At 66.1% G+C, this 57,343-nt stretch carries 51 protein-coding genes and 1 pseudogene; 27 read left to right on the forward strand and 25 right to left on the reverse strand.

Annotation, left to right across the window (positions count from 1 at the left end):
• Nucleotides 1-225 precede the first annotated feature (225 nt).
• Entirely contained in the window at nt 226-981 is a 756-nt protein-coding gene (locus A5785_RS21855) for an SDR family oxidoreductase (RefSeq protein WP_049698121.1), read from the reverse strand.
• A gap of 213 nt (nt 982-1,194) precedes the next feature.
• On the opposite strand from A5785_RS21855, the gene glmU reads away from it, so the two are divergent.
• The 4 genes from glmU to arsC are packed head-to-tail and all read left to right on the forward strand — an operon-like array spanning nt 1,195 to nt 5,311.
• Nucleotides 1,195-2,670, forward strand: a complete 1,476-nt coding sequence (glmU, locus tag A5785_RS21860; RefSeq protein WP_049698120.1) for a bifunctional UDP-N-acetylglucosamine diphosphorylase/glucosamine-1-phosphate N-acetyltransferase GlmU — start codon at nt 1,195-1,197, stop codon at nt 2,668-2,670.
• Nucleotides 2,671-2,728: 58 nt separating this feature from the next.
• Entirely contained in the window at nt 2,729-3,706 is a 978-nt protein-coding gene (locus A5785_RS21865) for a ribose-phosphate diphosphokinase (protein ID WP_049697995.1), read from the forward strand.
• A gap of 7 nt (nt 3,707-3,713) precedes the next feature.
• Nucleotides 3,714-4,910 (forward strand): MFS transporter, encoded by a 1,197-nt coding sequence (locus tag A5785_RS21870; RefSeq protein WP_049697994.1) that lies wholly within the window; start codon nt 3,714-3,716, stop codon nt 4,908-4,910.
• 44 nt (nt 4,911-4,954) lie between these two features.
• On the forward strand, nt 4,955-5,311 hold the full coding sequence (arsC, locus tag A5785_RS21875; protein ID WP_049697993.1) for an arsenate reductase (glutaredoxin): 357 nt from the start codon (nt 4,955-4,957) through the stop codon (nt 5,309-5,311).
• A gap of 31 nt (nt 5,312-5,342) precedes the next feature.
• Here arsC and A5785_RS21880 read toward each other — a convergent pair whose 3' ends face one another.
• Nucleotides 5,343-6,080: an IclR family transcriptional regulator gene (locus A5785_RS21880; protein ID WP_049697992.1), complete on the reverse strand. Its 738-nt coding sequence runs from the start codon at nt 6,078-6,080 to the stop codon at nt 5,343-5,345.
• Between the two features lie 43 nt (nt 6,081-6,123).
• The gene (locus tag A5785_RS21885) at nt 6,124-7,626 is read right to left on the reverse strand and encodes an APC family permease (protein ID WP_049697991.1); all 1,503 of its coding nucleotides are present in this window, start codon (nt 7,624-7,626) and stop codon (nt 6,124-6,126) included.
• A 210-nt stretch (nt 7,627-7,836) separates the two neighbouring features.
• Here A5785_RS21885 and eat point away from each other — a divergent pair, with 210 nt between their 5' ends.
• From eat to eutC, 3 genes are read left to right on the forward strand one after another with little or no spacing between them, the layout of a single operon-like run.
• Complete coding sequence (gene eat, locus A5785_RS21890; protein WP_049697990.1) at nt 7,837-9,276, forward strand: ethanolamine permease; 1,440 nt, start codon at nt 7,837-7,839, stop codon at nt 9,274-9,276.
• Nucleotides 9,273-10,679 carry an ethanolamine ammonia-lyase subunit EutB gene (locus tag A5785_RS21895; protein WP_049697989.1) on the forward strand — a complete coding sequence of 469 codons (1,407 nt, stop codon included), beginning with the start codon at nt 9,273-9,275 and terminating at the stop codon, nt 10,677-10,679. Before eat ends, A5785_RS21895 begins: the two co-directional genes overlap by 4 nt.
• Nucleotides 10,676-11,464, forward strand: a complete 789-nt coding sequence (gene eutC, locus A5785_RS21900) for an ethanolamine ammonia-lyase subunit EutC (protein ID WP_082946629.1) — start codon at nt 10,676-10,678, stop codon at nt 11,462-11,464. Before A5785_RS21895 ends, eutC begins: the two co-directional genes overlap by 4 nt.
• A 9-nt stretch (nt 11,465-11,473) precedes the next feature.
• Here the strand turns inward: eutC and A5785_RS21905 are convergent, their stop codons facing one another.
• Nucleotides 11,474-11,929 carry a limonene-1,2-epoxide hydrolase family protein gene (locus A5785_RS21905; RefSeq protein WP_049698118.1) on the reverse strand — a complete coding sequence of 152 codons (456 nt, stop codon included), beginning with the start codon at nt 11,927-11,929 and terminating at the stop codon, nt 11,474-11,476.
• A gap of 236 nt (nt 11,930-12,165) precedes the next feature.
• Here A5785_RS21905 and A5785_RS21910 point away from each other — a divergent pair, with 236 nt between their 5' ends.
• The 5 genes and pseudogenes from A5785_RS21910 to A5785_RS21925 all read left to right on the forward strand — a co-directional run bounded on the left by A5785_RS21910 (nt 12,166) and on the right by A5785_RS21925 (nt 16,520).
• Nucleotides 12,166-12,792, forward strand: coding sequence for a 50S ribosomal protein L25/general stress protein Ctc (locus tag A5785_RS21910; RefSeq protein WP_049697988.1), 627 nt, complete (start codon nt 12,166-12,168; stop codon nt 12,790-12,792).
• 50 nt (nt 12,793-12,842) lie between these two features.
• A complete protein-coding gene (pth, locus tag A5785_RS21915; protein ID WP_049697987.1) occupies nt 12,843-13,409 on the forward strand; it encodes an aminoacyl-tRNA hydrolase in 567 nt (188 codons plus the stop codon).
• A gap of 93 nt (nt 13,410-13,502) precedes the next feature.
• Nucleotides 13,503-14,133, forward strand: a pseudogene (locus A5785_RS23985) (SLC13 family permease); the annotation flags it as partial.
• 711 nt (nt 14,134-14,844) lie between these two features.
• On the forward strand, nt 14,845-15,336 hold the full coding sequence (locus A5785_RS23990) for an SLC13 family permease (protein ID WP_331710871.1): 492 nt from the start codon (nt 14,845-14,847) through the stop codon (nt 15,334-15,336).
• A 113-nt stretch (nt 15,337-15,449) separates the two neighbouring features.
• The gene (locus tag A5785_RS21925) at nt 15,450-16,520 is read left to right on the forward strand and encodes a beta-ketoacyl-ACP synthase 3 (protein ID WP_152930013.1); all 1,071 of its coding nucleotides are present in this window, start codon (nt 15,450-15,452) and stop codon (nt 16,518-16,520) included.
• Between the two features lie 60 nt (nt 16,521-16,580).
• On the opposite strand, the gene A5785_RS21930 is transcribed toward A5785_RS21925, so the two are convergent.
• Complete coding sequence (locus A5785_RS21930) at nt 16,581-17,342, reverse strand: ABC transporter permease (protein ID WP_049697986.1); 762 nt, start codon at nt 17,340-17,342, stop codon at nt 16,581-16,583.
• Nucleotides 17,339-18,364 (reverse strand): ATP-binding cassette domain-containing protein, encoded by a 1,026-nt coding sequence (locus tag A5785_RS21935; RefSeq protein WP_231895502.1) that lies wholly within the window; start codon nt 18,362-18,364, stop codon nt 17,339-17,341. The genes A5785_RS21930 and A5785_RS21935 overlap by 4 nt, the downstream gene beginning before the upstream one ends.
• Nucleotides 18,365-18,618: 254 nt before the next feature.
• On the opposite strand from A5785_RS21935, the gene A5785_RS21940 reads away from it, so the two are divergent.
• The 4 genes from A5785_RS21940 to A5785_RS21955 all read left to right on the forward strand — a co-directional run bounded on the left by A5785_RS21940 (nt 18,619) and on the right by A5785_RS21955 (nt 22,923).
• A complete protein-coding gene (locus A5785_RS21940) occupies nt 18,619-19,320 on the forward strand; it encodes a PadR family transcriptional regulator (protein WP_049697985.1) in 702 nt (233 codons plus the stop codon).
• Between the two features lie 50 nt (nt 19,321-19,370).
• Nucleotides 19,371-20,387, forward strand: coding sequence for a beta-ketoacyl-ACP synthase III (locus A5785_RS21945; protein ID WP_049697984.1), 1,017 nt, complete (start codon nt 19,371-19,373; stop codon nt 20,385-20,387).
• 70 nt (nt 20,388-20,457) lie between these two features.
• Complete coding sequence (locus tag A5785_RS21950) at nt 20,458-22,068, forward strand: peptide chain release factor 3 (protein ID WP_049697983.1); 1,611 nt, start codon at nt 20,458-20,460, stop codon at nt 22,066-22,068.
• A gap of 15 nt (nt 22,069-22,083) precedes the next feature.
• On the forward strand, nt 22,084-22,923 hold the full coding sequence (locus tag A5785_RS21955; protein WP_231894159.1) for a hypothetical protein: 840 nt from the start codon (nt 22,084-22,086) through the stop codon (nt 22,921-22,923).
• Between the two features lie 5 nt (nt 22,924-22,928).
• On the opposite strand, the gene A5785_RS21960 is transcribed toward A5785_RS21955, so the two are convergent.
• A complete protein-coding gene (locus A5785_RS21960; protein WP_064869465.1) occupies nt 22,929-23,930 on the reverse strand; it encodes an enoyl-CoA hydratase/isomerase family protein in 1,002 nt (333 codons plus the stop codon).
• A 231-nt stretch (nt 23,931-24,161) separates the two neighbouring features.
• Between A5785_RS21960 and A5785_RS21965 the strand changes: the two genes are divergently transcribed.
• Both A5785_RS21965 and A5785_RS21970 read left to right on the forward strand, forming a co-directional pair.
• On the forward strand, nt 24,162-25,703 hold the full coding sequence (locus A5785_RS21965) for an ABC-F family ATP-binding cassette domain-containing protein (protein ID WP_064869467.1): 1,542 nt from the start codon (nt 24,162-24,164) through the stop codon (nt 25,701-25,703).
• Nucleotides 25,704-25,777: 74 nt separating this feature from the next.
• On the forward strand, nt 25,778-26,542 hold the full coding sequence (locus A5785_RS21970; protein WP_049697980.1) for an alpha/beta fold hydrolase: 765 nt from the start codon (nt 25,778-25,780) through the stop codon (nt 26,540-26,542).
• Nucleotides 26,543-26,647: 105 nt separating this feature from the next.
• On the opposite strand, the gene A5785_RS21975 is transcribed toward A5785_RS21970, so the two are convergent.
• A complete protein-coding gene (locus tag A5785_RS21975) occupies nt 26,648-26,842 on the reverse strand; it encodes a YbdD/YjiX family protein (RefSeq protein WP_049697979.1) in 195 nt (64 codons plus the stop codon).
• A gap of 11 nt (nt 26,843-26,853) precedes the next feature.
• Nucleotides 26,854-29,142 (reverse strand): carbon starvation CstA family protein, encoded by a 2,289-nt coding sequence (locus tag A5785_RS21980; protein ID WP_049697978.1) that lies wholly within the window; start codon nt 29,140-29,142, stop codon nt 26,854-26,856.
• A 175-nt stretch (nt 29,143-29,317) separates the two neighbouring features.
• Between A5785_RS21980 and A5785_RS21985 the strand changes: the two genes are divergently transcribed.
• Nucleotides 29,318-30,169 carry an SGNH/GDSL hydrolase family protein gene (locus A5785_RS21985; protein WP_082946634.1) on the forward strand — a complete coding sequence of 284 codons (852 nt, stop codon included), beginning with the start codon at nt 29,318-29,320 and terminating at the stop codon, nt 30,167-30,169.
• Between the two features lie 28 nt (nt 30,170-30,197).
• Here A5785_RS21985 and A5785_RS21990 read toward each other — a convergent pair whose 3' ends face one another.
• The 3 genes from A5785_RS21990 to A5785_RS22000 form a co-directional block, all read right to left on the reverse strand.
• The gene (locus A5785_RS21990) at nt 30,198-32,069 is read right to left on the reverse strand and encodes an ABC-F family ATP-binding cassette domain-containing protein (RefSeq protein WP_049697977.1); all 1,872 of its coding nucleotides are present in this window, start codon (nt 32,067-32,069) and stop codon (nt 30,198-30,200) included.
• A gap of 71 nt (nt 32,070-32,140) precedes the next feature.
• The gene (locus tag A5785_RS21995) at nt 32,141-33,277 is read right to left on the reverse strand and encodes a lipase family protein (protein ID WP_152930024.1); all 1,137 of its coding nucleotides are present in this window, start codon (nt 33,275-33,277) and stop codon (nt 32,141-32,143) included.
• Nucleotides 33,278-33,353: 76 nt separating this feature from the next.
• Nucleotides 33,354-34,331, reverse strand: coding sequence for a 4-(cytidine 5'-diphospho)-2-C-methyl-D-erythritol kinase (locus tag A5785_RS22000; RefSeq protein WP_049697976.1), 978 nt, complete (start codon nt 34,329-34,331; stop codon nt 33,354-33,356).
• A gap of 250 nt (nt 34,332-34,581) precedes the next feature.
• Between A5785_RS22000 and A5785_RS22005 the strand changes: the two genes are divergently transcribed.
• A complete protein-coding gene (locus tag A5785_RS22005) occupies nt 34,582-35,571 on the forward strand; it encodes a TIGR03557 family F420-dependent LLM class oxidoreductase (RefSeq protein ID WP_049697975.1) in 990 nt (329 codons plus the stop codon).
• A gap of 100 nt (nt 35,572-35,671) precedes the next feature.
• Here the strand turns inward: A5785_RS22005 and rsmA are convergent, their stop codons facing one another.
• The 4 genes from rsmA to A5785_RS22025 all read right to left on the reverse strand — a co-directional run bounded on the left by rsmA (nt 35,672) and on the right by A5785_RS22025 (nt 39,669).
• Nucleotides 35,672-36,580 (reverse strand): 16S rRNA (adenine(1518)-N(6)/adenine(1519)-N(6))-dimethyltransferase RsmA, encoded by a 909-nt coding sequence (gene rsmA / locus A5785_RS22010; protein ID WP_049698112.1) that lies wholly within the window; start codon nt 36,578-36,580, stop codon nt 35,672-35,674.
• Entirely contained in the window at nt 36,544-37,629 is a 1,086-nt protein-coding gene (locus A5785_RS22015; protein ID WP_049697974.1) for a resuscitation-promoting factor, read from the reverse strand. The genes rsmA and A5785_RS22015 overlap by 37 nt, the downstream gene beginning before the upstream one ends.
• Before the next feature lie 203 nt (nt 37,630-37,832).
• Entirely contained in the window at nt 37,833-38,747 is a 915-nt protein-coding gene (locus A5785_RS22020; RefSeq protein ID WP_049697973.1) for a TatD family hydrolase, read from the reverse strand.
• 64 nt (nt 38,748-38,811) lie between these two features.
• Nucleotides 38,812-39,669, reverse strand: a complete 858-nt coding sequence (locus A5785_RS22025; protein ID WP_049698111.1) for a PhzF family phenazine biosynthesis protein — start codon at nt 39,667-39,669, stop codon at nt 38,812-38,814.
• Between the two features lie 162 nt (nt 39,670-39,831).
• Here A5785_RS22025 and A5785_RS22030 point away from each other — a divergent pair, with 162 nt between their 5' ends.
• Both A5785_RS22030 and A5785_RS22035 read left to right on the forward strand, forming a co-directional pair.
• The gene (locus A5785_RS22030; protein WP_049698110.1) at nt 39,832-40,542 is read left to right on the forward strand and encodes an HAD family hydrolase; all 711 of its coding nucleotides are present in this window, start codon (nt 39,832-39,834) and stop codon (nt 40,540-40,542) included.
• Nucleotides 40,539-42,893: a glycoside hydrolase family 65 protein gene (locus A5785_RS22035; RefSeq protein ID WP_049697972.1), complete on the forward strand. Its 2,355-nt coding sequence runs from the start codon at nt 40,539-40,541 to the stop codon at nt 42,891-42,893. The genes A5785_RS22030 and A5785_RS22035 overlap by 4 nt, the downstream gene beginning before the upstream one ends.
• 25 nt (nt 42,894-42,918) lie before the next feature.
• On the opposite strand, the gene A5785_RS22040 is transcribed toward A5785_RS22035, so the two are convergent.
• Nucleotides 42,919-44,034 (reverse strand): alpha/beta hydrolase, encoded by a 1,116-nt coding sequence (locus tag A5785_RS22040; RefSeq protein WP_049697971.1) that lies wholly within the window; start codon nt 44,032-44,034, stop codon nt 42,919-42,921.
• A 228-nt stretch (nt 44,035-44,262) separates the two neighbouring features.
• Between A5785_RS22040 and metG the strand changes: the two genes are divergently transcribed.
• The 3 genes from metG to A5785_RS22060 are packed head-to-tail and all read left to right on the forward strand — an operon-like array spanning nt 44,263 to nt 48,262.
• Complete coding sequence (metG, locus tag A5785_RS22050) at nt 44,263-45,834, forward strand: methionine--tRNA ligase (protein WP_049697969.1); 1,572 nt, start codon at nt 44,263-44,265, stop codon at nt 45,832-45,834.
• 18 nt (nt 45,835-45,852) lie between these two features.
• Nucleotides 45,853-47,034, forward strand: a complete 1,182-nt coding sequence (locus A5785_RS22055) for an aminodeoxychorismate synthase component I (RefSeq protein WP_049698109.1) — start codon at nt 45,853-45,855, stop codon at nt 47,032-47,034.
• Nucleotides 47,035-47,044: 10 nt separating this feature from the next.
• Complete coding sequence (locus tag A5785_RS22060) at nt 47,045-48,262, forward strand: GAF domain-containing protein (protein ID WP_049697968.1); 1,218 nt, start codon at nt 47,045-47,047, stop codon at nt 48,260-48,262.
• 49 nt (nt 48,263-48,311) lie between these two features.
• Here A5785_RS22060 and rsmI read toward each other — a convergent pair whose 3' ends face one another.
• Nucleotides 48,312-49,187, reverse strand: coding sequence for a 16S rRNA (cytidine(1402)-2'-O)-methyltransferase (rsmI, locus tag A5785_RS22065; RefSeq protein ID WP_049697967.1), 876 nt, complete (start codon nt 49,185-49,187; stop codon nt 48,312-48,314).
• A gap of 29 nt (nt 49,188-49,216) precedes the next feature.
• Between rsmI and A5785_RS22070 the strand changes: the two genes are divergently transcribed.
• A complete protein-coding gene (locus tag A5785_RS22070; protein WP_082946632.1) occupies nt 49,217-50,839 on the forward strand; it encodes a dolichyl-phosphate-mannose--protein mannosyltransferase in 1,623 nt (540 codons plus the stop codon).
• Nucleotides 50,840-50,919: 80 nt separating this feature from the next.
• Here the strand turns inward: A5785_RS22070 and A5785_RS22075 are convergent, their stop codons facing one another.
• The 7 genes from A5785_RS22075 to A5785_RS22100 all read right to left on the reverse strand — a co-directional run bounded on the left by A5785_RS22075 (nt 50,920) and on the right by A5785_RS22100 (nt 56,498).
• The gene (locus A5785_RS22075; RefSeq protein WP_049697966.1) at nt 50,920-51,306 is read right to left on the reverse strand and encodes a GntR family transcriptional regulator; all 387 of its coding nucleotides are present in this window, start codon (nt 51,304-51,306) and stop codon (nt 50,920-50,922) included.
• A gap of 8 nt (nt 51,307-51,314) precedes the next feature.
• Complete coding sequence (locus A5785_RS22080; RefSeq protein ID WP_049697965.1) at nt 51,315-52,550, reverse strand: arginine deiminase; 1,236 nt, start codon at nt 52,548-52,550, stop codon at nt 51,315-51,317.
• Nucleotides 52,551-52,596: 46 nt separating this feature from the next.
• Complete coding sequence (locus A5785_RS22085; RefSeq protein WP_049697964.1) at nt 52,597-53,823, reverse strand: MFS transporter; 1,227 nt, start codon at nt 53,821-53,823, stop codon at nt 52,597-52,599.
• A gap of 5 nt (nt 53,824-53,828) precedes the next feature.
• A complete protein-coding gene (locus A5785_RS22090; protein WP_049697963.1) occupies nt 53,829-54,836 on the reverse strand; it encodes a patatin-like phospholipase family protein in 1,008 nt (335 codons plus the stop codon).
• Between the two features lie 38 nt (nt 54,837-54,874).
• Nucleotides 54,875-55,321: a redox-sensitive transcriptional activator SoxR gene (soxR, locus tag A5785_RS22095; RefSeq protein ID WP_049697962.1), complete on the reverse strand. Its 447-nt coding sequence runs from the start codon at nt 55,319-55,321 to the stop codon at nt 54,875-54,877.
• Nucleotides 55,322-55,340: 19 nt separating this feature from the next.
• Nucleotides 55,341-55,484 (reverse strand): hypothetical protein, encoded by a 144-nt coding sequence (locus A5785_RS23400; protein ID WP_156528179.1) that lies wholly within the window; start codon nt 55,482-55,484, stop codon nt 55,341-55,343.
• Nucleotides 55,485-55,634: 150 nt separating this feature from the next.
• Nucleotides 55,635-56,498: a universal stress protein gene (locus A5785_RS22100; protein ID WP_049697961.1), complete on the reverse strand. Its 864-nt coding sequence runs from the start codon at nt 56,496-56,498 to the stop codon at nt 55,635-55,637.
• Nucleotides 56,499-56,807: 309 nt separating this feature from the next.
• On the opposite strand from A5785_RS22100, the gene A5785_RS23855 reads away from it, so the two are divergent.
• On the forward strand, nt 56,808-57,068 hold the full coding sequence (locus A5785_RS23855; RefSeq protein WP_049697960.1) for a hypothetical protein: 261 nt from the start codon (nt 56,808-56,810) through the stop codon (nt 57,066-57,068).
• Nucleotides 57,069-57,343: the final 275 nt, after the last annotated feature.

Here is a 57,343-nt window from a genome sequence, read left to right on the forward strand (position 1 = left end):
TTCGACCCACATCTACCCAGCGGGGTGGTCTCGACAAGCTCGACCAGCGGTGGTCAGCTCGACCAGCGGCGGGCGCGCTCAACCAGCGGGTGGTCAGCCCGACCGACGGAGCGTGCGCTCGGCCAGCGGGGTGGTCTCGACAAGCTCGACCAGCGGAGCGGGCTCGACCAGCGGTGGTCAGCTCGACCAGCGGTGGTCAGCTCGACCGGCGGTGGGCAGCGGTGGTCAGTCCCGCGGGCCGCCGGCGACGTAGATGACCTGGCCGGAGACGAAGCCGGCGCCCTCGGAGGCGAAGAACGAGGCGGTGTGGGCGATGTCCTCGGGCTTGCCGGTGCGGGCGACGGGGATGGCGGAGGCGTTGAGCTTCTTGAACTCCTCGAAGTCCATGCCGACGCGGGCGGCGGTGGCGGCGGTCATGTCGGTCTCGATGAAGCCGGGGGCGATCGCGTTGGCGGTCACACCGAACTTGCCCAGCTCGATCGCCAGCGTCTTGGTGAAGCCCTGCATGCCCGCCTTGGCTGCGGAGTAGTTGGCCTGGCCGCGGTTGCCCAGTGCGGACGTCGACGACAGGTTCACGATGCGGCCCCAGCCGGCGTCGACCATGTACTTCTGGCATGCGCGGCTCATCAGGAAGGCGCCGCGCAGGTGCACGCCCATGACTGCGTCCCAGTCGTCGACGCTCATCTTGAACAGCAGGTTGTCGCGCAGGATGCCCGCGTTGTTCACCAGCACGGTCGGCGCGCCGAGTTCGGCGGCGACCTTCTCGACGGCCGCGTTGACCGATGCCTCGTCGGATACGTCTGCGCCGACGGCGATCGCCTTGCCACCGGCGTCGTTGATCGCCTTGGCGGTGTCGGCTGCGGCCTCTTCGGTGATGTCGAGAACGGCGACGGCCAGACCGTCGTCGGCGAGGCGCTTGGCCACCGCCGCGCCGATGCCCCGACCCGATCCGGTGACGATTGCTGTCTTCTGAGCGCTCATTGCGAACTCCTCCGTTGCGTGTACGTCTCCTGTGACGTGCGTCCCCTCGGTTCTATCAGTCGCCGTTCGGGCGGTCGTCACCACCTGCACCCCGGCCACTACCTGCACTGACGCTTCTGCGCCGTAGACGAGTCAGTAGTATCGGTCCGTCGCCACGCCCGACGCCGTCACTCGGTGCGCGCGGCGCGCAGTCGTCGAATCCCGGAGGTGGACATGACAGAGAAGTCAGCCGCGACAGCCGTGATCGTCCTCGCCGCGGGCGCGGGCACTCGGATGAAATCCAAGACGCCCAAGATCTTGCACACCATCGGCGGACGCTCGCTCGTCGGCCATGTGCTGCATGGCGCAGCAGCGGCATCCCCTGATCAACTCGTCGCCGTCGTCGGCCACGAGCGTGAACGCGTCACTTCGGCCGTCAACGAGATCGCCGCCGAGATCGGCACCAATATTGTTGTGGCCGTTCAGGATTCACCCGCCGGCACCGGCGACGCCGCCCGCGCGGGTCTCACCGCACTCCCCGACGACTTCACCGGAACGGTGATCATCACCGCCGCCGACATCCCACTCCTCGACGGCCAGACGATCGAGGCGCTCGTCGCCACGCACACCGCGGGAGCAGGCGCCGCCGTCACGCTCACCGGCTTCATCGCCGACGAGCCGACCGGATACGGCCGGATCATCCGTACCAACGACGGCTCGGTGCAGGCCATCGTCGAAGAAAAGGACGCGAGCGACGCTCAGCGCGCGATCACCGAGGTCAACGCGGGCATCTACGCTTTCGACGCGCAGGCACTGCGCTCAGCGCTGCAACAACTCTCCACCGACAACGCACAGGGCGAGTTCTATCTGACGGACGTCATCGAGATCGCGCGCACCGCGGGCAAGACCGTCCGCGCGCATGTCGTCGACGATCCGCTGGTCGTCGCGGGCTGCAACGACCGTGCACAACTCTCCGCGCTCGGTGCCGCGCTCAATGCCTCGACCATCCGTCGCCACCAGCTCGCGGGCGTCACCGTCGTCGATCCAGGCTCGACGTGGATCGACGTCGACGTACGCATCGAGCGCGACGTACGCATCGAGCCGGGCACCCAACTGCACGGTGCCACCCGTATCGCCGAGGATGCCGTCGTCGGTCCCGACACCACGCTCACCGACGTGACGATCGGCCGCGGGGCGTCGGTGATCCGCACGCACGGCTCCGACTCGGTGATCTCCGACGACGCTTCCGTAGGCCCGTTCGCCTTCCTGCGGCCGGGTACCGAATTGGGTGAGCGCGGCAAGATCGGCACCTTCGTCGAGACCAAAAAAGCCACCATCGGTGCAGGTAGCAAGGTTCCGCACCTCACCTACGTCGGCGACGCGACGATCGGCGAGGAGTCGAACATCGGGGCGTCGAGCGTCTTTGTCAACTACGACGGGGTGAACAAGCATCAAACGGTGATCGGGTCGCATTGCCGGACCGGATCGGACAACATGTTCGTCGCTCCGGTGCAGGTCGGTGACGGCGCGTATACCGGGGCAGGTACGGTCATTCGGGACGATGTCCCGCCCGGCGCCCTCGCGGTCTCGTCGGGTCCACAACGCAACATCGACGGTTGGGTACCCCGCAAACGCCCCGACACGGCTGCCGCACGCGCAGCGATCGAGGCAGGCGCGGCCGATACTCAGCCCGAACAGCCCGGCTCCTAGCCAACGTGACCCGCTGGCAGAGCCGCCCACCGGCCGACGATCGAGTAGAAGAGTTTTCATGACCTGGACCACCGACAACCAGAAGAACCTGATGCTGTTCTCGGGGCGTGCACACCCCGACCTGGCGCAGGCTGTCGCCGACGAACTCGGCATCAAGCTGACTCCGCAGACCGCGCGGAACTTCGCCAACGGCGAGATCTTCGTTCGCTACGAGGAGTCGGTGCGCGGTTCGGATGCGTTCGTGATCCAGAGCTGCCCCGCCCCGCTCAACGAGTGGGTGATGGAGGCGCTGATCATGATCGACGCGCTCAAGCGCGGCTCGGCCAAGCGCATCAGCGTGATCCTGCCCTTCTACCCTTACGCACGCCAGGACAAGAAGGCCCGCGGTCGTGAACCGATCTCGGCACGCCTCATCGCCGACCTGATGAAGACCGCAGGCGCCGACCGCATCATCTCGGTCGACCTGCACACCGATCAGATCCAGGGCTTCTTCGACGGCCCCGTCGACCACATGCACGCCCAGGGTCAGCTCTCCGACTACGTCCGCGGCAAGTACGGCATCGAAAACCTCGTCGTCGTCTCGCCGGATTCGGGTCGTGTGCGCGTCGCGGAGAAGTGGTCGGATGCGCTCGGTGGCGCTCCCGTCGCGTTCATCCACAAGACCCGCGACCCGTTGGTCGCCAACCAGATCGTCGCGCACCGCGTGGTCGGTGAGGTCGAAGGCCGCACCTGTGTGGTCATCGACGACATGATCGACACCGGCGGCACCATCGTCGGCGCGGTGTCGAAGCTCAAGGAAGCGGGCGCGGGCGACGTCATCATCGCCACGACGCACGCGGTCTTCTCCGATCCGGCCGCCGAGCGCCTCGCCAACTCCGAGGCCGACGAGGTCATCGTGACCGACACGCTCCCGATCCCGCAGGAGAAGCGCTTCGACAAGCTGACCGTGATCTCGATCGCCCCGCTGCTGGCACAGACCATCCGCGAGGTGTTCGAACACGGTTCGGTGACAAGCCTTTTCGACGGCAACGCCTGACACTTCGATGACGACCACCGCCGCCCGACGCGATTGGGCGGCGGTGGTCTCGCTTGGCCTCGGTGTGTTCACCATCACTACCACCGAGATCATGCCCATCGGATTACTCCGTCCGATGGCCACCGACCTCGACGTCTCCGAGGGCACCATCGGCCTCACTGTCACGTTCTTCGCGTTCGTGGCCGCGGTCAGTGCACCCACGCTCTCCACGGCGACTCGACGCCTCGACCGCCGTCCGATTCTGCTCTGCGTGATGGCCGCATTCGTCGTCGGCAACACGCTCACCGCGCTCGCCGTGAACTACGCGATGCTCCTGGCGGTGCGCATGGCGATCGGTGTCGCCCTCGGGTTGATGTGGGCGATCGTCGCGGCGACCGCCGTGCGCCTTGTCCCGCCGAATGCTGCCGTGCGCGCGACCACCATCGCGTTCTCGGGAGTGTCGCTGGCGTCGGTGCTCGGCATGCCCGTCGGCACCGTGATCGGGCAGGCGTTCGGCTGGCGGGCCGCCTACTGGACGCTCGCCGGGCTGAGCTTGGTCAGCCTCGTCGCGCTGGCCGTGCTGCTGCGCTCGGTCCCCGGCGACAGCGAGACCATCGGGCTGCGGGGCCTGCCGCGGTTGCTCCGCATGCGCAACCTCCGGACGACGCTGATCGTCACCGCGCTCGTCATCACCGGCGCGTACGCCGCCTACACCTACGTCACCCCGTTCATCGTCGAGATCCTCGGAATCGACGCCGACCTGGTCGGTGTCGTCCTGCTGGTGATGGGCGTGGCAGGGGTCGCGGGCAACTTCACGGCCGGGGCATTCCTGTCCCGCACCCAATCCGTGCGGTGGTCACTCGCGGCGATCATCGCGGTCCTCGCGGGTGCACTGATACTCACGCCCGTCGCGAGTCTGTGGCTTCCCGCGGCTCTCGTCGGACTCCTCGTGTGGGCCGCCGGATACGCCGCTGCCCCGATCGGCCTGCAGACGACGGTGTTCCGCGTGGCGCCCGCCTACCGCGAGTCGGCGACGACGCTCTACTCCACGACGTTCAACTTCTCGATCGGCGTCGGCGCACTGATCGGCGCATTGGCGATCGAGCACGGCGGCGCGCTGGCACCCGTCGTCGTCGGAGCCGTGTGCGCGGTCATTGCCCTCGCCGTGGCCCTCACGCTCCCCCGACGCGTCACACCCGACGACGCCGCCGCAGCGTCCGGGTAGCGCTAGGGGTCCGAGTGGTTGGGCGCTTGGGTAGTGTCACCCTCATGGCTGCTGCGACCGACAACGCGACGATCTATCACAACCCCAAATGCTCGACGTCGCGCAAAGCCCTGCAGCGCCTCCGCGACGAGGGCGTCGAGCCGACGATCGTGAAGTATCTCGACGAGCCGTACACCCGCGAACAACTCGAACAACTCTTCGCCGATGCCGGCATCACCGTTCGCCAGGCCGCGCGCAAGCGCGAAGCGCTCTACAAGGAACTCGACCTCGACGCCGCGTCGGACGAGAAACTGCTCGACGAGATGGTCGCGCACCCGATCCTCGTCGAACGTCCATTTGTGGTGACCGCCAAGGGAACTCGCCTCGCCCGCCCACTCGACAAGCTCGACGAGATCCTGTAGCCGCGCCACATCCGACAGGACACAGCCGCACTCAGAACAGCAGCGGCCCGACGGCGTTCGCGAGTCCGCGCGCCGCGTCGGTGAGTGAGCAGATCGCCTCGAGCCTGCTCGATACCCCGCCGATCATCACCGCCCCGCGCACAGCGCCGGTGACGTCGTAGATCGGCACGGCCAGGTGGGCGTGGGCCACCACGAGTTCGCCGTCGTCGCGCGCAACGTCGGTGCGTCGGATCTCGGCGATCTGTTCCTCGAGCCGCGCCAGGTCGATGATCGTGGCGGGCGTGACGGGTAGCAGCGGCATCTCCAGCGCGTCGCGCCACTGCGACAGCGACGCGAGCAGCAGTTTGCCCGCCGCAGACGCGTGCAGGTACCGCATGAGCTCACCCACCCCGTCGAGCGGATGGTCTGGGTCGGCGTCGAGAACGCGCACCGACGCGGGGCGGAAGTAGAGCAGATGCACGGCGAACCGCACCGAGCCGCGGAACTCGTCGATCAGCTCCGCGGCACGCGCCGGGACCGGAGGCGTGACCACGCCGTCGACGAACGACGCGAGGCGCGTGCCGATCGCGAAGCCACGCAGATCAGCCGTCCGCACCAGAAACTCGTCGGCGACGAGACTGTTGAGCAGCCGATAGGTGCTCGCGGAGGGGAGGTCGAGCCGATCGGCGATGTCGCGGGCCGTCGTACCGATTCCGAGGTCGGCGACGGTCTCGATGATCTGCAGGGCGCGCACCACCGAATCCGACCGCGGCGCACGGCCTATCGCCATGTCGCCCCCTCACCGTGACATGCGCACGCGGGTCGCCGAGTTGTCACCGCAGAGTCGCAGTCGTGAGGATGTCGGCGCTGGTCGTCGCATCAAAGACACCGACACCGCCGAGCAGATGAGGTCGGCATCGCGCCACAAACAGCACGAACACGGTCACTACCGCCATCGACGCGACGTAGACAACGCCCAGAATGCGGCCGTGTCCGACGCCGGTCCCGAAGGCGGTCAGCAACAGCACTCCGAGAATGGTCGCGGTGAAGACGCCGAGCACCAGGATGCGCCTGCTGCTCTCCCCGATCCGCGCCAGTAGCCGCGGCGATGCGAGACACGCGGTGAGGTAACTGCCCATGTAGCCGAGGGCGCTGAGCGTCAGGAAGTCGCGGATCCCGTTCTGCGGATCGCCGCCGCACCAGAGGAACACCAGCGGCCCGAGCGTCACGACCGCCATCGCGCAGATCGTGGCGAACGCGGGGGTGTGAAAGCGCGGGTGCGTGGTGCCGAATGCCCTCGGTGCCACCCGCTCGCGCCCCAGCGTGAACAGGACGCGCACCAGCGCGTTGACCGAGGCGAGCGCGCATGCGAAGAACGACGTCGCGATCCCGATGTCGAGGATGACCGCCGTGACGCGGGTGCCGTCGGAGAGGAACAGGGCGGCCAGTGGTGTGGAACTCTCCCGTACGCCCGCCGGGGCGTCGAACATCGCGAGCGACTGGGTGGTCACCGCGAGCAGATAGATGACGCCCGCGGCGATCGGTGTCCAGCGCAGGGTGCGCGGAACGCTGCGGAAGGGTCGACGCGCCTCGGCCGACAGCGTCGTCGCACTCTCGAATCCGACGAACGCGCTGACCGCGACCACGATCATCAGACCCATCGACCCGACGTCGACCTGCGGTGCGAACACCTTCGACCAGTCCGCCGAATGATGCGTGATCCCGAGCCACACCATGAGGCCGACCAGGATGACAACGGCGACGACCTCGATCGCGAGTGTCGCGGTCGCAGAGACCTTGATCCCGCGAACCATCAGCACGGTCATGACGAGGGCGGCCACGACGATGATCACACAGACAATCGGCAGCCACACCGACGTCGACACCCCGATGCTGACGGCAATGTGGTTGAGGTACAAGCCAACTGCGAGAAGTCCCGCCATACTCACCGAGCCATAACCGACGATCGCCGACCATGCCGTCGGAAGGGCCACCCGCGGGCCGAATCCCTGAGCGACGTACGAATAGAGACCGCCCACGACGGCGAGTCGCTGCGCCATCGGCCGCACGCACGCCGAGATCATCATGACGACGACCATCGCGACGGCGAACGAGATGACACCACCTGCTCCGCTCATCGCGGCGATCACGAACAACGGCGTCACCGCCGACGTCCCTGCCGGCGCGATGGCCGCGACGGACTGCGCGAAGACGGGTATGAAGGGAAGCTGACGACGAGTCAGGCCGCGCACCGGCGACTCGTCGGCGACCAACGGGTACGTCGCTGACGGCGATTCTGCGCTGGACGATGATTCGGCGGTGGAGGATGTCGGCATAGCGCCCTCTACCGTGACGGAGCGGTCGTTGCGACGCATCGTTTTCGTGTTTCCAGCGTGTTAACCCGCGTGAGAAATCCGGGGTTCTCATTTCTCAGCCGCTCTTACGTCGACGCCATTGTGATGTGACACACACTCCGTACCGTCTTGCCGGAATCAAGTAAGCAGCGAGACCGACGGTCATCTCGCCTCCGCACGAAAGGCGCGTTCATGAGCACAATCGAATCCGGAGGCGGCACGACGGCTGCCACGTCGTCGGCAGCGAGTTCGACCGACTACCTCGACAAACGTCGACTCAAGACCGGCACGGCCGGGTGGGTGCTGCTCGCGGGTCTCGGGGTCAGCTACGTCATCAGCGGCGACTACTCCGGGTGGAATTTCGGGCTCGAGCAGGGCGGCTTCGGCGGCCTGGCCATCGCGGCCGTCATCATCGCCGCGATGTACTTCGCGATGGTGCTCGGCATGGCCGAGATGAGTTCCGCACTGCCCGCGGCAGGAGGCGGATACACCTTCGCGCGCCGAGCCCTCGGCACCTGGGGCGGGATGGCGACCGGTACCGCGGTCCTGATCGAATACGCGATCGCGCCCGCAGCGATTGCGACCTTCATCGGCGCGTACGTCGAGTCGCTGCACCTGTTCGGCATCACCGACGGTTGGTGGGTGTACCTCGCGGTCTACGCATTGTTCATCGGCGTACATCTCGCCGGTGTCGGTGAGGCACTGAAGGTCATGTTCGTGATCACCGCGGTCGCACTCGCAGGCCTCATCGTGTTCGCGGTCGCGGCAATCGGCGACTTCTCGTGGTCGAACCTCACCGATATCGCCCCGACGGATGCCGCGGGCGCGAGTTCGTTCCTGCCCCACGGATACCTCGGCATCTGGGCGGCAATCCCGTTCGCCATCTGGTTCTTCCTCGCCGTCGAAGGCGTGCCCCTGGCCGCAGAGGAGGCCAAGGACCCTGCCCGCAACGTGCCGCGCGGGATCATCGCGGCGATGTGCGCGCTGATCTTCACGTGTGCGCTGGTGCTGTTCCTGGTGCCGGGCGCCGGTGGGGCATCGGCCATGCAGAGTTCGGGTAACCCGCTCGTCGAGGCGCTGGGAAGCGGAACCGCACACACGGTCGTCAACTACATCGGCTTGGCGGGGCTCGTGGCGAGCTTCTTCTCGATCATCTACGCCTACTCGCGGCAGTTGTTCGCACTCTCGCGCGCCGGATACCTGCCGAAGTCGTTGTCCGTCACCAACTCTCGCAAGTCTCCGACGCTGGCGCTGATCGTCCCCGGCATCGTCGGGTTCCTCCTGTCACTCAGCGGACAGGGCGCGACGCTGCTGAACATGGCCGTCTTCGGTGCCGCGCTGAGTTATGTGCTGATGATGGTGAGCCACATCGTGCTACGCATCCGGGAGCCGGAACTGGCGCGCCCCTACCGCGCACCCGGCGGCATGGTCACGACGGGCTTCGCCCTCGTGATCGCTGTGCTCGCATTGGTCGCGACGTTCCTCGTCGACATCAAGGCCGCGACCGGCTGTCTCATCGTGTTCGCGCTCTTCATGACGTATTTTGGCTTGTACAGCCGCAACCGGTTGGTCTTCGCCAGCGCCGACGAAGAGTTCGAGGCCATTGCCGACGCCGAAGAGGGACTCTCGTGATCTACCGCCACACGCTTCGTGGGCACACCTACCAGTTCGCCGACCTGATCGATGTGATGGCCAAGGCCACCCCGGCACGTTCGGGTGACGAATTGGCCGGGTGCGCAGCACAATCCGACGCCGAGCGGGCCGCAGCAGCTTGGGTTCTCGCCGACCTTCCGCTCACCGTCTTCCTCGAAGAGATGCTCGTCCCCTACGAATCAGACGAAGTCACACGGCTGATCATCGACACCCACGACCGAGAGGCATTCGCCCCCATCGCGCACCTGACGGTCGGCGGTCTACGCGACTGGCTGCTCGAGCAGGTCGTGGCGTCGGGTGGAACGCAGCGCCTGCAGGCCGTCTCCCCCGGGTTGACCCCGGAAATGGTTGCGGCGGTGAGCAAGTTGATGCGCAATCAGGATCTGATCTCCGTCGCCCGCCGCATGGAGGTAACCGCCGGATTCCGCACGACGATCGGACTGCCCGGCCGCCTCGCGACACGATTGCAGCCCAACCACCCCACCGACGATCCGCGCGGCATCGCGGCAGGACTGCTCGACGGCCTGCTCCTCGGTTGCGGCGACGCGGTCGTCGGAATCAACCCCGCAACCGACTCACCACAGGCGACGTCGACGCTGCTCGAACTCCTCGACGACGTGCGGCAGCGTTTCGATATTCCGATGCAGTCGTGCGTGCTCTCGCACGTCACCACGACGATCGGCTTGGTCGAGGCGGGCGCACCGGTCGACCTGGTCTTCCAGTCGATTGCGGGTACCGAGGGCGCCAACCGCGGATTCGGCGTCGACCTGGCAGTTCTCAACGAAGGCAATGAGGCCGGGAGGTCGTTGCACCGCGGGACCGTCGGCGACAACGTGATGTACCTCGAAACCGGGCAGGGCTCGGCACTGTCGGCGGGCGCACACCTCGGGACCGGCGGGCGGCCCGTCGACCAGCAGACCCTCGAAGCGCGCGCCTACGCGGTCGCCCGGTCGCTGGAACCGTTGCTGGTCAACACCGTCGTCGGATTCATCGGCCCCGAGTATCTCTTCGACGGCAAGCAGATCATCCGCGCGGGACTCGAAGATCACTTCTGCGGCAAACTCCTCGGGCTGCCTATGGGCGTCGACGTCTGCTACACCAACCATGCCGAGGCCGACCAGAACGACATGGACACGCTGTTGAGCCTGCTCGGGATGGCCGGAGTCGGATTCGTCATCACCGTTCCGGGCGCCGACGACATCATGCTCGGGTACCAGAGCCTGTCGTTCCACGACGTGCTCTACCTGCGCGACGTCCTGGGCCTGCGCGCCGCACCGGAATTCGAGGCGTGGATGCAGACCATCGGCATGGCCGACGAGGGCGGCCACGTCGTGCCACTCGACCCGCAGACGTCGGCGCTGCGCGGACTGGCGGCGTCGTGAACACGCCCGAGACGCAGTCAATCCCGTCGGTCGATCCGTGGAAATCGATGCGCGGACTCACCCAGGCCCGAATCGGGTTGCAGCGCAGCGGAAATGCGCTGTCGAGTGCTGATGTGCTGCAGTTTCAGGCCGATCACGCGGCAGCACGCGACGCCGTGCACACCCCCATGGACTCCGACGGCGTCGTCGACGGTCTGAAGGGGCTGGGGTTGGGCGAGCCGGCGGTCGTCACGAGTCAGGCGTCGTCGCGGGCGGAGTATCTGCGCCGACCCGACCTCGGCCGAATCCCGAATGACCTTTCCGCAGTGCAACATTCGGGCGCCGACATCGGTTTCGTGATCGCCGACGGCTTGTCGGCGACGGCGGTGGACACGCACGCGGTAGCGCTCATCGAGACGATCGCTGCCGAACTCTCGCCGCAATTCTCGATCGCTCCGCCGGTCGTGGCCACCCAGGCGCGTGTCGCGCTCGGCGATCACATCGGGGAGGCGCTCGGCGTCGAGATCCTTCTCGTGATCATCGGGGAGCGCCCGGGACTGTCGGTCGCCGACAGCCTCGGCATCTACCTGACGTATCGCCCGGAGCCGGGACGTCGTGACTCCGAACGCAATTGCATCTCCAACATCCATCCGCCGGACGGGCTCGGATACCGCGACGCCGCCCGGATCGTCGGAGCACTGGTGTCCGGGGCACGGCAACTCGGCGCGTCGGGCGTCGCACTCAAAGACACCTCGTCTGCCGACCCCGCCGTCGCCGCAGCCGCTGCGCAGGGCGAACTCGGCTAGGTCGCGGGACTAGGTGATCCCGGGGGCGTCGACCCTGCGCGCTGGTAGCGACTGCACCGCCGACGGAACGACGACACCCGCAAGTCCACGCACGAAGCCCTTGGTGATGTCCCAGAAGTCGAAGTAGTCGCGCCACACGGCGATCGCACCGTCGAGAATCTCGAAGCGCCCGCACACCCAGAACCGGATACGTACGGGACCGAGCCGGATCTCGTCGATCCGCTCGGTGAGCACCACGGTGTCGTCGGTGGCGATGTTGATGATCCCGTAGTCGAAGCCTGCGAACGACGACGCGTCCATGGCACCAAAGACCTTGGCGACGTTGCGTTTGCCACGGATCGTCGGCAGTCCGACATTGGTGTAGACGATGTTCTCGTCGAGATCTGCCATGGCTGCGGAACTGTCGTCGCGGGCGAGAGCATCGAGGAAGTCGGTAACGACGCGATCAGGGGTACGGGAGGTCATGGTGTCACCGTACGGTGCGCGATGTGACTTCACCGCTGGTCGTCGTCTATCCTTGACGGGTTGTCTCGGCGAGGGTGAGCAGTCACCGTAATCGGCGCGACCATCGCACATCTCCTTGCGGACTCGAGTTTCCGCAGGTGGTCGTGGATTGTCGGCCTGCGGAACCGCTACGGAACGCCGAGCACCGACCACCCGGCTGCACGCACCGACGCGGCCGAACCACCAAGGAGAGTCACATGGCAACCCAGGCAAACGCACTGGCAGTCACCACCCGCACCGAAAAGGGCAAGGGCGCCGCTCGACGCGCTCGTCGCGCAGGCAACGTGCCCGCCGTGCTGTACGGCCACGGCACCGACCCGCAGCACCTCAACCTCCCGGCTCGCGATTTCGCCACCATCCTGCGTAACAACGGCACCAACGCCGTCCTCGACCTCGACATCGAGGGAACCAGCCAGCTCGCGCTGACCAAGCAGATCGACATCCACCCGATCCGCAACTACATCGAGCACGTCGACCTGCTCGTCATCAAGCGCGGCGAGAAGGTCACCGTCGAGGTCACCATCGTCGTCGAGGGCGACGCCGCTCCCGGCACCCTGGTCACCCAGGACGCCAACACCGTCGAGATCGAGGCCGACGCACTGTCGATCCCCGAGCAGATCGTCGTCGACGTCGAGGGCAAGGAAGTCGGCACGTCGGTCCATGCGTCGGACCTGGTCCTCCCCGAGGGCGTCGAGCTCATCACCGACCCGGAGACCCTCATCGTCGCAGTCAACGAGGCGACCACCGCCGCAGAGCTCGAGGAAGAGACCGACGCGGAGCAGGCCGACGCCGACGCTGCCGCCGCTGAGGCCGAGGCCGAGTAATTCGGCGTCACCTCCTCCGACGCTCCGCACCTACTGATGACACAGGAATCATGAAACTTGTTGTCGGACTCGGTAATCCCGGTTCCAAGTATGAGCGGACGCGTCACAACATCGGCGCGATGGTCGCAGACCATCTCGTCACGACGGCCGGCGAGCGATGGAAGGTGCACAAGCGCTCCGGCGCAATGGTGGCACCCATCACGCTCGCCGGCCAGTCGGTGTTGGTGGCACGTGCACGCACGTACATGAACACCACCGGCCGCGAGATCGGCCCACTCGCGAAGTTCTACTCGATCGGCCCGTCGGATCTGATCGCACTGCACGACGAACTCGACATCGACTTCGGTGCCGTACGCCTGAAACTCGGCGGCGGCGAGGGCGGCCACAACGGGCTGCGCTCGATCAGCCAGGCACTCGGATCGCGTGACTACTACCGCGTCCGACTGGGCATCGGTCGTCCGCCCGGCCGCCAGGATCCCGCCGACTTCGTGCTCAAACCCTTTCCGTCGTCCGCACGCGACGACGTCGAACTACTCATCCAGCACGGCGCCGACGCCACCGAGGCGCTGATCTCCTCGGGTCTCGAGGCAGCGCAGAACGTCGTCCACACCTGGTGATACCGCGATTCGACGACGCCGCCACTGACTGAGAAGCGGCACGCACTGCCCGACACCGCAGCATGAGTGCACTCTCGGTGCAACGATGGTCAAATGTCGGACGCCGCCCTGAGCCTCATTGTCCTCGGCGTCACGGTCGTGTTGTTCATCATCAACAAGCTGCCGGTCGGACTCGTCGCCATCGGGTCGGCGCTGGCGCTCTACTTCCTCGGACTCGTGCAGTTCGACGAACTGACCTCGGGTCTCGGTCAGAGCGTCATCGCCTTCATCGCGGCCCTGTTCGTGGTCAGCGAGGGACTCGAGGCGTCGGGAATCACCGCATGGCTGGGCAGCGTGCTGGCGCGCGTCGCAGGTCGCACACGCACCAGGGTGGTTGCCGCCATCATGGTTCTCGCCGCGGCGTTGAGCCCACTCATCACGATCAACGGTGCGGCGGCGGCGTTGGTCCCGGTCAGTGTCGCCGTTGCGCGGCGGGCATCTGTCACCGTCGCGCGTACTGCTCCCTCTCGCGTTCGCCGCGAGCGCCGGTTCACTGCTCACGCTGAGCGGCAGTCCGGTCAACGTCATCATCGACGAAGCCGCCACCGAGCAAACCGGTTCCTCGATCGGCTACTTCGGCTTCTCCCTCATCGGTGTCCCCCTGGTCGTGGTGACACTGGTCGTCATCGCGCTTGTCGGCGACCGGCTGATCCCGCGTCGCGAATCACAGTCGCTGCCAGAGGATTTCAGCAGATATCAGCGCGACGTCGTCGAGCATTACGAATTGTCGGGATTGGCGACGACCGGCGTGCGCACCTTTCGCCTGCACGTCAAAGCGGCGTCGACGCTCGTCGGGAAGACCGTCCGCGCGGCCATCACAGACGACGCGATCGACACGGTCGCCGCACAGTCCGAACGTGGCCGCGTACTCAGTTCGACGCATAAGCTCGAACCGTCGGACATACTCGTCGTCTCCGGTGTGGGCACCGCCGTCGAGACGCTCGCACGGGACACCGACCTCACCGTCGAGGACACCATCGGCAGGCGCATGAGCGGCCAGCGCGACAGTCTCATCAACCGCGACAACGGAATCTGTGAGTTGGTGATCCCACCGCGCTCGTCGTGGATCGGGCGGCCGGCGTTCGGCGGGATGGTGCGCGCAGAAGACGGGCTGCTCGTGTTGTCGGTGCGCAGGCAGAACGACGACGTCTCGTCACGTGCGTCGACGCTGCAGGAAGGCGACGCACTACTGGTGTACGGCCCGTGGGGCGCGCTCGACGCTCTCGCCGACGACAAGGACGTTCTGGTGGTCGCATCGTCGGAAACCGTTCGGCGGCAGACGGTTCCGCTCGGGCGAAGCGCTCCACGTGCGGCAGTCATCCTGGTGGTGACGATCGCGCTGCTGGCCAGTGGGGCCGTGCCGCCGGTGGTCGCGGGTCTGCTCGGAGCGGGTGCGATGGTGCTGTTCCGCGTGCTGTCGAGCGAGCAGGCATACCGTGCCGTTCCCTGGGCGACGCTCGTCCTGATCGCCGCGCTGATCCCGATGTCGGCGGCGATCACGAGCAGTGGCGGTGCCGAATTGATCGCACGACCCATCGTCGACCTGGTGTCCGGACACAGTGCGTATCTGCTGCTGGCCATGCTGTTCGTGCTGACCGCCGTACTCGGGCAGTTCATCTCCAACGTCGCCACCGCGCTGATCGTCATACCGATCGCGCTCGTCGCCGCGGCCGACGTCGGTGTCGACGCCCGAACGGTGCTCATGGTGGTCTGCGTCGCTGCCGCCGCTTCCCTGCTGACGCCTATCGCCACTCCCGCCAACATGATCGTGATGAATCCGGGCGGATACCGCTTCGGCGACTATTGGCGGCTGGGGATCGTCCTGATGGTCTGCTGGTTGGTCGTCACCGTGACCCTGGTCCCGGTGTTCTGGCCGATCAACGGCTGACGAGCAGGCGCCGTGAGAAGCGGCCTTGTTCGTCACCGGATGTGGCGGGGCCTACACTCTTTTCGGGCGCAGGGCTATCCGCTGCGTGATCCGTTTGTCGAAGGGAAGTACGCGTGACCGTCATCGCCGCCAACACAGGCCATCAGAACGTAGCGATGTTGGGCATCGGCGCGTACCGACCAAAACGCCTGGTCAGCAACGATGAGGTGTGCGAGGTTCTCGACAGTTCGGATCAGTGGATCTTCGAACGCAGCGGCATCCGTAATCGCCGGTGGATCAGCGGCGACGAGTCGGCACGGTCGATGGCCGCCGCCGCAGCCGAGCGGGCCATCGAAAACTCCGGGATCGACAAGGACAAGATCGGTGCGCTGATCCTGGCCACCAACAGCTGGAAGACCAAGATTCCGCACGGCGGCCCGATCGTGGCATACGACATCGGCCTCAACGGGATTCCCGCCTACGACATCGCCGCGGGATGCGGCGGCTTCGGGTACGCCCTGGGCGTCGCGGCCGACACCGTGCGCGCGGGCTCGGCCGAGTACGTACTTGTCGTCGGCGTCGAGACGATGTCGGTCGTCATGGAGCCCACCGACCGCAACACCGCCTTCATCTTCGGCGACGGCGCCGGTGCGGTCGTCGTCGGACCGAGCGACGAGAACGGGATCTCCCCGACCGTCTGGGGTTCTGACGGCGAGAACGCCGAGGCGATCGGCCAGAACTACGACATCCCCGAGTACATGGATCGCGCTCAGGAATACCAGCACAAGGATCCGGAGACCGAGCCTGTCGGCCGCATGGTGGTCACCATGGAGGGTTCGCGCGTATTCCGCTGGGCGGCAATCACACTGCCCAAGGCGTTGTCGTCGGTGATCGAGAGGTCCGGCATCGGACTCGACGACATCGAGGTGTTCGTCCCCCACCAGGCGAACGCCCGGATCAACGACTTGATGAAGAAGAACCTGGGCTTCCCCGACGACCTACCGATGGCCAACGACATCGAGAACACCGGCAACACGTCGGCGGCGTCGATCCCGCTCGCGATGGAAGAGATGCTGGCCACCGGCAAGGCCAAGGGCGGACAGACCGCGCTGCTGCTCGGGTTCGGCGCTGGCCTCTCCTACGCCGGGGCCGTCGTGACGCTGCCCCCGGCGCCGAAGGTGAGCAGCTTCGACGACCTCGGGTAGCACCGTGACGCTTCCCCCGGCACCCAAGGTGAGCAGCTTCGACGACCTGGGTTAGAACCGCTACGCGTTTTCCTTGCGGAAGACCGCTGTGCCCCACCATGTTCCGAGAAACGCGAGCGCGATGGCGGTGAGCAGACCCCACGCGACCGTCGATGTCGCGACGCCTCCGACGAAGCTGCTGCGGACGGCGTCGACGATCCAGCGGAACGGCATGAAGTCGCTGGCCCGTTGCAGCCACATCGGTCCGAGCGTCATCGGCAGCAGGATTCCCGACAGCAACAGCACCGGCATCATCACCATGTTGATGACCGGCGCCATGACGTCTTCACTCTTGGCGGTCAGGGCAAGCGCATTCGACGCCGCGGCGCACGCTGCGCCGATCAGCAGCGTGATGGCGATGCCGACGATCGCGCCGCTGACGGATCCACGCATGCCCATGGCGTAGCCGAGGAACACCAGGATCAGCGCCTGGACGAACAACTGCAGCACGTCGCGCATGAGCCGACCGGTCAGCAGTGCGGAGCGGCTCGCGGGCGTCACGCGTTCGGCCTCGACGACGCCTTCGCGCCACTCGCCGATCAGACTGAACCCGGCGAACATCGCGCCGAAGAACCCGAGTTGCACGAGAAGTCCCGGCACCAGGAACGTGTAGGCGTTGTCGGCGCCGCCGGGAAATTGGTCGACGATCGGTTTGAGCAGCGGGCCGAAGAGCACCAGATAGAGCACGGGTTGCAGCACCCCGATCAGCACCCAGGCCGGGTTGCGCAGATTCATCCGGATCTGTCGACGGAACACGATGGTGGAGTCGCGGAGGAAGTTCATCGGATGGCTCCTTCGTTGTCGAGTTCTTCGAGTGCGGCGTTTTCGGTCCCGCTTTGCGCGTCGCGCAGCGAACGCCCGGTCATCGTGAGGAAGACGTCGTCGAGGGTGGGTCGCAGCACCTCGATGCTGTCGAGCGCGATGCCCGAGGCGTCGAGTTCGCGGAGCAGTCCCGGTATCTCGCGTCCCGCGTGCCGCACACGTCCGCGCACGTGGCGGCCATCGGTCTCGACGGAGTTGGCGATGCGTCGTAGACGATCCGCGGCGATGTCGACCTCGGCTGCCATGTGGACCTCGAGGTCGACGAGGTCGCCCGACACCTGATCTTTGAGGTTCTGCGCGGTGTCGGCCGCGACGATCTTGCCGTTGTCGATGATGAGGATGCGGTCGGAGAGTTCGTCGGCCTCGTCGAGGTAGTGCGTGGTGAGGAAGACCGTGGCGCCACGCTCGGAGCGCAGCCTGCTGATGTGGTCCCAGAGGTTCGCTCTCGCCTGCGGGTCGAGGCCGGTGGTCGGTTCGTCGAGGAAGACCAGCGAGGGATCGTGGATCAGGCCCATCGCGATGTCGAGGCGTCGTTTCTGACCGCCCGACATGTTCTTGGGCTGCCGTTCCCACAGTCCGTCGAGTTGCAGTCGGGAGAACAGTTCGTGCCCGCGTCGAGTGGCGTCGGCGTGTGAGAGTCCGTAGAGCATCCCGTGGTCGACCACCTCGTCGCCCGCTCTGGCCTGGCTGAACGTTCCACCCGCCTGTGACACGTAGCCGATGCTGCGACGGACCATCACCGACTCGCGCACGACGTCGTATCCGTTGACGGTCGCGGTTCCGGCGGTTGGCCGCAGCAACGTCGTCAACATGCGCAGCGTGGTCGTCTTCCCCGCTCCGTTGGGGCCGAGAAATCCGACCACCTCACCCTCGTGAATATCGAGGTCGACGCCGTCGACGGCCCGCACCTCGCGTTTGTTCTTGCCTCGCCCCGTCGTGAAGGTCTGCACCAGACCTCGCGCTTGGATCGTCGTCGGTGTCACAGCTCGTCCCCTCTCTGTGTGAACGTCGAGTGAGCCGCTCACGCATCGTGTTCAAATTTGAATATAAGCCATCTAGTCAAAGTTGACTAGATGCTCACTTCGTCGCAGAAGTAGTCGTCGAAAGGCCCCTGAAACCCGACGGCGTCGTCGTGACTGTCTGCGTGTACTGATCACCTACGCGTCGATGATTCATCGAAATGCGGACAACCCCTGCCCTCGATTCGAAATCTTTCTCGACGCATTACTGTCAGGTCATGGCTTCCACGCCACCCATCCCACCGACGACGCCGCTACTCCTGCTCGGCGTCGTCGGCATCTTGGGGCCGGTCAACGGCTATCAGATCCGCCGCGAACTGTTGTCGTGGCAGGTCGACAAGTGGGCCAACGTGAATCCGGGCTCGATCTACCACGCGCTCGGAAAGCTCAGCGACTCAGGCGATCTCACACGCCGCGAGGTCTCCGACGGCTCGCGCGAGGTCAGCGTCTACGAGATCACGGAGTCGGGTCGGGCCAGGCTGCACAGCATGATCGAGCGCGCGATGATCGGCGTCGACGTCTTCGACCGCAGCGCGTTCCAAGCGGCGTTCAATCTCCTGCCACTCCTCGGCGACGACCATGCGACGACGCTGCTGCAGCAGCGTTTGGTGACGCTGAGGGAGGTCATACGCGAATACAGCGCGGACACCGAACCCGGCGCCAACCCCTACGCTCCACCACATGCCATGGAGGGCGCTCGCCTGTGGTTGCGTCTCGCGCAGGCCGAGGCGGACTGGCTCACCGACGTCATCGCCGACGTGCACGAGGGGAAGCTGTCGTTCCTGGAGAACGCCGACTGGACGCCACCGCCCGACGATCCCGGGCACCAGATGACCGCAGACCGCACTGACTACAGGCGCATTCTCGAAGGTCAGCCCGGCCACGATGTCCCCTCCTCGCGCATCGGTACTTCCGAGTAGCTCCGCGATGTGAGACGGTCTATGTCGGGTCGCATAACGGAAGGAAGATCATGGCAGAGATCGCGGACACATCGGGCGTCAACAACATCGGCATGCTCGGCATCGGTGCGTACCGCCCCGAGCGCGTCGTCACCAACGACGAGATCTGCGAGCACATCGATTCCTCCGACGAGTGGATCTACACGCGGACCGGCATCAAAACCCGACGCTTCGCGCGCCGCGACGAGGACGTCGTGGAGATGGGCATCAAGGCCGGGCGCACGGCGATCGCCAATGCTCTGCTTTCCGGCTCCGACATCGACGCCGTCATCCTCGCGACCAACACCCATCTGCTCATGACGCCTGCAGGCGCGACGAAGGTTGCCACCGAACTCGGCGCGAACGGTGTTCCCGCGTTCGACGTCACCGTCGGCTGCGCCGGATTCGGTTACGGGATGGCACTCGCCGCCGACATGGTGCGCGGCGGAAGCGCGACGCATGTCCTCGTCATCGGCGCCGAGCAGTTGTCCGTGACCCTCGACATGACCGACCGCACCAACTGCTTCATCTTCGGCGACGGCGCCGGAGCCGTCGTCGTCGGACCCACCGAGGATCAGCAGCTCGGACCAGTGATCTGGGGTAGCGACGGCAGTCAGTACGACGCGATTCGTCAAGACATCGACTGGGTGACCTTCCTCGACGGCGACCGGGTGCAGCGGCCCTACGTGCGCCTGCAGGGCACCGCGGTATTCCGTTGGGCCGCTTTCGAAATGGGCAAGGTGGCACAGCGCGCGCTCGACGCCGCCAAGATCGGCGCCGAAGACCTCGACGTCTTCGTCCCCCATCAGGCCAACACCCGCATCAACGATCTGCTCGCGAAGACGCTGCATCTGCCCGAGGGCACCCCGGTGGCCAACGACATCGAATACACCGGCAACACGTCGGCGGCGTCGATCCCGCTGGCAATGGAGGATCTGCTCTCCACCGGCAAGGCCAAGCCGGGCGACACCGCCCTGCTGCTGGGCTACGGCGCGGGCCTCAGCTACGCCGCGCAGGTGGTCAAGATGCCGCCGGTCCCGTTCGAGTAGCGGCTGACCTGACCGTCGGGCAGCGTCGAGCGTTTTGCTCCGACGCTCGCCCGGCTAGTAGCCTCGTCTGGTGAGTTCTGACGCGCGTGAGCTGCGGCTCGAGGCCCAGCGTCGACGTACCTTCGCCATCATCTCCCACCCTGACGCGGGTAAGTCGACGATGACCGAGGCACTGGCGTTGCACGCGCACGTGATCAGCGAGGCGGGTGCCATCCACGGCAAGGCCGGCCGTAAATCGACGGTGTCGGACTGGATGGAGATGGAGAAGGCTCGCGGAATCTCCGTCAGTTCGACCGCTCTGCAGTTCAACTACGCCCTCGAGGGCACCGACGGCCCCGGCGCGGTCATCAACCTCGTCGACACCCCCGGCCACGCCGACTTCTCCGAGGACACCTACCGAGTGCTGACCGCGGTCGACGCCGCGGTCATGCTCATCGACGCCGCCAAGGGGCTCGAGCCCCAGACGCTCAAGCTGTTCCAGGTGTGTCGCCATCGAGGCATCCCGGTCATCACCGTCATCAACAAGTGGGACCGCCCCGGCCGCACCCCGTTGGAGCTCATCGACGAGATCAGCGAACGCATCGGCTTGATCCCCACCCCGCTGTTCCTGCCCGTCGGCATCGCGGGCGATTTCCGCGGACTCCTCGACCGCCGCACCGGCGAGTACATCCACTTCACCCGCACCGCCGGTGGAGCCAAGATCGCGCCGGAGGAACTGCTCGACCCCGACGCCGCTCTCGAGCGCGAGGGCGACGCCTGGATCGCGGCCGTGGAAGAGAGCGAACTGCTCTCCGAGATGGGCCAGGATCACGACGAGGAACTCTTCCTCGCAGGCCAGACGTCGCCGATGATCTTCGCCTCGGCGATGCTGAACTTCGGTGTCCGCCAATTGCTCGACGCGCTCGTCGAGCTCGCGCCCGCACCGTCGGGTCGCACCGGGATCGACGGGACCGAACGCGAGGTCACCGACCCGTTCAGCGCCGTCGTGTTCAAGGTCCAGGCAGGCATGGACTCCAGCCACCGCGACCGGTTGGCCTTCATGCGCATCGTGAGCGGCGAGTTCGAGCGCGGCATGGTCGTCACCCACGCGCAGACCGGAAAACCCTTCGCCACCAAGTACGCTCACACCGTCGTCGGCCGCGACCGCTCGACGGTCGACACCGCTTACCCCGGCGACGTCGTCGGCCTCGTCAACGCGACGGCACTCGCACCGGGCGACACGCTCTACGACGGCCCGCGCATCCAGTACCCGCCCATCCCTTCCTTTGCGCCAGAACACTTTTCGACGCTCCGCGTCACCACCGCGGACAAGTACAAGCAGTTCCGCAAGGCCATGGATCAGCTCGACAGCGAAGGCGTTGTGCAGGTGTTGCGCAACGAGACCCGCGGAGACGCGTCACCCGTACTGGCCGCCGTCGGACCGATGCAGTTCGAGGTGGTCACCGCACGGATGAAGACGGAGTTCAACGTCGACACCGTGATCGAGCCACTCGGGTACAGCCTCGCCCGACGTACCGACGCCGACAGCGCGTCGGAACTCAACCGCCAGCGCGGCGTCGAGGTGTTCACGCGGACCGACGGCGCGATACTCGCACTCTTCAGCGACAAATGGCGACTGCAGTACATCGAGAAGGAACACGGCGACCTGACGCTCGAACCGCTTGTCGCAACGGCTGATTGACCAGGGCGGGCTGACGTGATCGGACGATCGACCGCACGCCACTCGAGCACGCTGCGGATCTGCGCACTGCTCGCGGTCGCTGCCGCACTCACATCGATCACCTCGGCGTGCGCCGACTCGACATCGGTGACGCGTGCGGCGCAGTCGTCATCAGCAACGCCAACCGTCTCCGCGCAACAGGATCCGGCACGCTGCGCCGAGAAGCCCCCGTCGGGGCCCATCGACCGGCAGGGCTCCGACCTGAGATTCACCCGGGGACACGTCCTGATCTCGCCGCGACAACTCACGGCATCGACGGGCCAGCCCGGCGTTGGCGGGCAGGTGGGCGTGGATGGACAGGTAGGGGCGGACGGGCAGGTAGTTGCACCCGTCAGCCCGACTGCGCAGCAAATGTCGCCTGCCCCAACATGTTACGAGTTCGGCCGCTGGGGCGAGCCGACGCCCGATGTCCCGCCCGACTCTCTGCTGTTCGTGTTCAAGGGCGACGGCACCGAGGGCGCACAGATCGAATTCCCGGTGGGCGCGCTGACCGGCGAACACCTACCGCCAACCGATGGTCCACGCCCGCCGGTTGGCCCCCTGACCACATCGATTACCGCCACCATCGGACTGTCGGAGAAGGGGACCTACAGGTCGTCGACGGCGTGCAGGCTGACGCTGACCGCGATGTCGTCGAAGCGGGCCGCAGGATCATTCGACTGCCCCGAAACGATTGTGTCCGAACAGAATCCGCTCGATCCGAACGACGATGTGCCCGTCGACGACGACAGCGCGGCGCCTGCTGCCGCACCGACACCGGGCGCTCAGCCCGAGCGCCCGACAAGCCTCACCGGATGGTTCGACCTGCAGCCGTGATCGGCTCAGTCCTCAACGATCGAGGCGACCACAGACTGATCGACGGCGTCGACGGTCGACGGCTCGAATGACGGGCTGCGATCCTTGTCGACGAGCATCGCCCGCACGCCCTCGGAGAAGTCATTGGTCTTCGTTATCGTTGTCGCCGCGTGCAATTCGCGGTCGAAGCACTCGTCGAGCGTCGAATCCCGGCCGGCGTCGAGGAGTGCTGCGGTCACCCACAGACTCGTCGGCGACGCACCTTCGAGGAGTTCGACCATCTCCGCGGCCCAGTCGTCACCTGCCGCGCCGCGCAACCCGCCGAGGATCGCGGCGACATTGTCGTCGCCGAAGTACTCGCCGATCTTGGCGATCGGGATATCGGAGACGGGCAATTCGCTTCTGCCACCGAGGATGTCGACGAGCGACTCGCCGGCGCGCAGCGCGTCTGCGACGGCTTCCAGCTCGGCCGCTGGCACGAAGTGAGTGGCAAGCCCCAGGTGTACGGCCTCGGCACCACGCACGCGCGAACCGGTGAGCCCCAACCACATTCCGACACCACGCGGCAGGCGAGGCAGAAAGTAGGTTGCGCCGATGTCGGGAAAGAATCCGATCGCGGTCTCGGGCATGGCCATCAGCGAGTTCTCGGTGACGACGCGAACCTCGCCGTGCACGCTGATCCCGAGTCCGCCACCCATCGCCACTCCGTCGATCAGCGCGACGTACGCTTTGGGATAGTGCGCGATCATCTGATCGAGTCGATACTCTGCGGCGAAGTAGTTTCGGATCTCGTCGTACTCACCAGCGACGGCATGCTCGCGGATCGCCCGGATGTCGCCGCCCGCGCAGAAAGCGCGATCGCTCGCGGAGGTCACCAACACCGTCTCGATCGAATCGTCGTCGCCCCAACGCCCGAGGACGTCGTGCATGTCGTCGATCATCGTCTGATCGAGCGCATTGAGTGCCTTGGGACGGTCGAGGATGATCTCACCGACGCCGTTGCCGACCTGAGTTCGGATGAAGGACATGCGTTTCACGGTAGCGCGTCGTCGAACACCGACTCCATCGGCTGGCGAACACAACTCTGTTGACAGGGGGTCGGTCGTCGGAGTTATGGTTGATTGGGTTCGCACGATGTGCGGCACCATTCTTCGATGAGCACAGGGGTGATCTGACAGACATGAACATCTGAGATTGGCATTCAGCGCGACCGCGTCGATCCGACGCCGTACGCACCCACCAATCTCTCGGAGTTGTTCATGTCCACACCGTCATCCGTCGATCTCGCACCGTCGATCACGCTCTCGGACGTCTCGTATAGCTGGCCGGACGGGACACCGGTATTCGACGAGCTCTCGTTCTCGGTTCCACGCGCTGTGTATTCGCTGGTCGGCGCCAACGGCGCAGGAAAGACGACGCTACTGCGGCTGATCGCGGGCCAGCTCGTACCGACATCGGGAAGTATCGCCACCACCGGCGAGGTCTCGCTCGTTCCCCAACACGCCTTCTCCGACACCTCGCTGACCATCGCGTCGGCGTTGGGGATCGAGCCGATCAGGGCCGCGATCAGCGCAATCGAAGCAGGCTCTGTCGACGGCGCACACTTCGATGCCGTCGGTGACGACTGGGACATCGAGGCGCGCGCGACCTCCGAACTGGCGGCGCTGGGGCTGCCCACCGACCTCGACAGGTCGGTCGGAACACTGTCCGGTGGCGAGGCGACGCTGCTCGCGATCGTGTCGCGGATCGTGCACTCGCCGGCGGTACTGCTGCTCGACGAGCCCACCAACAATCTCGACACCGATTCCCGGGCCAGGGTTTTCGAGCTGATCGACAGATTCGCGGGAACCGTACTCGTCGTCTCCCACGATCTCGAGCTCCTCGAACGCGTCGACGCCACACTCGAGCTGTATCACGGCGACGTGCGCGTGTTCGGTGGCCCCTATTCGTTCTATCGCGAGGTGGTCGAGTCTGAACAGGCGACGGCGCAGGCCGCAGTTGCCAACGCCGCCAACGATCTTCGCAAGCAGCGTCGGGAGATGGTGAACGCGCAGATCGCCCTCGACCGACGAGCACGGACCGCGGCCAAGGCCGAACGGGAGAAGCGTGTCCCCAAGATCATCGCGCATCTCCGACGCGACGCCGCCGAGAAGTCGGCCGGACGCTTCCGCAACGAGCACCGCGACGACGTGACCGCCGCCGCCGGACGGCTCGAGTCCGTCCGCGACGACGTGCGCTCCGATCGGGGCGCGCGGATCACCATGCCGGATGTGGCACTTGGCAGTTCGGCTCAGGTGATCGTCGACGATCGGCTACGAATGGACGGCCCAGAACGCGTTGCACTCACCGGACGCAACGGCTCCGGCAAGACCACCCTGATCGCCGACCTCATCGACAACGAGCGCATCGTCGTTCCTTACGCATATGTGCCGCAACAGATCTCGTTCGACGATCCGGCGCAGACCGTCGTCGAATTCGTCGGCAAGCGGCACCCAGAAGTCGACGGTCAGGATGTGCGAGCTCATCTCGCGCGATTCCTGTTCCGCGGCTCACGTGGCGATCGGCGCCTCGACGAACTCTCCGGCGGCGAACGGCTTCGCGTCGCGTTGGCGGATGCGCTACTCGTCGACCCCGATCCCAAGCTCCTCATCATGGACGAGCCGACCAACAACCTGGACATCGACACCGTCGAGGAGTTGGTCACGGCGCTACGGGACTGGTCGGGCGCGCTGCTGCTCGTCTCGCATGACGCGGGTTTCCGCGACGAGGTCGGAATCGACCGCGAGGTCACGCTCGGGTGAAAGTTGCGTGGGATCCACGGGGGCATTTTTGTACCTGTGGATCCCACGCAACTCTTTGTGGATACTGACTTTCGATGAGCACCGACAGCGCTGCCACCGACTTTCCCCCCACCACAGCACGCACACCGATCGTTCTGGTGCACGGATTGCGCGTGAGCGGACAGACCTTTCGACGCGTGGCCGGCTCGCTCGCCGACCGTGAGGTGGTGTGCCCCGACATGCCCGGCCACGGTTCACGCGCCGATGAGACGTTCACGTTGGACGGAGCCGTCGTCGCGGTGAGCGACGCGATCGACTCGGTCGGCGGCTCAGCGCTGGTCGTCGGTATGTCGATGGGCGGCTACGTCGCAATGGCGACGGCTGCGAGACATCCCGACCGCGTCGCAGGCCTCGGTGTGCTGTGTGCAACCGCGCAGCCGAGTGGCCTGCTCGCCGCGCCGTTTCGCCTCTTCGGCGCGGCGACCAGCGTCCTTCCGTCCGAAGCCGCCCAGGTCAGCAGGGTTCTGACGCGCATCGCCGTCGGCCGAGAGGTGTCCGACGACATGGAGGCAGGCGGCCTCGCGCTGCATTCGATCCGCGACGTCGTCGACGCGGTGCTCCACTTCGACGCCCTCGCCGCCCTCGCGGCCTATCCCGGACCGACGCTGTTCGCGAACGGCGCGTGGGACCAGTTCCGGCTGCACGAGAAGAGGTTCGTCGAGACCGCGGCCGACGGACACCTCGTCGTCGTACCGCGGGCCATGCACCTGTTCCCACTGATCCAGCCGGAATTCACCGCCGGGCTCATCGACGACTTCGCGGACACGGTCGACTCCGCTGACCGGGCCCCGCTCCACTGATCGAGCCCCCCGGCCCTAAATGTGTGTCGTATCGAAAGATGTGGCTGCTGCAGCACCCACATCCTTCAATTGGACACACATTTGGGGCCGGCTCCCCATCTCCGCCTAGCAGCACCGCCCCTGCGGGTTGCGGTCCTGGTCGGCGAAGCGTTGTCGCCAGTACTCGCGCTCGGTCAATGGAGCCGACGCGCCGTGCTCCGATGCGTGGTGTGCGAGGTAGCGGTCGTAGTCTCGATCGCCCATGACGCTCTGCACGTACCAGCGCACCGAGGTCAGGGCGTGGGTGAGGCCGGTCTTCATGTCATCGCCTTCTAGTGTCCGCTACTCCGAGCTGAAATCCCTTGGGCGGCATCATATTCGTCCCATTCGCGCTGCACCGCCTTCTCGGCACGTGTTGGGAACAGTCCGCGCGGCCCGAAGATCTTCGACGGAACGGGTTTCTCCTCGGTGGTGGGTAGTCCGCCCGCGCGCACGGCCTTGACCGCGACCCAGAGACCCGCCGCCACGACGATCAACACGAGCACGGCGAAGATGATCGACAGTGTTCCCTGGATGAACGTGTTGCGGATGACCGCATCGATCTCCGAGATGCTCTTGGCGGTCTTGAACGTGGTCAGACCGTCGTCCTTGGCGTTCACGAATGCGCGGTGCTGCGCCCAGTAGCCGATGGCGGGATTCGACGAGAAGATCTTCTGCCAAGACGCCGACATGGTGACGATGAGGTCCCATGCCAACGGCACACCGGGTATCCAAGCCCACTTCCACTGGCGCCGCTTGATCAAGACCACCGTCACGACCGTCAGCGCGATAGCGGCAAGTAGCTGGTTGGCGATGCCGAACAGCGGGAACAACGTGTTGATACCGCCGAGTGGATCGGTGACACCCATCAGCAGGATGGAACCCCATGCGGCACAGACGATCAGGGTGCACACCCACGCTCCGGGGCGCCACGACGGGTCTTTGAAACGACGAGCACCGGGCAGGTTGCCGATACCGTCGGACAGCATGAAGCGCGCCACGCGCGTCCCGGCGTCGACCGTGGTGAGGATGAAGAGCGCCTCGAACATGATCGCGAAGTGATACCAGAAGGCGCGCAACGATTCTCCGCCGAACCCACGCTGCAGCGTCTCCGACATTCCCATCGCGAGCGTCGGTGCACCGCCGGTCTTGGAGACGATCGACTTCTCCTCGACGCTCTGCGCGGCGTCGGCGAAATACTGTGCGTCGACCGGCTTTCCGCTGAGTCCGAGGCCGTTGACGTAGTCGGCAGCTCCCTGATTGGTTCCCTGAGTGAGCGCCTTCGGTGCGTTCATGCCGAAATAGAGGTGCTGATCGAGGATGCATGCGGTGATCAGCGCCATGATCGCGACGAAGGACTCGGTGAGCATGCCGCCGTAGCCGATGATCCGAGCCTGTCCCTCCTTGGCCAGCAGCTTGGGGGTGGTGCCCGACGCGATGAGCGAGTGGAAGCCCGAGAGCGCGCCACAGGCGATCGTGATGAACAGGAACGGGAACAGGGCACCGGCAAACGCCGGGCCGTTTCCGTTCCACGCGAACTCACTGACCGCGGGGGCCTTCATGACCGGCTGTACCACCAGGATGCCGATGGCCAGCAGCGCGATGGTGCCGACCTTCATGAACGTCGACAGGTAGTCGCGCGGAGCGAGCAGCAACCAGACCGGCAGCACGGCCGCTGCGATGCCGTAGATGATGATCGCCCAGCTGAGCACCACCGGCGAGAGGCTGAACCAGTCCTGCCCCCACGACGTCTCGGCGACGTACCCGCCGGCGACGATGGCCAACAGCAGCAGCACGACGCCGATCACAGACACCTCGCTGATCCGGCCCGGCCGCAGATACCGCAGGTAGACACCCATGAAGAGCGCGATCGGGATGGTCATCGCGATCGAGAAGACACCCCACGGACTCTCGGCCAGTGCGTTGACGACGACGAGCGCGAGCACCGCGATCAGAATGACCATGATGACGAGCACCGCCACGATCGCGGCCGTGCCGCCGACGGACCCGAGTTCGTCACGGGCCATCTGGCCGAGGCTGCGTCCTCGACGTCGAGTCGAGATCGCGAGGACGAGGTAGTCCTGCACACATCCGGCGACCACCGCGCCGATGATGATCCAGATCGTGCCCGGCAGGTAGCCCATCTGCGCGGCCAGCACCGGCCCGACGAGTGGCCCTGCACCGGCGATCGCCGCGAAGTGGTGGCCGAACAGCACCCGACGGTCGGTCGGCATGTAGTCGCGAGCGTTGTCGTACTCCTCGGCGGGAGTCGCGATGTCGTCGCGCGGCTTCACGACCTTCATCTCGATGAGCCGAGCGTAGAAGCGATACGCGACGACGTAGGTGCACAGCGCCGCGATGACGAACCACACCGCGTTCACCGATTCGCCACGGACGAGGGCGATGACCACCCAGGCAATGGCACCGAGGAGGCCGATCACCGCGAAGATCGCCTTCTTCGCGGGTGTCATCGGACTCCGGTCGATCACCGCTACGGGTGGTCGGTCGGGATCGGTAGTCACGAACTCGACGTCGGGAAACTCGTCACGCGTCGACGTCGAAGATTCTGACACGGTTGTCATCGCTCACTGCCCTTCCTTGGAAGCTCGCACATGCCGCGGATCACTCTACTCACGGATATGTGATTCACACCGCATACCAAAAATGTGTGCGAGACAACCTAAAGTTCATTCTGTGCAACCTGATGGGCTTGATCTGAAGCGGTTCCTACGACGGCCGATCGTCGCGATCGCGCTCGTGGTGCTGTGCACTGCGACCCTGCTGGCCGGCGGCGGATTCACGTCCTCGCGGGCCGGCGCGGATCCCGGCAGCACACCGGTGCGCTACTCGGGCGGGCCGTACGTGGCGCTGGGCGATTCACGCGCCTCGGGCAGCTTCTTCACTCCGACGCCCGGCTACTTCGGAGGATGCAAACGCTCGGCGCTGAACTACCCGACCGTGGTCGCGGCGCTGACGTTGCCGCGACGCTTCATCGACATCTCCTGCTCGGGCGCGTTGGCCGAGCATCTCTACCGCGTCGGCCAGCAGACCAGCGGTGGGTACAAGCCGCCCCAGGTGTGGTCGGTCCCGTCGGATGCGCAGGTCGTCACCGTGAGCATCGGCGGAAACGACATGGCGTGGGGACGCATCGTCGGACCCTGCGGCACTTCGCCGTTCGGCGACAGACACTGCCGCTCCAACCGCGGGCTGGCGCAGCTCGCCATCAACCGCATCGCCGTCATGGAGAACGCCGTCACACCGGCGCTCGCCGCCATCCGCAGAAAAGCCCCCCACGCTCAGATCATCGTCGTGGGTATCGGCGGTTTCATGGGTTCGCACGGATGCTGGCCGCTGGTACCGATCAGCGATCCAGACGTGCGGTGGCTTCACGGGGTTTTCGATCGGGCCAACCGTGCTCTCGCACGAGCCACCGCGAAGATCGACGGACAGTTCGTCGACGTCAATCGTGCGTCGGCAGGCCATGATCCGTGCGGTCTCACGTCGTGGTACGAGTCGAGCCTGAGTAATCGCATCGCGTATCCCTATCACCTGAACAAGGCGGGGTCGATCGGTGTCGCGACACTTGTCAACGGCGCGATACGCCGCTGACTACGCGCAAACAACTACTCTCGCAACCTTATTCGAGCTGCTCGGCGACTTCGAGCCACTCCATCTCGGCCGTCTCCTTCTCGTCGACGACGCCGCGCAACTCGGCGCCGAGCGTCACGAGACGGCCGGGATCGCTTGCCGCGTCGGCCAATTCGACGTGAAGCTTCGCCTCCCGCTCGTCCAGCTGCGCGATCCGCCGCTCGAGTCGGTTCATCGCCTTGCGTGCCTCGCGGTGCTCCGACGCGCTCAACGAAGGCGCGGCGGGCTGCGAGGTACCGGCCGTCACCGCCGACTTCTCCCCTGTCGATACCGTCGCCTTGTCCGCCACGCCCGACAGCACCGCAGAACGGTTGTCGCCGGAGCTGCTCGCCGCAATCTCCTTGCGCCGCTGCAGATATTGTTCGATCCCACCGGGAAGATTGGTGAGCTTGCCGTCGCCGAACAGAGCCCACGTGCTGTCGGCGACGCGCTCGATGAGGTAGCGGTCGTGACTGATCACGACCATGGTTCCGGCCCAGTTGTCGAGCAGGTCCTCGAGTTGCTGCAGGGTGTCGATGTCGAGATCGTTGGTCGGCTCGTCGAGTAGCAGCACGTTGGGTTCGCCCATCAGGATGCGGGTCAACTGGAGTCGACGTCGCTCGCCGCCGGAGAGATCCCCGACTGGGGTGCGCTGGCGTGCCGGCGAGAAACCGAGCCGCTCGGCGAGCTGGCTGGCCGAGATCTCTTTGTCGCCCAGCGTGATTCGCGTTGCCACCGACTCCACGGCGTCGAGCACCCGCTGGTTGGGGTCGAGGTCGTCGAGTTCCTGTTTGAGCCAACCGATGCTGACGGTCAGTCCCTCGACCCGGCGCCCTGGCTCGACGTCGACCTCACCGGCCAGCGCCCGCAGCAATGTCGTCTTGCCCGAGCCGTTGACCCCGACGAGACCGACACGTTCGCCTGGCGCGAGTCGCCAGGTGAGGTCGTCGAGCAGGACGCGTCCCGGCGCGCCGTCGTCGCTCGGAGGTGTCTCTATGTGCGCGTCCTCGAGTTCGATCACGACGCGACCGAGTCTGCGTCGCGCAAATGCCGAGAGCGCCACCGAATCTCGCGGTGGCGGGACGTCGGCGATCAACTTCTCGGCCGCCTCGACCCGATACCGAGGTTTGGAGGTACGCGCCTGCGGTCCGCGCCGCAGCCATGCCAACTCTTTGCGCGCAAGGTTCTGGCGACGTTCCTCCGCGACGTCGGCCTGTCGTGCCCGCTCGGCGCGCGCGAAGATCCAGTCGTTGTATCCGCCCTCGTACTCATCGACCTGACCGTCGTGCACCTCCCAGGTGCGCGTGGCGACGGTGTCGAGGAACCAGCGGTCGTGAGTGACGACGACGAGCGCGCCGCGTCGAGAAACGAGGTGCTCTGCAAGCCACTGCACGCCTTCGACGTCGAGGTGGTTGGTCGGCTCGTCGAGGATCAGCACGTCGGAGTCGGTGACCAGCGCGGCCGCCAGCGCGACGCGACGCCGCTGCCCGCCGGACAGTTCGTCGACGCGTCGATCGAGAAGGCCGTCGATACCGATTCCCGCGAGGACGCCGCGCACTCGCGCATCGCCCGCCCACTCGTGGACTTCTACATCGTCGCCAACGACGACGTCGGAAACTGTTGCGCCTGCAGGTAGTTCACCGCGCTGCGTGACGACCGCGACGTGGATACCGCCGGTCTGAGAGATGCGCCCGGCGTCGGGTTCGGTGACGCCGCCGAGGATCTCGAGGAGCGTGGTCTTGCCGCCGCCGTTGAGTCCGACGACACCGATGCGCTGACCCTCGTGCACGCCGAGGCTCACCTCGTCGAGCAGCGGTTTGATCCCGTAGCTCTTACTGATGCGGTCGGCGTTGATCAGCGCGGTTGGATTGGCAGGTGACACCGGTCGAGGCTACCAATGCGCGCGGCGCAGGTCGGCGTGGCCGTCTGTGGCCCCGTGCCCTGCCGACAGGCCTAATCGCGTCCGAACGCCTGCCCGATAGTGCGCATTTCGTCGTCAAGAGACTGTTCGACGACGCTCGTGTGATCTGCACGCGGGTGTGTGACGAACGAGACGTCGGCGCCCGCCGAGCGCAATCGACGCACCAGCGAGGCCGAGAGTACGTATGGCACAACAGGATCGAACAGGCCGTGGTCGATCCGGATCGGCACGTGCCAGTCGTTGGACGGAACCGATGTGTAGTCCGCGAGCGCGTCGGTGAATGCCTTGTCGGTGAAGGCGCGCGCCACGAGCGACCCCGGCGACACCGAGCGCAGCGCATCGGAGAAGTCGCCGGAGCACTTCTGGTGCGCGAGTTCGAGGTACTTCTCCCCGGTGTCGGTCAGATGATCGCGCACGTTCAGATCGGGGCGGGCGTGGTCGAGGCCCGCGAGGATGAACAACAGCAGCCCGCCGACGATGTTTCCCTTGCCGAGGCTCGGCACGTTGGGTGTGAACGCACTGAACACCGACTCGATCCCCGACGCGGGCGCAGCGGCGACAACCTCATGTAACCGCAGTTCAGGGGCATATGCGGCAGCCATGTGTCCGGCCCAGAGTGCGGCATGTCCGCCCTGCGAATGGCCCATCGACACCCAGTCGTTGCTCAGGCGGGATTCTTCCCATCGCGCCGCACGCAGCATGTCGAGCACGGAGTGCGCGGCGGCACGACCACCGAGGTACTCCGTCTGCTCCGCCGTACCGAGGCCCGCGTAGTCGGTTGCGGTGACGGCATATCCCGCCTTCAGCGCGGCGATGACTGCGGCGTCGACTCCCGACCCCGTCTTGGTCTTCGACGGCGCGCAGGAGTCGCCGATTCCGGTGGTGCCGTGAGCCCACGAGACGATCTTCCACCCGCCGGGAGGCGGCGTGCCCTGCGGAATCCAATAGATTCCCGACGACGGCGCGCTGCGTCCGGTCTGGTCGCGTGTGACGTATTCGACGCGCTCGGCCGCTGCGGCGCCCGGCGGGAGTTGTTCGGCGGGCACCCGCTCGCGCGTGATGACGGTCCCGCCGGGCACGAGATCCTCGGCGGCGGCCTGCGGTGCCAGCATCACGCTCGCCGAGGCCGACACGACCGCGGCGAGCAGTACACCGACACCACGCGGCAGACCGCGCCGCCCGTATCGCGTTCGCACAGCGGAGCGGCGTCGAAGACGGCTTGGTTGGGCGTCGCTCATCAACACGTCACTCATCGGTCACGCGTGCGCCGGGGACAGGTCCGCTCGCGGTGCGAACCGCGCGGGCGACACCCGCGCCCGACAGTTCGGCTGCGACGTTGACCGCTGACACGTCGTCGGCGCACAGGAACGCGCATGTGGGTCCAGAGCCCGAGACGATTCCGGCGAGCGCCCCGGCGTCGACCCCCGCACGCAGGGTTCGACGCAGCGTCGGCTGCAGGCTCAGTGCGGCGCGCTGCAGATCGTTGTGCAGGTGGGAGGCGACGGCGTTGGCGTCGCCGGATGCCAACGCCGAGATCAGGGCATCGGGGTGTGCGGTCTCCGGATCGACGTCGCCCTCGGGGACATCGTGAGAACCGTTGTCCCGCAATCTATCCAGCTCGTGATAGACAGCTGGTGTCGACAGTCCGTCGCGTGCGAGGGCCAACACCCAGTGCAGATCTCCGCGGGCAAGGACGGGCACGAGGCGCTCGCCGCGGCCGGTACCGAGTGCCGTGCCGCCGCGCAACGAGAACGGGACGTCGCTGCCGAGGCCCGCGGCGAGCTCGACGAGTTCCGCGCGGTCGACGTCGAGCTTCCAGAGCGCTGCCAACGCGACGAGGGTTGCCGCGGCGTCGGCGCTGCCACCCGCCATGCCACCCGCTACTGGGATGCGTTTGACGATGTCGATCGAGACCGCGGGCTCCCTGCCGACGTACTCGCCGAGAGCGATGGCCGCGCGTGCAGCAAGGTTGGTGTTGTCGACAGGAATGTCGGAGACATCGCGCGAGCCGGAACCCCTGCCGCTGTCCCTGGTCACAGACACACTCAGCGTTGTCGCCGGGGCAACGGAGACGTCGTCGTAGATCGAGAGCGCCTGGAACACGGTCACGAGATCGTGATAGCCGTCGGCACGCAACGGTCCGACGCCGAGGTGCAGGTTGACCTTCGCGGGCACCCGCACACGCACGGCGTCGGACACGACCGACAACGACGTAGGAGACACAATGTTCCAGCGTAATGGACTGCGGTCCGAGTGAGGGTCTGGGCGAGGAGCCGGGAGAGGTGCTGACGGCTCGACAGCCGGTGTGACGAATCGATGAGCGTAGCGTCGATGTCGAGGCGGATGTGTTGTCGAGGCGGGTGCGATCCGGTCCTGCGCCACATGCGTCGGTCTCATCGCCTTCCTCCGGGTCCAGCAAGCGGCCATCTCTCCTGCCAGAGTCTCGACGTTCGCGACCGATGGAGTTCACGACATGGCAATTCGATTCGGCTACACCTTGATGACCGAGCAGGCCGGGCCCCGACAACTCGTCCGGGACGCGGTCAGTGCCGAAGCCGCGGGCTTCGACTTCGAGGTATCCAGCGACCACTACTCTCCCTGGCTGTCGGCGCAGGGACACGCGCCTTACGCGTGGACAGTGCTCGGTGCCATCGCGCACGCGACCGAGCGCGTCGGGCTGATGACCTACGTGACATGTCCGACGATGCGCTACCACCCGGCCGTCGTCGCGCAGAAGGCCGCGACGCTGCAGATTCTCGCCGAAGGACGGTTCACGCTCGGCCTCGGCAGCGGCGAGAACCTCAACGAGCACGCTGTCGGAAAGGGGTGGCCGTCGGTCGGTGACCGGCAGGAGATGCTCGTGGAGGGCATCGAGATCATCGGAGCACTCCTCGACGGCGGACTGCTCGACTATCGCGGCGAGTTCTTCCAGGTCGATTCCGCGAAGCTGTGGGACGTCCCCGAGGACGGCGTGCCGATCGGTGTCGCAGTCGCAGGTGAGCGCGGCATCGGACAGTTCGCGCCGATCGCTGATCACCTCATCGCAGTACAGCCGGAGGCGTCGCTGATCTCGCTGTGGAACGAGGTCGACGACGCTCCGACGATCGGCACGGACGCACGCGCGATCGGCCAGATCCCGATCTGTTGGGATCCCGACGCAGACGTCGCGAAAAAGCGTGCCCACGAACAGTTTCGGTGGTTCAGCGGCGGCTGGGACGTCAACGCCGACCTACGCACCACTGCAGGATTCGCCGCGGCAACGAAGTACGTGACACCCGACGACGTCGCGGCGTCGATCCCGTGTGGACCCGACCTCGACGCGATCGTCGAGGCTGTGAGCGCCTACTGGAAGGCGGGCTTCACCGACGTCGCGCTCATCCAGATCGGCGCCGACTCACAGCAGGCATTCTTCGACGAAGCCGCCGAGCCACTGCTCGCGAAGCTGCGGTCAGCTGCGGGGTGAGCGCCCGGTCGACGGTCTCAAGCGCCCAGTCGACAGTCTCGAGCGCACAGTCGACAGTCTCGAGCGCCCAGTCGACGGACTCGAGCGCCCAGTCGACAGCTCAGGCGGGCTCGACGCCCGCGAGGCGCACGAAGTCGCCGACGTCGAGCTTCTCGCCGCGGATCTGTGGGTCGATGCCCGCCGCGCGGAGTCGTCGTTCGGCTTCGGCGGGCGATCCCGCCCAAGTGGCCAACGCCGATCGCATCGTCTTGCGGCGCTGCGCGAAGGCGGCGTCGATGACGGCGAAAACCTGTGCGCGGGTGGCTGATTCATCGACGTACGGGTCCGTACGGGTGATGCGGACGAGACCCGACTCGACCTTGGGCTCCGGCCAGAAGACGTTACGTCCCACGGCACCTGCGCGGGCCACGTCTCCGAAATATCGTGCTTTGACGCTCGGCACACCGTAGACGCGGGAGCCGGGGCCTGCCGCGAGTCGGTCGGCAACCTCGGCCTGCACCATGACGAGAGCCGTTGCAATCGAGGGAATTTCGGTCATCAGGTGCAGCAGCACGGGCACCGCAACGTTGTACGGCAGGTTCGCGACGATCGCGGTGGGGGTCACCGGCAGATCGTCGGCGGTCACGGCCAGTGCGTCGGCGGTGACGACGTCGAGTGCGTCGGCACGCTGGGGAGCGAACTCGTCGACGGTGTGCGGCAGCCGCTGAGCGAGTTTCGGGTCGATCTCGACGGCGACGACCCGTCCCGCGGTGCCCAGCAGCGCGAGCGTCAGCGAGCCGAGGCCTGGTCCGACCTCGAGGACGGTGTCGTCAGGCCCGACACCCGACGCCGCGACGATGCGTCGAACCGTGTTGGCGTCGTGGACGAAGTTCTGTCCGAGTGTTTTGGTCGGACGAACGTCGAGCTCCGCGGCGAGGCGTCGGATCTGTGCCGGGCCGAGCAGCCGCGGAGCGGGCGATTCCGCGTCGTCTGTCAGCGCAGGCCCAGACTCGACGAGCAGGCGGGCCAAGCGCCCCACCCCTGCGCTGCCTGGGTCTTCGAGGCAACCGCGATCTGCTCCTCACGCGTGGCGAGGTCGGCGCGCGGCGCGTACTCCTGGCCGCCCCAGCGATCCCAGGTGTTCTGGTCGAACTGGATGCCGCCAAAGAAGCCGTTGCCGTTGTTGATGGCCCAGTTTCCGGTCGACTCACACTGCGCGAGACGGTCCCAGACCGAACCCGACGGCACGTCGGGCGCGCCTTCCTTGGTGCCGATCTTGACGGTTGCGGCGATCGGAGCAGCGAGCTGGTCGGCGGAGAGCTTGTCGCGCTTGACGACCTTGCCGTTGACGATCGTGACGTTGTAGGTGACGTTTGCGCGTCCCGGCTTGCCCGCCTTCACGACGACCTTCTTGTCGCGGATGAGGGTCGGATCGTCCTGCTTGATCTCCGGCGGGGCGACGTCTTCGAGCACGGTGTCCCGCTCGGTCCGGATACGGGTGACGTCGATGACCATGTTCGGCGCGACCTTGGTGTCCGCAGCCGGAGTGACCTTGTCCTCGTCGGACAGCGGCTTGCCGGTCGCGGTGAGAACATCGGCGACGGTCGCAGCGGGCACGGTGGTGTTGAACCGCACTCCGCCGTCGACAACAGTGACGGCCTTGGGCAGGGTGACGTCGACGACGGCACCGCTGACCGGGATGGCTCCGCCGGCCGAGAAGTTGGTCTGGTCTTCGCCGTGAGCGAGTCCCTTCTCGGCGAGAAGCTCGTCGACCTTGACCGCGGTGGTCTTCACCTGCTGCTTTTGACCCTCGACGTCGAGGACGACGGTCTTGAGGCGCTTCATGGTGATCGTCGAGCCGTCGTCGAAGCCGGAATCTGCTCCCGGGCTGACCTGGTCGCCTTCGGCCGGGGTGTACCCCTGCGAGCGGAGCACCGAATCGACCGACATCGCCATGGTCGAGACCTTCATGGTGTGACCGTCGACGTCGAGCGTCACGTTCTTGTGCATCGCAACGCCCGCGACGCCACCGGCGGCGAGGGTGGCGAGCACGGCGCCAACGGCCACGCGAGCGCGCATCGATTCTGAGTTGTGAATTCTCGCAAGTACAGACAAGGTCCAAGCATCCTGATCGGCGACAGAGTCAACCCACGTCAGGCGTCGCAGGAGCGAGTTACAGAGGCTCTGTGGCCCCGAGATCACTCCCGAAGAAAGACCGAATCATCCGATCAATCGACGCCCACCATCACGCGGGATCACAATACGATAACGAGACGGGGCGATTACCGCAAAGGTAGCTGGTAGGCGCGTCGCGCGTTCTCGCCGAGCGTCCTGGCCAACGATTCGGCGTCGACTCCACGCGTCGACGCCAAAGACCTCGCCGTGTACGGCAGACAGTACGACTGATTGGGTTGTCCCCGATAGGGATCCGGCGTCAGGAACGGAGCGTCGGTTTCGACGAGCAGCAACTCATCCGGCACAACGCGTGCGGCATCTCGCAGCGACGCGGCATTGGCGAAGCTCACAGTGCCCGCGAAACTGAGGAAGTAGCCTCGTTCGACGCACTCGCGTGCAACGTTTTGGTCACCGGAGAAGCAATGCATGATCACGGTGTCAGGAGCGCCCTCATCAGCCAAGATGTCCAGCACATCGCGGTCGGCCTCGCGGTTGTGGATCATCAACGGCTTACCGATGCTCTTCGCGAGCCTGATGTGCCAGCGGAAGGCTTCGTGCTGGATCTCGGGCTTCGCACAGTCGTCGGACCGGGCGGGCCAATAGTAATCGAGACCGGTCTCGCCGACCGCCACCACCCTCGGATGCTGCGCCATCTGCTCCAGCTCCCGCGAGGTCGCGTCGTCGAGGTCGCCCGCGTGCATCGGGTGCAGCGCGACCGCCGCGTAGACCCGGTCATCCCAGTCCGCCGCCGATACGGCCCACCGAGCGTCGACCATGTCGTCGGCAACTGTGACAATCATCTCTACGCCGACACTTTCGGCATGGTCGACGATGGCGCGAACGGTCTCCGGCGAACGCCCGCCGCACGCGGCGAGGTGCGTGTGCGCGTCGATCAGCCCGTAGAGCGGCGTCGGGTCCGGCGGCGGCTCGCGGCGTCGACGCTTCTTTGCGGCCTTGGCGCTCTCGGTCGTCGATTCTCCAACCGGCTGCGTGCCGGCCGAAGTGTCTGCACCATCCGTCATGGACTCGACTCTAGAAGGTGACGGACGCGACCCCGTCGGAGAGCTAGAGAGCAGAAAGCAGCGATCAGAGATCGACGGTCCCGCTGATGACCGTCGTCGACTGCCCGCCGACCCAGATGTGCTCGCCGTCGTCGTCGATGTGGACTCGTCCCGAACGCTGCACGGCGGTGCCCTGCGATGCCACATAGCTCGCGCCCACGCGGCCGTTCGAACGCAGCCACACCGCGATCCCCGCGTTGAGACTGCCGGTGACGGGGTCTTCGCCGACGGCCTCGCCGCCCGCGAGACCGCGCACCTCGAACTCGACGTCCGGGTCGTCGGGGTGCCCGGACTCGTAGCGTCCGAGGAGGCCGACGTCGTGCGGCCCCAGTGCAGCGAGGTCGGGTCTCGCCGAGAGCACCCGTTCCGCGGAGTCGAGTTCGAGCACGAACCACGGCGGACCGTTGTCGATCCATTCCGCGGCGCGGACGTGCTCACGTGAGAGTCCGAGGGACGGAAGAACCTCGTCGACGAGGGCGTCGTCGACCGGACCCGATCGGCGCAGCGGGGGCGCCGCGAAGGCGAGCCGATCGCCGTCACGACGAATCGTGACCAGTCCGACGCCGCACTCCTGAACGACGTTCGCACCGCGCGGCGATCCGCCCGCGGCGAGCCACGCGTGCGCCGACCCGAGCGTCGGGTGTCCCGCGAAAGGGAGTTCGCCACCGGGAGTGAAGATGCGCAGTCGATAGTCGGCGGCGGGGTCGGTCGGAGACTGGATGAACGTCGTCTCGGAAAGATTAGTCCAGCGAGCAAATGCCGCCATATCATCGTCGGAGATCCCGTCTCCATCGACAACGACGGCAACGGGGTTGCCGCGCAACGGTTTCGAGCTGAACACGTCGACCTGGGCGAAACGTCGGGACTGCTGCACTGAAGACATGAACCCATGCTCGCCGCCGCGACCGAGGGTTGTCCAGCGATTTGCGACGACGGATCTCGCGCCGCCGGGCACCGGCGCGACGCGCCGCTGCGCACCTGGGCTCGACGTGTGGTCTGTGCGCATACCGCGCCGTGAACCCCCCAGGCGGGTAGCGTGTCGGACGTGTTGGGTTTGCCAGAACAGATCTCGGTCGCCCTATTCGACCTCGACGGTGTTCTCACGAGTACCGCCGTCCTACATCGCGTTGCGTGGAAAGCCGCCTTCGACGACTTCCTACGTGACCGCGACGGCGACGACTTCGTGCCGTTCACCGAACAGGACTACCTCGACTACGTCGACGGTCGTCCACGGGAGGACGGTGTGCGCGCGTTCTTGTCGTCACGCGGCATCGACGATGTCGATGAGACGACGACCGAGCGAATCGGCTCGGAGAAGAACGCGATGTTCCTGGACAAACTCTCCAGTGACGGCGTGAATCCCTATCCCGGGTCGGTGCGTTATCTGCAGGCCGCCCAGGAAGCCGGGCTACGCATCGCAGTGGTGACATCGTCGAAGAACGGAGAGGCCGTACTCGACGCTGCAGGACTGTCGAAGTACGTGGAAGTGCGTGTCGACGGACAGGAAACGGCCGCACGTGGACTGCGCGGGAAACCCGCGCCCGACTCATTTCTCTTGGGGGCAGAATTGATGGGCGTCGAACCGACGGCAGCAGCCGTCTTCGAGGACGCGATCTCAGGTGTACAGGCAGGCGTGGCAGGCCACTTCGGCTACGTCGTCGGTATCGACCGAGTCGGCGGCACCCAGGCTGAGGCGATGCGCACCACGGGCGCCGACATCGTCGTCAACGATCTCGACGAGCTGATCCCCGCATGAGCCGCACCACAGAACAGACCACCGGATTCGACATCGATCCGTGGCAGTTGCACTGGCGCGGAGTCGATCTCGAGAAGCTCGGTCGAAACGAGACGCTGTTCGCCCTGTCCAACGGCCACATCGGACTGCGTGGGAGCTTCGAAGAGGGTGAGCCGGTCGACCATCCCGGCACCTACCTCAACGGCTTCTATGAACTGCGGGATCTGCCGTACGCCGAAAGCGGCTACGGTTACCCCGAATCCGGCCAGACCGTCGTCAATGTGACCGACGGCAAGATTATTCGCCTCCTCGTCGAGGACGAGCCGATGGATCTGCGATACGGCCGCACCGAAGAACACTCGCAGACACTCGATTTCCGTACCGGAACGCTGCGTCGCAACACTCTCTGGACCTCGCCGACCGGCCGCACGGTGCGTATCAAGTCCGAGCGGCTGGTGTCGTTCACCAAACGCACCATCGCCGCAATCCACTACGAAGTGGAGCCCGTCGGCGAAGACATGAAGATCGTGCTGCAGTCCGATCTGCTCGCCAACGAGCCGGTTCCGGTGCCGGGCAACGATCCCCGACTCGCCGCAGCGCTCGAGTCGCCACTGGTCTCCGACCTCGCGACGTGTCGCAACTACTGGGGCATCCTGGTGCACCACACCAAACAGTCCGGGTTGCACATGGCGGCGGGCATGGATCATCAGATCGACTTCCCCGGTGCGGCAGACAGTTTCATCCGTGCCGACGACGATCTGGCCCGGCTGACCATCGCGGCGAACGTTCCGGAAGGAACGTCGTTGAAGATGACCAAGTACATCGGATACGGGTGGTCGGCGCGACGGTCGGTTCCCGCACTTCGTGCTCAGGTCGACGCCGCCCTCGCCATGGCGATGGAGACCGGCTGGGAATCGTTGAAGGCGATGCAGACCGCCTACATGGACGACTTCTGGCGCGACGCCGACATCGAACTCGACGGCGATCCCGAGGTTCAGCAGGCGGTGCGCTTCGCGCTCTTCCACGTGCTGCAGGCCGGTGCGCGCGGACAGTCACGCGCGATCCCCGCCAAGGGACTCACCGGACCGGGATACGACGGCCACACCTTTTGGGACACCGAGAGTTTCATCCTGCCCATGCTCACCTACACCGTCCCGGCGGCAGCAGGTGAGGAATTGCGTTGGCGCCATTCGACGATGGACAAGGCGAAGTCACGCGCAGCAGAACTCGGACAGCGTGGCGCCATGTTCCCGTGGCGCTCGATCAATGGTGACGAGTGTTCGGGCTACTGGCCTGCCGGTACCGCGGGTGTGCACGTCAGCGCCGACATCGCCAACGCGACCGCACGCTACATGCGCGCCACCGAGGACGAACAGTTCGAAACCGAGTGCGGCGTCGAGCTTCTCGTCGAGATCGCCCGTCTCTTCGCCGGCCTCGGGCATCACGACGTCAACGGACACTTCCGGCTCGACGGTGTGACCGGACCCGACGAGTACACCGCCGTCGTCAACAACAACGTGTTCACCAATCTCGCTGCGCAACTGGCACTTCGCGACGGAGTGGCCTGGGTCCATCGCCGCCCCGATCTCGCGCAGAAGTACGGCGTGACGAATGCTGAAGCGGCGCACTGGGAATCGTGCGCCGACGACATGACGATCCCGTACGACGACGCACTGGGAGTCCACCAGCAGTGCGAGGCGTTCACCCTGCTCGGCGCGTGGGATTTCGCGGCGTCGGTCGGCAAATACCCACTGCTGCTGAACTATCCGTACTACGACCTGTACCGCAAACAGGTGGTCAAGCAGGCCGACCTCGTGTTCGCGATGTACATGTTCGGCCGGGCGTTCACCGAGGAACAGAAGCTCCGCAACTTCGACTACTACTATCCGCTCACCGTTCGCGACTCCTCGCTGTCGGCGTGCTGTGAGGCCGTGACGGCTGCCGAAGTGGGCTATCTCGACCTCAGCTACGACCTCCTCGCCGAATCGGTCTTCACCGATCTTCACGACCTACACAGCAACGTCAGCAGTGGTCTGCACATCGCCGCGCTCGCGGGTGCGTGGATGGACTGCGTCGCGGGATTCGGCGGCATGCGCGACTTCGGTGGCCACATCACGTTTGCGCCCCGGCTCCCACCGCGACTGACCTACATGTCTTTCCGTATGACGGTGCGGGATTCGAAGATCGTCGTCGCCGTCGACAAGAAGACCGCGACGTACCGCCTGCTGTCCGGTCCGAAGATCGATCTCGCGCACCACGGTGAGAAATTCACGCTCACCGCGGAGCACCCGGTGACGCGCGACATCGCAGAGATCGAACATCGCGAGCCGCCGAAGGCACCGGTGGGCTGCGAGCCGTATCATCGAGACTGATTCCCGGGTGGCCGAGCCCGACGCCTCAGTGCGTCGGCTTGGCCTCCGGGTCGGCCTTGATGTTGCGCGCGATGCGCGTCCGCAGTTCTCTCAGAACGTCTTTCGACGCCTCCGCCCACGGCATCAGGATCGGGAAGACGTGGAACATACCGCGACCCTCGTATCCGTACACGCCGACACCGTTGGCCTCGAGTTTCCCGACGAAGTCGCGGATGCCGTCGCGGAACATCTCGTACTCGCCCCAGCAGACGAACGTCGGGGGAAACCAGTCGGGACTCGGTTCGGCGTAGACGATCGACACCCTGACGTCGTTGGGCTGCACGCCGTGCAGGTACGGGGTGACCGGGATGCTCCACGGCAGGATGTCGTACTTGGCGTTCTCGGTCACCGAGGCGTTGTCGAGGTCGAGGTCGATCTCGGGCGAGAACAGCGCAAGCGCCGCCGGCCGAGGCATGCCCTGGTTGTGCAGATAGCTGATCAACGACGTCGCGAGACCACCACCGCCGGAATCTCCCGCAACCATCAGGTGATCGGCGTCGATCCCCCGGTCGAGTAGGCCCTGGTAGACGTCGGCGGCGTCGAGAACTCCTGCGGGAAAGGGGAACTCGGGTGCCATTCGGTAGTCCGGGATGAAGATCTCGAAACCGGTGATCCGAACCAGCGCTGCGGCGAATGCCGAGTACATGATCGGCGTCGTACCGATGTATCCACCACCGTGCAGGTACAGAACAGTTGCCCCGATGGATTCCTTGGTTTCGTCGTCGTCGACGAATTCGTCGCTGCTGGCCTTGGCGCGGCACCAGATTCCCGACACGCCGTTGATCTCGTCTTCGGAGATGTCGACCTTGCCCGCGAGTTCGATGACCGGCGGCAGGACGACGTTGCAGATGTCGTCGAGCGCCTTCTCCATCGAACGGAACTCCTCGATGGGCAGTCCCATCGAATACCCCATGAACGCGCGAATGGTGTTCCTGGTGACGGACTGGCCGACGTTGTCGAGGAATCCGGCAGGCCCCTTCCACGGTTTTGAGAAGGGCACTCGCGCGAGACCGTTCAGCAGACTCTCGCCGAGGCCAACCATCGTCAACGCCGCGACGGGCTTGGATGCGGTCTCCACCTCGGGTCGATCAGCCATCACCATGCGGTCAGAATACGGGACGTGTCACTTCGATCGGCCTCGATGAACGCACGGTCGGCTGTCTCGAGCGCCCAGTCGGCACGATCTGGCGCACAGTCGGCACGATATGGCGCACGGTCGGCGATATCGAGCGCCCAGTCGGCCGTCTCGAGCGCCCAGTCGGCCGTCCCCGAGCGCGCGGTCGACGCGGGGCGCTCGGGCGTCGGGCGACCAAGTATCCTGGCAGGCACTATGCCCACTGATCTGACCAGCACCGACACGCGTACATCACACGGCGCCGGGCGTCCGTACTACATCACGACGGCCATCGCCTACCCCAACGGCGCACCGCACATCGGGCACGCCTACGAGTACATCTCGGCCGACGCACTCGCCCGGTTCAAGCGTCTCGACGGATTCGACGTCCGATTCCTCACCGGAACCGACGTGCACGGGCAGAAGATGCAGCAGACCGCGGAGAAAGAGGGCATCCCGACGGCGGAGCTGGCCAAGCGCAACTCCGATCGCTTCCAGGCTCTCCAGGACCGCCTCGGCTCCAGCTACGAGCGCTTCATCCGAACCTCCGACGACGACCACAAGCGCGCGTCGGAAGTCATCTGGAAGCGCATGGCCGACACGGGCGACATCTACCTCGACACCTATTCGGGCTGGTACGACGTCCGTGACGAGACCTTCTACGCCGAGACCGACACCACGGTCAACGAGGCGGGCGAGCGCGTGGCCTCCGACAACGGGCACGTCCTGACCTGGACCGAGGAACAGACCTACTTCTTCCGACTCTCGGCGTATCAGGATCGACTGCTCGAACTGTACGAATCGCACCCGGAGTTCATCGGACCAGATGTCCGACGCAACGAGGTGGTCAGCTTCGTCAAGGGCGGCCTCACCGACCTGTCGGTCTCGCGCACCACGTTCGACTGGGGCGTCCCGGTGCCCGGGCATCCCGATCACGTCATGTACGTGTGGGTCGACGCGCTGACCAACTACCTCACCGGCGTCGGCTTCCCCGACGACGCCGCCACGTTTGAGCGGTACTGGCCCGCCGATCTGCATGTGATCGGCAAGGACATCATCCGCTTCCACTGCGTCTACTGGCCGGCGTTTCTGATGAGCGCAGGAATCGAACTGCCCAAGCGGGTCTTCGCGCACGGCTTCTTGTTCAACAAGGGCGAGAAGATGAGCAAGTCGCTCGGCAACGTCGTCGATCCGGAGAGCCTCCTCGACGAGTTCGGCCTCGACCAACTCCGCTACTTCCTGCTGCGCGAGGTGCCCTACGGCCAGGACGGCTCGTACTCCGCCGAGAGCATGACCGCACGCGTCAACGCCGACCTCGCCAACGAGTTCGGTAATCTCGCGCAGCGCACGCTGTCGATGATCGGCAAGTACTTCGACGGTGCGGTCCCGACCCCCGGCGCCTACACCGACGCCGACTCCGAGATCCTCGACGCCACAAGCACACTGCTGCCGCGCGTGCGCGACAACTTCGACGTGCAGGCGATCCATCTGGGACTCGAGGCACTGTGGTCAGTGCTGGCGCAGACCAATCGGTACATCTCGGCACAGGAACCGTGGAAGCTCGCGAAGACCGACCTCGAGCGGACGGGCACCGTGCTCTACGTGTGCGCAGAGGTGGTTCGCGTGGTCGCACTGCTGGCGCAGCCGGTCATGCCGACGTCGTGCAACGCGCTGCTCGACCTACTGGCTGTGGGCGACGATCGAGAGTTCACAACCGTCGACGATCGCCTCACGCCCGGAACCCAATTGCCCAAGCCCACAGTGATTTTCCCGCGCCGCGACGCGTGAGCGGTGTGCGGTGACGCGTTGACCCCGACCGCGACGGACCTGCTACGCACGCTGCAGGTGGCGACCGCGCGTCGCGGATCACCGCCTCCCGCAGCCCTTGTGGGCGACTGGTGGGATGCCGACGCGGTCATCGCGCCGTCGATCGAGTTGCGCCCAGGTCTTACACCACCCGATCGTCCCGACCGATTCTGGTTGGGATACTTGGGTTTTCCGGTGCGCGGCGTCGAATCAGCATTGCCGACGATCGCCGGTGGTGAGACCGACCACCTCCTGGTGCTCAAGGATGGGCACTGGCAGCACGTCAGCGCCTCCGGCACCGGGCCGCCCGACTGGGTGCGCGAGGTATTGGCCGATGCCGCAACGGAAGTCGACGACTCGACCCGAGGGTGGTCGACCCGGTGGGAACCGCCAGACCCTCGACCACACCTGGCAGCGATCGAACACTGTCTCGAGGCCATCAGCGCTGGTGAGATCTATCAGGCATGCCTGTGTACCCGATTCACCGGAACACTCACCGGATCTGCGTGCGGGTTCTTCGCAGATCTCGCGTCGCACACCCGACCCGCGAAATCCGCTTTCCTACAGGGCGATTGGGGCGCAGTGGCGAGCTTCTCCCCCGAGACCTTCCTGTCCCGACGTGGCGAGCGTGTGTGGTCGGCGCCCATCAAGGGCACGATCGCCGCGGGCGACGACCCGACGGTGCTCGCGGCGTCGTCGAAGGACATCGCCGAGAACATCATGATCGTCGACCTCGTACGCAACGACCTTGGTCGTGTGGCATGCACCGGGTCTGTGCGCGTCGAGAGGTTGCTCGAGGTCGTCGGCGCGCCGGGCGTGTGGCACCTCGTCTCGCGGGTCGGGGCGCAACTGCCGCCGGAGATCGGCAACGTGGCGTTACTCGATGCCACGTTCCCCCCGGCGTCGGTCACCGGAACACCCAAGCTCAGGGCCATGCAACTGCTGGCCGACTGGGAGCGCGACCCACGCGGGGTGTACTGCGGGGCAGTCGGATTGGCAGGTCCAGGAGGCCTGCTCGACCTCAACGTCGCGATCCGGACAGTCGAGATCGCACCCGACGGCTCGATGGCGCTGGGCGTCGGTGGCGGCATCACCGCCGATTCGGATCCGCGTCGTGAATGGCAGGAATGCCTCGACAAAGCCGCAAGTGTGATCAACGCGCGACCGAGTGTGCTCGGCTAACGTTATCGATATGAATTGGGCCGCGACCGTCCAGCAGGCCGCCGAGATCACCACCGACCTCGCCGATATCCGAGCCTCGATCATCAGTGAATCACTCGGCGCTGACGCGGTCGGCTCGACACAGACTGCGCACCGCTATCCGGACAACTACACGCCGCCGACATCAGTTCTCGAATCGTGGCTGCGCGCCCGCACCCGCGGACACCAACGCGACACTCATCAACCCGAACTGGTCAATGCCGACGAACTCGACCGTCGCCGTGAACAGAGTTCGCTTCGGCACGCGTCGACGGCAGCCCGGGCGATCGTCGAGGCAAGCGCCGACGAATCCGAGCTCGTCTTCGGGATGTTCGACGCCGACGGCGTGATGCTGTGGGGACAAGCGGATTCCCGACTCCGCGACGCGGCGCACGGGTTGCACATCACCGAGGGTGCGCGCTGGGATGAAGAATCGGCCGCAACGACCGTGGTGGGACAGGTACTCGCCGACCCCAGACCGCAGCGCGTCTACCCCGCCGAGCATTACGCGAAGGCACTGGGCGACTGGTACTGCACGGGAGCTCCCGTCCTCGATCGGGTCACCGGCGACGTCGCCGGGGTGATTGCCTTCGGAGGGCAGATGAATGCCGTCCAGCCCGCGACGCTCATGCTTGCAGCGTCTGTCGCCGAGTTCTGCGCCCGCGACGTCTCTGACGAGCACCAGCGCAGACTGAGCACGTTGCGTGAGGTCGGCGGAAAGACGTTGTCCGCCTTCAAGGCTGCGCTACTCGTCGACGACGACGGTCTCGTCGCAGACAGCCGCGGAGTGATCGCCCCGACCAGGATCGCCCCACCGAGCGACGGTGAGCTGCGCTTCGTGACGGGGCTCGGTGTGTGCGTCGCCGAGCGCATCGTCGGCGGCTGGGTGGTACGCCCGGCAGGACCGCCGGGTCCGATTCTCATCGAGCTCGACCTCCGCGGCGAACCGTCGATTCATGTCACCGACGGTCCCGACCACATCACCATCGTCATCACGCGACGTCACGCGCAGATCCTGCTACTGCTTTCCGACGCCGGGCGCGCGGGCCTCACCTCTGCGGAGTTGAGCAAGATGCTGTTCGGCGACGCGACCCACGAGGTGTCGGTGCGGTCCGAGATGTCGCGCCTGCGCCGGGCCGTCGGCACCCTCGTGGCCAGTCGGCCGTACCGGCTTGCCACCGACGTGACGCTGACCGTCGTCCCCGACTGACGGTCGGCTGATTGTCCAGCAGTCCCGGTCAGCTCGGTGACCTGCGACGCTAGTCCGTCTCGGTGCGTGCGGCCAGGACCGCCTCGTAGATGTCGCGCCGCGACACGCCCGTACCCTCGGTGACCTGTGCGCAGGCTTCCTTGAGTCGTAGACCACCCGCGACGAGCTGTTCGGCCTGTTCGACGAGGTCGTCGACGGCCGGTACCCGACGTTCCCCCGGCGCCAGGACGACGGTGATCTCGCCACGGACGCCCTCGGCCGCCCACTGCGCGAGGTCGGCGAGCGGGCCCCGACGGATCTCCTCGTACGTTTTCGTCAGTTCCCGACACACCGCCGCCTCGCGATCGGGTCCGAGAACGTCGACGGCGTCGACGAGGGTGTCGGCGAGGCGGTGGGGCGAATCGAAGAAGACAACGGTGCGCGGCTCGTCGACGAACTGGGTCAGCCAGTCGAGCCGTGCCTGATGTTTGCGTGGCGCGAAACCCTCGAAGCAGAAGCGGTCCGACGGTAGGCCGGAGACCGCCAGCGCAGTGGTCACCGCCGACGGTCCGGGCAGCGCGGTGACTCGCAGACCCGCCGCCGCACATGCTGCGACGATCTTGTGGCCCGGATCGCTGACCGATGGCATGCCGGCATCGGTGACCAGTAGCACTGTGCTTCCGGCGCGGATCGCATCGAGGAGCGCCGGGGTCCGTGCGGCCTCCACCTGGTCGTAGTAGCTGACGACGTTTCCGGTGATCGTCACGTCGAGCGCTTGGGCCAGCGCCCGAGTGCGTCGGGTGTCCTCAGCCGCCACGATGTCGGCGGTCGCGAGGGCATGGCGCAGACGCGACGACGCGTCGTCGACCTGACCCATCGGGGTCGCGGCCAGGACGAGTCGACCGTTGCCCGTGTCGGTGTCGGACGCGTCCGGAGCGGGAATCATGCGAATCACTGTACGAGCGGGACATTACGATGGTCCGGGTGACCATCGTCGACGGACCCATCGCTGCGCCCGCCGCCGATCCGACGCCCGCCCGCGGACGCCTGCTCAAGGTGGCCGCGCTGCGTTCGACGCGGGTCCGACCCGACCCCGAAATCGAGGTGCCGCTCTTCGGCGCACCCGACCGAACGCGGGGCCTGATCGTCGGTCTGATCATCACTCTGGTGGCCACCGCCACCCGCTTCTGGGGGCTGAACCACCCCACAGACCAGGGCACACCGGTCTTCGATGAGAAGCACTACGTTCCGCAGGGCTGGCAGGTGCTGACCGGCGGCAACTGGATCGAGGACAATCCGGCCTACGGACTCGTCGTGCATCCACCGGCCGGCAAGTGGCTGTTGGCCGTCGGCGAGTGGATGTTCGGATACAGTCCGCTCGGTTGGCGGGTCATGTCCGCGGTCGCGGGCGTCGCGATCGTGGTGTTGATCTACCGGGTCGTGCGTCGAATGGCACGGTCGACACTCATCGGAGCGATCGCCGCGGTATTCGCGATATGCGACGGCGTGCTGTTCGTGCAGTCACGCATGGGCATGCTCGACATCTTCCAGTGCCTGTTCGTGGTCGCGGCATTCACCGCGGTCATCTGCGACCGCGACCAGGTACGCGAGCGGATGTTCAACGCCTACCTCGACGGCCGCATCAAAGACTCACAGTTCGGACCTCGCCTGGGCTTCCGGTGGTACCGCTTCACCGCGGGTGTGATGCTCGGACTGACGTGTGCGACGAAGTGGTCGGGCATCTACTACATCATTTTCTTCGGCCTGCTGGTGATCGGATTCGACGTCGCAGCGCGCAAGGCCTATCACGTTCGACGCCCCTGGGCGGGCGCGCTGGTTCGCGACGCCGTACCCGGCGTCGCGAGCCTCGTCGTGATGCCGATCGCCATCTACTTCGCGAGCTTTGTCCCGTGGTTCACGAGCGAGACGTCGGTGTACCGCTACCAGGTCGGCAACACGATCGGGACCGACGGACCGTACGCGTGGGTGCCCGGCGCGTGGCGATCGCTCTTGTACTACGAGGCCGGGGTGCTCAAGTTCCACGCCGGTCTGACGAACTCGGCGGGCAACCACCACCCCTGGGAGTCCAAGCCGTGGACGTGGCCCATGAGCCTGCGCCCCATGCTGTACGCACTGGAGAACGGACCCGACCAATGTGGCGGCGGCCAATGTGTCCGCGCCCAGATGCTGATCGGCTCACCGGCAATGTGGTGGCTGGCGATTCCGATGCTGCTCTGGGGGTTGTGGGCCTTTCTGATCCGACGCGACTGGCGCTACGCCGCGGTGATCGTCGGATACGGCGCGGGCTTTCTGCCATGGTTCGCCGAACTCGACCGCCAGATGTATTTCTTCTACGCGACGGTCCTGGCACCGTTCCTCGTGATGGGCCTGGCTCTGTGTTGTGGCGACACACTGCGCGCGACCAGATCGTCGCCGACCAGACCCCGGCCGGAACGGCAGGTTCTCGGCATCATCGTCGTCGCGATCTACATCGGGCTGGTCGTCGCGAACTTCGCCTGGCTGTGGCCGATCCTGACCGCGAGTCCCATCTCGCCCGAGGAATGGCACCAACAGATCTGGCTGCCGAGCTGGGGCTGACGCGCGGGCGGGGTGGTTTCGACAAGCTCAACCAACGATGGGCGGGGTGGTTTCGACAGGCTCAACCAGCGGCGGGGCGCTCAGCCAGCGGGGTGCTCGTCGCCGCCGACGGCCCGCGTGACCAGGTCGACGATCGTGGCGTCGTCGACTCCCATCGCACGCAGCGCGGCGACGTGGTCGACGGTGGCGCGCTGGGCATCGTCGAGCGTCGTGTTCGATCCGGCTTTGACGAATGTTCCGCGTCGGCCCCTGGTCTCGATGATCCCGGCGGCCTCGAGTTCGCGATAGCTTTTCGCGACCGTGTTGGGGGCGAGGTCGAGGTCGGCGGCTAGTGCGCGCACCGTCGGAAGTCGTTCTCCGACAAGCAGTTGGCCCCGTGTGACGAGGTCGATGACGCCGAGGCGGACCTGTTCGAAGGGTGCGTGATCGGAGTCGTGGTCGATGGCGAGCCGTGCGGCGAGGTCCATCGTCGACCTCAGAGCGGGTCCCGCGACAGCGGACACGACATGCACCGTGGACCGCCACGGCCGGAGCCGAGTTCACGGCCCTCGATCTCGATCACCTCGATACCCGAGTCGACGAGTCTGCGGTTGGTCTCGACGTTGCGGTTGTAGGAGACCACGACGCCCGGTTCGACAGCGAGAGTGTTGTTCCCGTCGTCCCACTGCTCGCGCTCTGCGGTGACCGGGTCGAGGCCGGTGTCGATGACGCGGAGTTTGCCGATGCCCATCGCGTCCGCGGCCGCCTCCACGAACGGGCGTGGCCCGCTCACGTCGACGTCGCCGTCGCCGAGGTCGCGCAACGTGAACGCCGACATGCTGTCGCGGATGTTCGGATACATCACGACGGCATCGGCGTCGACCATGGTGCAGACCGTGTCGAGGTGCATGAATGCGCGCTGCTGCTCGATCGGAACCGCCAGCGCGGTGTGCGCCAGTCCGTCGGCGAACAGGCTGCGCGCCAAGGCTTCTGCGCCGGCGGGGGTGGTGCGTTCACCGACTCCCACGGCGACGACTCCCGGCGCCAGCAGCAGCACGTCGCCTCCTTCGACGGGGGCGACCTGCGATTCGTACGCGCGGCGCGCACCCGTGAACAGCGGGTGGTGCGCGTAGATCAGATCGGTCAGTGAGGTCTCTCGCACGCGGGCGGGCAGAGCGAGCGAGGTGATCGCGAATCGAGGCCCGATCCAGAACGAACTGTCGCGGGTGAACAGCAGATTGGGCAGCGGCGCTATGGCGAACTCCGGCCCGACGTGCATGCGACGCACCAGCGACGCCGACTCCGCCGCCGGGGTCAACGGCAACTCGTCAAAGGTCATGCCGGCGGTCAACACGTCGGCGAGTTGTGGTGCGGGCAGGCCGCGCAGGTACCCGGCCAGTTCTTCGGCAAGGTGCGGTCCGAGTAGTCGGGAGTTCACTGCTGCTGCGATTCCCTGGATTCGCGCGGCGCCGCTGTGGTCGAGCGTCTCGGTGAGCAGATCGCCGAGGAGAAAGACGTCGACGCCGCGCGCGGTGAGTGCGGCCGCGAACTCGTCGTGCTCCTCTTGAGCGCGGGCGACCCAGGGCAATCCGTCGAACAGCAGTTGGTCGCTGTTGCGCGGGGTGAGGCGCAGCAGTTCGTCGCCGGGACGGTGCAGCATCACCGCGCGTAGTCGGCCGACCTCCGTGTTGGAGCCGAGTGTGTAGTCACCGCTGGCAGTCGACGCAGGCATGGATCAAATCTAGTCGCCGAGTGCCGCGCATGCTCGACGCCGAACATCAGGGTGCGTCGGGATCGGACTGCTGCGTCGGATGCAGTCGCGGGACGGCACCGACAACTTCGGGAGCCGACTCGCGGGCGAACAGCCATGCGACGAACGCAACGGCTGCCACCGCTCCGGTCAGCACGAATGCCGGGCCGAATCCGACAGCTCCAGCAACGAACCCGACGATCAGTGGACCGGTGACCGCACCGAGATCCGACGACATGCTGTAGGCCGCCAGCGCCGAACCACCCTGCCGTCTGGCGCCGAGAACGTCGGCGAGCGCGGCCTGATGCGTCGGGGCGAACAATCCCGATCCGACACCGGCGAACAGCGAGAGCACCAGCGCGAAGACGATATTCGGCGAAAACCCGAGCAGGGCTGTCGAGATCGCCATGATGGCGAGGCCGGGAAGCATCACCGGTCGACGACCGAGCCTGTCGGACATCCTTCCCGCGACCAGGATCGCGGCGACGTTACCGGCCGCGTACACGGCGAGGACCACACCGGTCATGGCGGCCGACTCGTCGAGTCCCTCGGTGATGAACAGCGGCACCACCGCGACGCGCACACCCATCGACGCCCAACCCTGCGTGAAGTTCGACGCGATGATCGCGCGGTAGGCGCTGTCGTGCAACGCGGTTCGCAGCGACATCGCACCTCGTTGCGGAACGTCGGAGACCTCGGGCGCTGCGGTGTCGCGCAGTTGCGTTGCGACGACCGCCGACGCGATCAACAGTGCGACGGCGTACACCACGAACGGCATGCGCAATCCGAACCCGACCAGCGCGCTGCCGATCAGTGGGCCGGTGATGTTGCCGATCAGGAAGCCCGCGGAGAAGAACCCCGAGACCTTGCCGCGGATCTCGTTGGGCGACAACCTGATCAGCAGTGCCATCGCCGACACCGTGAACATCGTCGAACCGATACCACCAGCACCGCGGAACAGCAGGAGCTGAATGTAGTTCTGCGCGAATGCACATGCCAATGTGCTCGCCGCGACGATCAGCAGACCGGTCAGGTAGATGCGTCGTTCGCCGAGGACCGTCACCAGGCGTCCGGTGGCGGGCGCGAAGACCAGTCGCATCACCGCGAACGCCGACACCACTGCCGACACAGCGGTGTAGCCGACGTCGAAACTGCGCGCGAAGGTCGGGAGTGCGGGCGCGATCAGACCGAAGCCGAGCGCGATGACCACGTTGGCAGCCAGCAGCACCCAGATCCCGCGAGGAATCTGCTTCACTCAGATCACGGCTCCTCCGGAAGCTTGTCGAGCGCTTCGGCGGTCAGTGCGCGACCCAGCTCGATCATCTCCGTGGCCTTGTGAAAATCCAACGTGCGCACGGCTTTACGTGGCACCCGAATCAGAATGTCCGGCGGGTATCCCGCGATCTGGTAGCGGGTCAGCGCGATCGACATGATGTCGAGAGAGCGCAGCAGGATCTCGATCCTGCCCATCGGAGCCGCTTTGGCACCGTCGTCGACCTCGCTCGCCGTTGACAGCGTCTCGACGTCGTCGGATCCGTCCGACAAGGCGGGCGCGTCCTCGTCGCGAGCGTCGTGGCTCCCGGAATCGTCGGCCTCGACGCCGAACCGTTCGCGAACCGAGCGCACCCAGTCGTTTTCCAACAACGGGGTGATGTTGCGGCGGATCACGCCCTTGGTCTTGGGTGCTCGACTCGCGCCGTGTTCTGCGCCCTCGTCGGCGTCGAGCACCACGCCGATCGTCACGTCGCTGCTGACCGCCGACGTCGGCGCGACGGGCAGTGGGTCGAGGATGCCGCCGTCTGCGAGGAGTCGGCCGTCGACCTCGTGGGGCCGGATCACACCGGGGATCGCGATCGACGCCCGGATGGCGTCGACGAGGCTGCCCTTCTGGAACCACACCGGTCGACCTGCGGCGAGGTCGGTGGCGACCGCGGTGAACGGGATCTCGAGGTCTTCGATCACGGTGTCGCCAAGGATCTCCCGGACCCGCGCCAGGATGCGCTCAGCGCCGATCATCCCGCCCGGCTTGGACAGCGAGACGTCGAGCAGACGCATCACGTCGAGCTGCGACAAACCGCTGATCCAGTCGACGTAGTCGTCGAGACGCCCGGCACAGTAGAGCCCGCCGACCAGCGCACCCATCGATGATCCGGCGACGCTGACGATCTCGTACCCGCGGGCGTCGAGTTCGGTGACGACGCCGATGTGTGCGTAACCGCGAGCTCCCCCGCTACCCAGAGCGAGGGCCACGCGAGACGGTCGGGCCATGATGCTCAGCCTAACGATGACGTCCGACGCCGCACGCGTCAGTCGATCGGAAGCCGCCTCGGACCCGGACCCTGCCGGTTCAACTCATCGCCAGGGTTGAGCAGGTGGCACGCACCCAACGAGAGGCAACCGCATCCGACGCACGATCCGATCATGTCGCGCATCGTCTCGAGCAGGTCGATGCGGTGATTGATGTCGGCGATCCACCGCTGCGACGCCGCCTCCCACATCGCCCGCGACGGCGACTCGTGATCGCCGAGCTCGGTGAACACCTCACCGATCACCGCAAGCGGTATCCCCGCAGCCTGGGAGGCGCGGATGAACGCGACCCTCCGCAGCATCGCGCGGTGGTAGCGCCGCTGATTACCCGACGTGCGCCGCGAGAAGATCAGCCCCTGGTCTTCGTAGAACCGCACGGCCGACGGCGCGATGCCCGCGCGCTGCGCCAGCTCACCGACGGACAATTCGATCTTCTTCAGGCCCATACAACGACAATAGGCGACTTCAAGTGAACTTGAAGTCGCCTTGCCCGCTGATCGAGCTTGCCCACCGCTGATCGAGCTGCCCACCGCTGATCGAGCTTGCCCACCGCTGATCGAGCTTGCCCACCGCCGATCGAGCCGCCCACCGCTGATCGAGCTTGCCCACCGCTGATCGAGCTTGTCGAGATCACTCACCCGAGCTCGCCGACCCGCCAGACCTAAACGTGTGTCCTATCGATAGATGTGGGTGCTGCAGCACCCAACTCCTTCGATTGGACACACATTTAGGGTGCGGCTCTCCGGTGGCCCAGCCCGGTCAGCTCCGGACGACCATCACGGGGGCGTTGGCCTCCCGCAGCACCTTCTGGCTCGTCGATCCCAGGAGCAGGCCGGTGAAGCCTCCGCGACCACGGCTGCCGACCACGATCAGCGACGCCTTGTCGCCTGCGGCGTCGAGCACGGCCTTGGCCGGGTCCTCGGGGATGACCTTCCGCTCGATCGTGACGTCGGGGAAGTCGGAGGCGAAGCCTGCCAGCCGCTCGGCGAGTGCCTCGACGGCATCCTGCGACATACGGGTGACCTCGTCGGGATCGATTCCGTAGCCGTGCAGGGCGTCGACGTCGAGCGGGGTCCAGGTATGCACCGCGACGAGCGACACATTGCGCAGTGACGCCTGCCGGAATGCCTCCTTGATGGCGGCCTCGCTCACGGGCGAGTCGTCGATGCCGACGACGACAGGTCCGTCGGTGTTGCCCTCGCCGTCGATCACGACGACGCGGCCGTGGTGGTGTGCGGCAACCGTGATGCTCACGGAACCGAGGAAGAGTCCCTTCACGCTGCCGAGCTTGCGTGTTCCGACGACGATCAGAGCAGCATCCTTGCCGAGCTCGAGCAGCACACGCGCAGCGTCACCGTCGACGATCGACGTATGGATGGTGATGTCGGGCGCAACTTCCTTGGCTGCGGCAGCAGCGCTCTGCACCGCATCGGTGGCGTCCTGCCGGATCGCATCGATCACGTCCTGCGGGATGATGAGCCCAGGCGCGTAGTCGCTCGTGCTCGCGTCGTAGACCCCGACCAGCTTGAGGTCGAGGTGCTCGAGTTCTGCTTCCTTGGCTGCCCAACGGACTGCTGCCGTTGCCGCTTCAGAACCGTCGACGCCGACGAGAATCGCATTCATCTGTTTTCCAACTCCTCACAACTGTCTGCTCAGTAACCCTCACCATCCATCGTGCCCGCCGACGGTTGCGAGGGCAATGGAACAAGGTCCCGAAGGTGCAGGCAGCGACTGCCGCAATGGCCGACAGATGTACGGTGAATGAACCGCCGCCTACATCCCGAACAGCCGCACCCTTCACCCGAACCGATTGGTGGTGACCCAAAAATGACTGGGCCGCAAGATAATTCGCACAGCGATCACACCGGTCGCACCGATGGCGAAGCAACCGGCAGCCCGTCACCGTCTGAGCCGAGCGAGTTCCGTCGCGCAATGACGTCGGTCGTGATCACGGTGTTCTTCACGGTCGCCATCGTGCTGGTCGCGGCCGCATCGTCTGGCGGCCTGCAGACGCTCCTGCTCATCGTCGCCCCGATCGTCGTACTGATCGCAGCGCTCACGACAGCGGTACGCACGTACCGGGTCTGGCGCGCAGGCGGCCGCTGGCAGATCTGGCAGGGCGCAATGTGGTTCGAGTTCGCCTTCTTCGTCATCGTGCTGTTCAGCACGGCACCGCTGCTGCTGGTGGATTGACACTCACCCACCAGTTCGGCACGATCCCTACCCCGCCACCGGAGTGGTGGCGGGGTGCAGATGGGTTGCGACACAACCAGATTCGACGTTGCGCCCGATTCGTTGGGCGGGCAGGCCAGCCAGGTTGGCGTGTCGTACTGGTCGCCGCGCCGGTTAGGCGGCGTCGGCCAGCGGTGGGCCGAGGCTGTCTGGCGGGTCGACGCCGTGGGGTGTGATGGGGCCGGCTGGTGGGGCCGGGCCCGTTGATGGGTTGGGGCTGTCTCTTATACACATCT

Origin of the sequence: Gordonia sp. 852002-50395_SCH5434458, from assembly GCF_001665905.1 — a bacterium.
Taxonomy (GTDB): Bacteria; Actinomycetota; Actinomycetes; order Mycobacteriales; family Mycobacteriaceae; genus Gordonia; species Gordonia jacobaea.

Coding starts and splice junctions, on each gene's coding strand:
- A5785_RS21855 (WP_049698121.1), bottom strand. CDS start 981: ATGAGCGCTCAGAAGACAGCAATCGTCACCGGATCGGGTCGGGGCATC.
- glmU (WP_049698120.1), top strand. CDS start 1,195: ATGACAGAGAAGTCAGCCGCGACAGCCGTGATCGTCCTCGCCGCGGGC.
- A5785_RS21865 (WP_049697995.1), top strand. CDS start 2,729: ATGACCTGGACCACCGACAACCAGAAGAACCTGATGCTGTTCTCGGGG.
- A5785_RS21870 (WP_049697994.1), top strand. CDS start 3,714: ATGACGACCACCGCCGCCCGACGCGATTGGGCGGCGGTGGTCTCGCTT.
- arsC (WP_049697993.1), top strand. CDS start 4,955: ATGGCTGCTGCGACCGACAACGCGACGATCTATCACAACCCCAAATGC.
- A5785_RS21880 (WP_049697992.1), bottom strand. CDS start 6,080: ATGGCGATAGGCCGTGCGCCGCGGTCGGATTCGGTGGTGCGCGCCCTG.
- A5785_RS21885 (WP_049697991.1), bottom strand. CDS start 7,626: ATGCCGACATCCTCCACCGCCGAATCATCGTCCAGCGCAGAATCGCCG.
- eat (WP_049697990.1), top strand. CDS start 7,837: ATGAGCACAATCGAATCCGGAGGCGGCACGACGGCTGCCACGTCGTCG.
- A5785_RS21905 (WP_049698118.1), bottom strand. CDS start 11,929: ATGACCTCCCGTACCCCTGATCGCGTCGTTACCGACTTCCTCGATGCT.
- A5785_RS21910 (WP_049697988.1), top strand. CDS start 12,166: ATGGCAACCCAGGCAAACGCACTGGCAGTCACCACCCGCACCGAAAAG.
- pth (WP_049697987.1), top strand. CDS start 12,843: ATGAAACTTGTTGTCGGACTCGGTAATCCCGGTTCCAAGTATGAGCGG.
- A5785_RS23990 (WP_331710871.1), top strand. CDS start 14,845: ATGGTGCTGTTCCGCGTGCTGTCGAGCGAGCAGGCATACCGTGCCGTT.
- A5785_RS21930 (WP_049697986.1), bottom strand. CDS start 17,342: ATGAACTTCCTCCGCGACTCCACCATCGTGTTCCGTCGACAGATCCGG.
- A5785_RS21940 (WP_049697985.1), top strand. CDS start 18,619: ATGGCTTCCACGCCACCCATCCCACCGACGACGCCGCTACTCCTGCTC.
- A5785_RS21945 (WP_049697984.1), top strand. CDS start 19,371: ATGGCAGAGATCGCGGACACATCGGGCGTCAACAACATCGGCATGCTC.
- A5785_RS21960 (WP_064869465.1), bottom strand. CDS start 23,930: ATGTCCTTCATCCGAACTCAGGTCGGCAACGGCGTCGGTGAGATCATC.
- A5785_RS21965 (WP_064869467.1), top strand. CDS start 24,162: ATGTCCACACCGTCATCCGTCGATCTCGCACCGTCGATCACGCTCTCG.
- A5785_RS21970 (WP_049697980.1), top strand. CDS start 25,778: ATGAGCACCGACAGCGCTGCCACCGACTTTCCCCCCACCACAGCACGC.
- A5785_RS21975 (WP_049697979.1), bottom strand. CDS start 26,842: ATGAAGACCGGCCTCACCCACGCCCTGACCTCGGTGCGCTGGTACGTG.
- A5785_RS21980 (WP_049697978.1), bottom strand. CDS start 29,142: ATGACAACCGTGTCAGAATCTTCGACGTCGACGCGTGACGAGTTTCCC.
- A5785_RS22005 (WP_049697975.1), top strand. CDS start 34,582: ATGGCAATTCGATTCGGCTACACCTTGATGACCGAGCAGGCCGGGCCC.
- A5785_RS22015 (WP_049697974.1), bottom strand. CDS start 37,629: ATGCGCGCTCGCGTGGCCGTTGGCGCCGTGCTCGCCACCCTCGCCGCC.
- A5785_RS22020 (WP_049697973.1), bottom strand. CDS start 38,747: ATGACGGATGGTGCAGACACTTCGGCCGGCACGCAGCCGGTTGGAGAA.
- A5785_RS22025 (WP_049698111.1), bottom strand. CDS start 39,669: ATGTCTTCAGTGCAGCAGTCCCGACGTTTCGCCCAGGTCGACGTGTTC.
- A5785_RS22035 (WP_049697972.1), top strand. CDS start 40,539: ATGAGCCGCACCACAGAACAGACCACCGGATTCGACATCGATCCGTGG.
- A5785_RS22040 (WP_049697971.1), bottom strand. CDS start 44,034: ATGGTGATGGCTGATCGACCCGAGGTGGAGACCGCATCCAAGCCCGTC.
- metG (WP_049697969.1), top strand. CDS start 44,263: ATGCCCACTGATCTGACCAGCACCGACACGCGTACATCACACGGCGCC.
- A5785_RS22060 (WP_049697968.1), top strand. CDS start 47,045: ATGAATTGGGCCGCGACCGTCCAGCAGGCCGCCGAGATCACCACCGAC.
- rsmI (WP_049697967.1), bottom strand. CDS start 49,187: ATGATTCCCGCTCCGGACGCGTCCGACACCGACACGGGCAACGGTCGA.
- A5785_RS22070 (WP_082946632.1), top strand. CDS start 49,217: ATGGTCCGGGTGACCATCGTCGACGGACCCATCGCTGCGCCCGCCGCC.
- A5785_RS22075 (WP_049697966.1), bottom strand. CDS start 51,306: ATGGACCTCGCCGCACGGCTCGCCATCGACCACGACTCCGATCACGCA.
- A5785_RS22080 (WP_049697965.1), bottom strand. CDS start 52,550: ATGCCTGCGTCGACTGCCAGCGGTGACTACACACTCGGCTCCAACACG.
- A5785_RS22090 (WP_049697963.1), bottom strand. CDS start 54,836: ATGGCCCGACCGTCTCGCGTGGCCCTCGCTCTGGGTAGCGGGGGAGCT.
- soxR (WP_049697962.1), bottom strand. CDS start 55,321: ATGGGCCTGAAGAAGATCGAATTGTCCGTCGGTGAGCTGGCGCAGCGC.
- A5785_RS22100 (WP_049697961.1), bottom strand. CDS start 56,498: ATGAATGCGATTCTCGTCGGCGTCGACGGTTCTGAAGCGGCAACGGCA.
- A5785_RS23855 (WP_049697960.1), top strand. CDS start 56,808: ATGACGTCGGTCGTGATCACGGTGTTCTTCACGGTCGCCATCGTGCTG.